This is a genomic window from Nonomuraea sp. NPDC003727, assembly GCF_053586935.1.
Genome location: NZ_JBSFNE010000021.1, coordinates 1 through 55,971 on the forward strand (window position 1 = coordinate 1; position 55,971 = coordinate 55,971).

Annotated in this window: 50 protein-coding genes, 1 tRNA gene and 1 rRNA gene (1 of these 52 only partly in view); 25 read left to right on the forward strand and 27 right to left on the reverse strand. The window is 71.8% G+C overall.

The genetic code is table 11. The features are described 5' to 3' along the window. Positions 1–32: 32 nt before the first annotated feature. Positions 33–149, forward strand: a 5S ribosomal RNA gene (gene rrf / locus ACWDLG_RS37080). Positions 150–349: 200 nt separating this feature from the next. Beyond that, entirely contained in the window at positions 350–1,597 is a 1,248-nt protein-coding gene (locus ACWDLG_RS37085; protein ID WP_449929098.1) for a trypsin-like peptidase domain-containing protein, read from the forward strand. Positions 1,598–2,000: 403 nt separating this feature from the next. On the opposite strand, the gene ACWDLG_RS37090 is transcribed toward ACWDLG_RS37085, so the two are convergent. After that, on the reverse strand, positions 2,001–3,470 hold the full coding sequence (locus ACWDLG_RS37090; RefSeq protein WP_449929100.1) for a phosphodiester glycosidase family protein: 1,470 nt from the start codon (positions 3,468–3,470) through the stop codon (positions 2,001–2,003). Positions 3,471–3,679: 209 nt separating this feature from the next. Here ACWDLG_RS37090 and ACWDLG_RS37095 point away from each other — a divergent pair, with 209 nt between their 5' ends. Together ACWDLG_RS37095 and trpS are read left to right on the forward strand one after the other, a co-directional pair. After that, complete coding sequence (locus ACWDLG_RS37095) at positions 3,680–3,829, forward strand: hypothetical protein (RefSeq protein WP_354922942.1); 150 nt, start codon at positions 3,680–3,682, stop codon at positions 3,827–3,829. Positions 3,830–4,009: 180 nt separating this feature from the next. Further along, entirely contained in the window at positions 4,010–4,972 is a 963-nt protein-coding gene (trpS, locus tag ACWDLG_RS37100; protein WP_354922945.1) for a tryptophan--tRNA ligase, read from the forward strand. 3 nt (positions 4,973–4,975) lie between these two features. Here trpS and ACWDLG_RS37105 read toward each other — a convergent pair whose 3' ends face one another. After that, complete coding sequence (locus tag ACWDLG_RS37105; protein WP_354922948.1) at positions 4,976–5,293, reverse strand: cupin domain-containing protein; 318 nt, start codon at positions 5,291–5,293, stop codon at positions 4,976–4,978. Next, on the reverse strand, positions 5,290–6,906 hold the full coding sequence (locus ACWDLG_RS37110; protein WP_449929103.1) for a PucR family transcriptional regulator: 1,617 nt from the start codon (positions 6,904–6,906) through the stop codon (positions 5,290–5,292). The genes ACWDLG_RS37105 and ACWDLG_RS37110 overlap by 4 nt, the downstream gene beginning before the upstream one ends. 440 nt (positions 6,907–7,346) lie before the next feature. On the opposite strand from ACWDLG_RS37110, the gene ACWDLG_RS37115 reads away from it, so the two are divergent. After that, complete coding sequence (locus ACWDLG_RS37115) at positions 7,347–7,814, forward strand: spore-associated protein A (RefSeq protein WP_449929105.1); 468 nt, start codon at positions 7,347–7,349, stop codon at positions 7,812–7,814. Between the two features lie 308 nt (positions 7,815–8,122). On the opposite strand, the gene ACWDLG_RS37120 is transcribed toward ACWDLG_RS37115, so the two are convergent. The 4 genes from ACWDLG_RS37120 to selD all read right to left on the reverse strand — a co-directional run bounded on the left by ACWDLG_RS37120 (position 8,123) and on the right by selD (position 11,585). Beyond that, positions 8,123–9,913 carry a BTAD domain-containing putative transcriptional regulator gene (locus ACWDLG_RS37120; protein ID WP_449929107.1) on the reverse strand — a complete coding sequence of 597 codons (1,791 nt, stop codon included), beginning with the start codon at positions 9,911–9,913 and terminating at the stop codon, positions 8,123–8,125. Positions 9,914–10,034: 121 nt separating this feature from the next. After that, positions 10,035–10,466: a rhodanese-like domain-containing protein gene (locus ACWDLG_RS37125; protein ID WP_354922959.1), complete on the reverse strand. Its 432-nt coding sequence runs from the start codon at positions 10,464–10,466 to the stop codon at positions 10,035–10,037. A gap of 26 nt (positions 10,467–10,492) precedes the next feature. After that, a tRNA-Sec gene (locus ACWDLG_RS37130) sits at positions 10,493–10,588 on the reverse strand. Positions 10,589–10,598: 10 nt separating this feature from the next. Then, positions 10,599–11,585 (reverse strand): selenide, water dikinase SelD, encoded by a 987-nt coding sequence (gene selD, locus ACWDLG_RS37135; RefSeq protein WP_449929109.1) that lies wholly within the window; start codon positions 11,583–11,585, stop codon positions 10,599–10,601. Positions 11,586–11,618: 33 nt separating this feature from the next. Here selD and selA point away from each other — a divergent pair, with 33 nt between their 5' ends. Together selA and ACWDLG_RS37145 are read left to right on the forward strand one after the other, a co-directional pair. Further along, the gene (gene selA, locus ACWDLG_RS37140; RefSeq protein ID WP_449929111.1) at positions 11,619–12,905 is read left to right on the forward strand and encodes an L-seryl-tRNA(Sec) selenium transferase; all 1,287 of its coding nucleotides are present in this window, start codon (positions 11,619–11,621) and stop codon (positions 12,903–12,905) included. Then, positions 12,896–14,794 (forward strand): SelB domain-containing protein, encoded by a 1,899-nt coding sequence (locus tag ACWDLG_RS37145; RefSeq protein ID WP_449929113.1) that lies wholly within the window; start codon positions 12,896–12,898, stop codon positions 14,792–14,794. The genes selA and ACWDLG_RS37145 overlap by 10 nt, the downstream gene beginning before the upstream one ends. Positions 14,795–14,812: 18 nt before the next feature. Here the strand turns inward: ACWDLG_RS37145 and ACWDLG_RS37150 are convergent, their stop codons facing one another. Continuing rightward, positions 14,813–15,520, reverse strand: a complete 708-nt coding sequence (locus ACWDLG_RS37150) for a TetR/AcrR family transcriptional regulator C-terminal domain-containing protein (RefSeq protein WP_449929115.1) — start codon at positions 15,518–15,520, stop codon at positions 14,813–14,815. A gap of 55 nt (positions 15,521–15,575) precedes the next feature. Between ACWDLG_RS37150 and ACWDLG_RS37155 the strand changes: the two genes are divergently transcribed. Continuing rightward, entirely contained in the window at positions 15,576–17,027 is a 1,452-nt protein-coding gene (locus ACWDLG_RS37155) for an MFS transporter (RefSeq protein WP_449929117.1), read from the forward strand. 91 nt (positions 17,028–17,118) lie between these two features. On the opposite strand, the gene ACWDLG_RS37160 is transcribed toward ACWDLG_RS37155, so the two are convergent. Continuing rightward, positions 17,119–17,823, reverse strand: a complete 705-nt coding sequence (locus ACWDLG_RS37160; protein ID WP_449929119.1) for an alternative oxidase — start codon at positions 17,821–17,823, stop codon at positions 17,119–17,121. A gap of 308 nt (positions 17,824–18,131) precedes the next feature. Here ACWDLG_RS37160 and ACWDLG_RS37165 point away from each other — a divergent pair, with 308 nt between their 5' ends. From ACWDLG_RS37165 to ACWDLG_RS37185, 5 genes are all read left to right on the forward strand, one after another. Then, positions 18,132–19,406, forward strand: coding sequence for an aspartate aminotransferase family protein (locus ACWDLG_RS37165; RefSeq protein WP_449929121.1), 1,275 nt, complete (start codon positions 18,132–18,134; stop codon positions 19,404–19,406). After that, the gene (locus ACWDLG_RS37170; protein ID WP_354917860.1) at positions 19,393–20,898 is read left to right on the forward strand and encodes a CoA-acylating methylmalonate-semialdehyde dehydrogenase; all 1,506 of its coding nucleotides are present in this window, start codon (positions 19,393–19,395) and stop codon (positions 20,896–20,898) included. Before ACWDLG_RS37165 ends, ACWDLG_RS37170 begins: the two co-directional genes overlap by 14 nt. Before the next feature lie 194 nt (positions 20,899–21,092). Next, positions 21,093–22,274 (forward strand): extracellular solute-binding protein, encoded by a 1,182-nt coding sequence (locus tag ACWDLG_RS37175; protein WP_449929123.1) that lies wholly within the window; start codon positions 21,093–21,095, stop codon positions 22,272–22,274. 212 nt (positions 22,275–22,486) lie between these two features. Beyond that, positions 22,487–23,575, forward strand: a complete 1,089-nt coding sequence (locus ACWDLG_RS37180) for an LLM class flavin-dependent oxidoreductase (RefSeq protein ID WP_449929125.1) — start codon at positions 22,487–22,489, stop codon at positions 23,573–23,575. Positions 23,576–23,578: 3 nt separating this feature from the next. Further along, a complete protein-coding gene (locus ACWDLG_RS37185) occupies positions 23,579–24,160 on the forward strand; it encodes an FMN reductase (protein ID WP_449929127.1) in 582 nt (193 codons plus the stop codon). Positions 24,161–24,210: 50 nt separating this feature from the next. On the opposite strand, the gene ACWDLG_RS37190 is transcribed toward ACWDLG_RS37185, so the two are convergent. After that, positions 24,211–25,638 (reverse strand): aldehyde dehydrogenase family protein, encoded by a 1,428-nt coding sequence (locus tag ACWDLG_RS37190; RefSeq protein WP_449929129.1) that lies wholly within the window; start codon positions 25,636–25,638, stop codon positions 24,211–24,213. Between the two features lie 214 nt (positions 25,639–25,852). Here ACWDLG_RS37190 and ACWDLG_RS37195 point away from each other — a divergent pair, with 214 nt between their 5' ends. After that, positions 25,853–26,479, forward strand: a complete 627-nt coding sequence (locus ACWDLG_RS37195) for a TetR/AcrR family transcriptional regulator (protein WP_449929131.1) — start codon at positions 25,853–25,855, stop codon at positions 26,477–26,479. Here ACWDLG_RS37195 and ACWDLG_RS37200 read toward each other — a convergent pair. Further along, complete coding sequence (locus ACWDLG_RS37200) at positions 26,436–27,857, reverse strand: PucR family transcriptional regulator (protein WP_354917877.1); 1,422 nt, start codon at positions 27,855–27,857, stop codon at positions 26,436–26,438. The two genes, ACWDLG_RS37195 and ACWDLG_RS37200, sit on opposite strands and share 44 nt — an antisense overlap. A 125-nt stretch (positions 27,858–27,982) precedes the next feature. Between ACWDLG_RS37200 and gabT the strand changes: the two genes are divergently transcribed. After that, entirely contained in the window at positions 27,983–29,329 is a 1,347-nt protein-coding gene (gene gabT / locus ACWDLG_RS37205) for a 4-aminobutyrate--2-oxoglutarate transaminase (RefSeq protein WP_449929133.1), read from the forward strand. A gap of 152 nt (positions 29,330–29,481) precedes the next feature. After that, positions 29,482–29,706, forward strand: a complete 225-nt coding sequence (locus ACWDLG_RS37210) for a hypothetical protein (protein ID WP_354917882.1) — start codon at positions 29,482–29,484, stop codon at positions 29,704–29,706. Here ACWDLG_RS37210 and ACWDLG_RS37215 read toward each other — a convergent pair. From ACWDLG_RS37215 to ACWDLG_RS37230, 4 genes are all read right to left on the reverse strand, one after another. After that, positions 29,703–30,923 (reverse strand): saccharopine dehydrogenase family protein, encoded by a 1,221-nt coding sequence (locus ACWDLG_RS37215; protein ID WP_449929136.1) that lies wholly within the window; start codon positions 30,921–30,923, stop codon positions 29,703–29,705. The genes ACWDLG_RS37210 and ACWDLG_RS37215 overlap by 4 nt on opposite strands. A gap of 82 nt (positions 30,924–31,005) precedes the next feature. Beyond that, on the reverse strand, positions 31,006–31,446 hold the full coding sequence (locus tag ACWDLG_RS37220) for a GNAT family N-acetyltransferase (protein ID WP_449929138.1): 441 nt from the start codon (positions 31,444–31,446) through the stop codon (positions 31,006–31,008). Between the two features lie 96 nt (positions 31,447–31,542). Then, positions 31,543–32,730 (reverse strand): trypsin-like serine peptidase, encoded by a 1,188-nt coding sequence (locus ACWDLG_RS37225; protein WP_449929140.1) that lies wholly within the window; start codon positions 32,728–32,730, stop codon positions 31,543–31,545. 56 nt (positions 32,731–32,786) lie between these two features. Beyond that, positions 32,787–33,779: a trypsin-like serine peptidase gene (locus ACWDLG_RS37230; protein ID WP_354917893.1), complete on the reverse strand. Its 993-nt coding sequence runs from the start codon at positions 33,777–33,779 to the stop codon at positions 32,787–32,789. A gap of 156 nt (positions 33,780–33,935) precedes the next feature. Here ACWDLG_RS37230 and dxr point away from each other — a divergent pair, with 156 nt between their 5' ends. The 5 genes from dxr to ACWDLG_RS37255 all read left to right on the forward strand — a co-directional run bounded on the left by dxr (position 33,936) and on the right by ACWDLG_RS37255 (position 41,175). Next, complete coding sequence (gene dxr / locus ACWDLG_RS37235) at positions 33,936–35,105, forward strand: 1-deoxy-D-xylulose-5-phosphate reductoisomerase (protein WP_449929142.1); 1,170 nt, start codon at positions 33,936–33,938, stop codon at positions 35,103–35,105. A gap of 44 nt (positions 35,106–35,149) precedes the next feature. Continuing rightward, positions 35,150–36,319, forward strand: coding sequence for a flavodoxin-dependent (E)-4-hydroxy-3-methylbut-2-enyl-diphosphate synthase (gene ispG / locus ACWDLG_RS37240; RefSeq protein WP_354917899.1), 1,170 nt, complete (start codon positions 35,150–35,152; stop codon positions 36,317–36,319). An 859-nt stretch (positions 36,320–37,178) separates the two neighbouring features. After that, a complete protein-coding gene (locus tag ACWDLG_RS37245; protein WP_449929145.1) occupies positions 37,179–38,582 on the forward strand; it encodes an MFS transporter in 1,404 nt (467 codons plus the stop codon). A gap of 82 nt (positions 38,583–38,664) precedes the next feature. Then, on the forward strand, positions 38,665–40,281 hold the full coding sequence (locus ACWDLG_RS37250; RefSeq protein ID WP_449929147.1) for an alpha/beta hydrolase: 1,617 nt from the start codon (positions 38,665–38,667) through the stop codon (positions 40,279–40,281). 51 nt (positions 40,282–40,332) lie between these two features. Beyond that, a complete protein-coding gene (locus ACWDLG_RS37255) occupies positions 40,333–41,175 on the forward strand; it encodes a GNAT family N-acetyltransferase (RefSeq protein ID WP_449929272.1) in 843 nt (280 codons plus the stop codon). Here ACWDLG_RS37255 and ACWDLG_RS37260 read toward each other — a convergent pair. Beyond that, on the reverse strand, positions 41,172–41,534 hold the full coding sequence (locus ACWDLG_RS37260; RefSeq protein ID WP_354917907.1) for an ArsR/SmtB family transcription factor: 363 nt from the start codon (positions 41,532–41,534) through the stop codon (positions 41,172–41,174). The genes ACWDLG_RS37255 and ACWDLG_RS37260 overlap by 4 nt on opposite strands. Before the next feature lie 92 nt (positions 41,535–41,626). On the opposite strand from ACWDLG_RS37260, the gene ACWDLG_RS37265 reads away from it, so the two are divergent. Next, a complete protein-coding gene (locus ACWDLG_RS37265) occupies positions 41,627–42,625 on the forward strand; it encodes a zinc-dependent alcohol dehydrogenase family protein (protein ID WP_449929149.1) in 999 nt (332 codons plus the stop codon). Between the two features lie 149 nt (positions 42,626–42,774). On the opposite strand, the gene ACWDLG_RS37270 is transcribed toward ACWDLG_RS37265, so the two are convergent. The 4 genes from ACWDLG_RS37270 to ACWDLG_RS37285 all read right to left on the reverse strand — a co-directional run bounded on the left by ACWDLG_RS37270 (position 42,775) and on the right by ACWDLG_RS37285 (position 47,520). After that, positions 42,775–43,467, reverse strand: coding sequence for a DUF4097 family beta strand repeat-containing protein (locus ACWDLG_RS37270; protein WP_449929151.1), 693 nt, complete (start codon positions 43,465–43,467; stop codon positions 42,775–42,777). Positions 43,468–43,634: 167 nt separating this feature from the next. Further along, a complete protein-coding gene (locus tag ACWDLG_RS37275; RefSeq protein WP_449929153.1) occupies positions 43,635–45,914 on the reverse strand; it encodes an ATP-binding cassette domain-containing protein in 2,280 nt (759 codons plus the stop codon). Further along, complete coding sequence (locus tag ACWDLG_RS37280; RefSeq protein WP_449929155.1) at positions 45,911–46,732, reverse strand: ABC transporter permease; 822 nt, start codon at positions 46,730–46,732, stop codon at positions 45,911–45,913. The genes ACWDLG_RS37275 and ACWDLG_RS37280 overlap by 4 nt, the downstream gene beginning before the upstream one ends. Further along, positions 46,729–47,520: an ABC transporter ATP-binding protein gene (locus ACWDLG_RS37285; protein ID WP_449929157.1), complete on the reverse strand. Its 792-nt coding sequence runs from the start codon at positions 47,518–47,520 to the stop codon at positions 46,729–46,731. The genes ACWDLG_RS37280 and ACWDLG_RS37285 overlap by 4 nt, the downstream gene beginning before the upstream one ends. Before the next feature lie 58 nt (positions 47,521–47,578). Here ACWDLG_RS37285 and ACWDLG_RS37290 point away from each other — a divergent pair, with 58 nt between their 5' ends. Continuing rightward, positions 47,579–48,340 (forward strand): TetR/AcrR family transcriptional regulator, encoded by a 762-nt coding sequence (locus ACWDLG_RS37290; protein ID WP_449929159.1) that lies wholly within the window; start codon positions 47,579–47,581, stop codon positions 48,338–48,340. 20 nt (positions 48,341–48,360) lie between these two features. Here the strand turns inward: ACWDLG_RS37290 and ACWDLG_RS37295 are convergent, their stop codons facing one another. The 7 genes from ACWDLG_RS37295 to ACWDLG_RS37325 form a co-directional block, all read right to left on the reverse strand. Continuing rightward, on the reverse strand, positions 48,361–50,184 hold the full coding sequence (locus ACWDLG_RS37295; protein ID WP_449929161.1) for a glycoside hydrolase family 15 protein: 1,824 nt from the start codon (positions 50,182–50,184) through the stop codon (positions 48,361–48,363). Positions 50,185–50,296: 112 nt separating this feature from the next. Further along, on the reverse strand, positions 50,297–50,644 hold the full coding sequence (locus ACWDLG_RS37300) for a VOC family protein (protein WP_449929163.1): 348 nt from the start codon (positions 50,642–50,644) through the stop codon (positions 50,297–50,299). Positions 50,645–50,695: 51 nt separating this feature from the next. Beyond that, a complete protein-coding gene (locus tag ACWDLG_RS37305; RefSeq protein ID WP_449929165.1) occupies positions 50,696–51,073 on the reverse strand; it encodes a DUF3037 domain-containing protein in 378 nt (125 codons plus the stop codon). After that, entirely contained in the window at positions 51,073–51,882 is an 810-nt protein-coding gene (locus ACWDLG_RS37310) for a HipA family kinase (RefSeq protein WP_449929167.1), read from the reverse strand. The genes ACWDLG_RS37305 and ACWDLG_RS37310 overlap by 1 nt, the downstream gene beginning before the upstream one ends. 80 nt (positions 51,883–51,962) lie before the next feature. After that, positions 51,963–52,793, reverse strand: coding sequence for a TIGR03619 family F420-dependent LLM class oxidoreductase (locus tag ACWDLG_RS37315; RefSeq protein ID WP_354917937.1), 831 nt, complete (start codon positions 52,791–52,793; stop codon positions 51,963–51,965). Further along, the gene (locus ACWDLG_RS37320) at positions 52,790–54,037 is read right to left on the reverse strand and encodes an LLM class flavin-dependent oxidoreductase (protein WP_449929169.1); all 1,248 of its coding nucleotides are present in this window, start codon (positions 54,035–54,037) and stop codon (positions 52,790–52,792) included. The genes ACWDLG_RS37315 and ACWDLG_RS37320 overlap by 4 nt, the downstream gene beginning before the upstream one ends. Continuing rightward, positions 54,034–54,807 carry an alpha/beta fold hydrolase gene (locus tag ACWDLG_RS37325; RefSeq protein ID WP_449929170.1) on the reverse strand — a complete coding sequence of 258 codons (774 nt, stop codon included), beginning with the start codon at positions 54,805–54,807 and terminating at the stop codon, positions 54,034–54,036. The genes ACWDLG_RS37320 and ACWDLG_RS37325 overlap by 4 nt, the downstream gene beginning before the upstream one ends. Positions 54,808–54,864: 57 nt before the next feature. Between ACWDLG_RS37325 and ACWDLG_RS37330 the strand changes: the two genes are divergently transcribed. Beyond that, the gene (locus tag ACWDLG_RS37330; protein ID WP_354917946.1) at positions 54,865–55,659 is read left to right on the forward strand and encodes a TIGR03619 family F420-dependent LLM class oxidoreductase; all 795 of its coding nucleotides are present in this window, start codon (positions 54,865–54,867) and stop codon (positions 55,657–55,659) included. Positions 55,660–55,667: 8 nt separating this feature from the next. After that, positions 55,668–55,971, forward strand: the 5' portion of a protein-coding gene (locus ACWDLG_RS37335; RefSeq protein ID WP_449929171.1) for a serine/threonine-protein kinase. It continues 1,136 nt past the right edge of the window; 304 of the gene's 1,440 nt are visible here — the first part of the coding sequence; its start codon is at positions 55,668–55,670; the stop codon falls past the right edge of the window.

Below are 55,971 nucleotides of genomic sequence, written 5' to 3' on the forward strand. Positions count from 1 at the left end.
CAATTCTGAGACAGCAAACGGTCTCTCAGGGTTGCGGCGGTTATGGCGGGAAGGAAACACCCGGTTACATTCCGAACCCGGAAGTTAAGCTTCTCAGCGCCGATGGTACTGCACTCGAAGGGGTGTGGGAGAGTAGGTCGCCGCCGCGCAATCTTTACAGAAAGGGCCATCCCGGTTGGGGTGGCCCTTTCTGCTTTTCCGGGCAGGTGTCGGCGTCGCCCCACGATGGAGGTTCGCAAGGCGGGCGAAACCGGGCTGAAAGCCGCTCGCCAGCGTCTCACCGCACCCTCCTCTCGAGAGCAACCGAGGGGCGGGACGAATGCGCACATCACTGGTAACAACGGCAGCCGTGGGGCTGGCACTGGTCGGCATGACCGCGCTGCAGGGAAGCGCGCTCGCCGAACCCGAACCCAGGGACGTCGCGGCCGGCACGAGGCTGACCGCGCAGACGAACCCGGCGGTCCAGCAGATCTCGATGTCCTACGTCGCGACGGTCGCGTTCCCCGAGCCGGTTCCGACGAAGGCCTTCGAGGCGCTCATGACGAAGGCCGAGCGGCACGCGAAGGCGGGCCGGATTCCCGCCGACCACCAGAGCCAGGTCAAATGGGTGCTCAGGACGGCGGCGCAGGACGTCGGCAGATACCTCCGGCCCGGCAAGGCCGTGCGGAAGGTCGCCGCGTCGGTCGACAGCGTCTGCACCGGCTGGTGGATCACGCCCGACGGCTACATGGTGACCGGCGCGCACTGTGTCAGCACCGGGAAGGCCGAGCTACGGCAGGGGTTCGCCGACAAGACGCTGCCTCCGGTCGTCAACGGTGAGGTGCGCGGCTTCCTCAAGAGCGTCTCCGGTCTCGCGCAGCCCGATGACGGAATGGCGAAGCTCGCCCGGAAGATGTTCACCGCCTACGAGCGCAACACGATGCGGGTACTGCGTGTCAGGAAACAGCTCAGCGTCACGATGCACGACGGCAGGGGCAGGATCACCGCGCAGCCGCTCAACCTGGTCACCAAGGGAGACGACTGGCCGGGTGAGGATTTCGCGCTGGTGAAGATGGCGGGGGCCCGCGCCCTGCCGACCGTGCCGCTGGGCCGCGACGGCGACGTCAGGGTGGGCGACTACGTCTACCTCAGCGGCTTCCCCGTCATCACGCTGGCCAGCGCGGCCCTGGACCGCCGGTCGAAGCTGTACCCGTCGGTGACCGAGGGCGCCTACAACGTCAGGCGCACCAGCGCGCGGGGCGTGCCGTACCTGCAGGTGCAGGCGCCGGCGTACCCGGGCAACTCGGGAGGTCCCGTGTTCGACAAGGACGGCCGGGTGGTCGGGATGACCATCGCGGTGGCGACGACGCTGGACGGGGAGCTCACCGAGGCCGCCACGTTCGTGCTGCCGGTGAGCGTCATCAAGAAGCGGTTGCGGGCCGCGGGGGTGACGCCCGTCGTCTCGGAGACGTCGCGGGTCTACAGCGCTGCGCTGGAGGACTACTTCGCCGGGCACTACGAGGAGGCGCTGGACGGCTTCCGCCGCGTCCGGAAGCTGTACCCGGCTCACCCCTACGTGGGGGCATTCATCACGGACGCGAAGAACGCCCGGCACTGACGGCCGAACGGCCCGCACCCCATCACGGAGGGCGGCCGGACCGGACGGAAGGCCCGCGCCCCCATCACGGAGGCGTGGGTCTTCCCATGGCCAGCAGGAGCCGGACAGCCTCCCGAGACAGCATGCGGTATCTCGACCGCGTGGATCTCCCGGTGCACGTGAGGACGCGGGCTCCGGTTGCCATGGGCCTCCGCACCGCACCGCACCGCCCGAGGACGCGGTCGGCGACCGTTCGGTCCCGGGTCACGGACGGGTGCGGGCTCGGGTCCCTGTGAACCTTCGCCCAGCCCCGCCCGAGGGCGCGGTCGGCGACCGTTCGATCCCGGGTCACGGAAGGACGCGGGCTGCGGCCAGGTGCGTCCTCCCGTGCCGCGGGGCGGTGCGGGAGCCGTCGTCCCGGGTGTTACGGGAGGATCAGGAGCGCGTCTCCGACCGGGCGTTCCCTGCCGTCCGACGGCTTGTTGACGACCTTGCCGCCCACCACCATCGCCGTGGACCCGCCGCCGTCGAGGTTGATCGCCTGGACGGCGCCCAGCCACTTCATCAGCTGCGCCGCCTCGATCATGTTCGCGCCGACCGTGATGCCCGGCTTGCGCCCGTCGACTGTGGCCAGGACCAGGCCGCCCGAGCGGGTGACGCCGGCAAGTGTGCGCGGGTGCCGGCGCAGGATCATGTTGACCGAGTCGTGGCCGTCGCGCTTGGCCGTGACCCTGATGCGGCCGTTGCGGATGAGGCCGACGCCGCCGCCGATGACGCTCACGTCAGGCGTGAGCACGATCCTGCGTCCGGTGCGCTCGTCGATCACCTGGGTGTCGACGGTGACCGTCCAGCTCTCCCACGCGTGTTCCCACAGCCAGTCGGCCGCGGTGCCCGTGCCGTGCAGGATCCGCGCCCCGGCCGGTACGGCACCGCCGGCCTGGCGCAGCGCGGTGACCTTGCCGGAGGCGTCGATGACGGCCTCGGCGCCGCCGTCGGCGGGGGTCTTGACGCCGTACTCCTCGGTGTAGAGGACCAGCTCGTTGGCGGCGGGCAGCCGGTTGACGCCGTTGACGTCGAGGCGTTGGCCGTCCTGGGAGACGGCCACGACGCTGGTCTTGAGCTCGGTGATGCGGGCCGTGCGCCCCTTGAGGATGAGGGCGGAGCGGCCGGGGACGGCTTCGCTGAGCAGGCGGCCGCGGACCACGGAGATGCCGACGGGCTCGCCGCGCAGGGCGGGAGAGGTGTGGATGTTGAAGAAGCCGCCGTTGACGGCGGCGATCGCCTTCTGCGCCTTGGCCATCGACGAGGTGGTCTCGCGCTTGGCGACGCTGGAGCCGAGGCTGGCGGAGTAGGAGCCGCGGAAGCCGCGCGGGTCGATGGTCAGGACCTGCATCTCCCACGGGCCGGTGGTCTTCACGCCGTCGTCGCCGAGGTAGTCGGCGCGGGCCTTGACGCCCGCGTCGGACAGCTCCTTGGCGGCCTTGTCGGCCTTGGCCTTGTCCTTGAAGGGCCACAGGCCCACGCGGACCATGTAGATCTCCTCCGCGGGGTCGTCGGACACCGCTGGCCTGATGACCTTCTGGACGCTGGCGGTCTGCCCGGCGGCTTCGACCTCGGCGGCCTTGGCTTCGGCGTTCTCGCGGGTGCCGTAGTCGCGGCCGTTCGGCATGAGCACGGTGACGGTGTAGCCGTCGCCTGCGGTGCCCGTCGAGACGCCGTACAGGTCGATGCCGCTGGTCACGGTCTTCTGCGTCTTCGTCGGAACGCCGCGTTCGCCGAGGGGGAACCTCGCCGAGGGGAAGGGCGCCGATACCTCCTGTGCGATGACGGGCACCGCGGAGGTGACCGTGAGAGCGGCGGCCACGGCCAGGCCGACGATGGCGCGTCGAGACATGAAAACTCCCCGTAGATCAAAGACAAGCCGGTCCATCCTGGCGAGATCAACTACGGGGAGGGGGCGAAACACGCGAATCAGTTGAAGACAGTTATCCAATTGACACGACAATGCCGGATTCGGCTGCGGAAAGTGACCACTCGGCGTTACCTTTCGGTAGGCCGCACATCAAGGTTTCGCGCGGCACACCATCCCGAGAGGCAGCCGACATGGGGCTGAGCATCCTCCTTGTGATCATCGCGAGCGTGGTGCTGGGGTTCGTCCTCGGCGCGTTCGTGGCGCGTCCCCGCCGGTGGGACCTGTACATCTGCGCGGACGAGACGATCCATGCCGCAGTGACGCGGGATCACCGCGGGTGACCGGACCGGGCGCAAGCCGTGCGGCACCTGGGGCCGGTACGGCTTGCGCCCTATAATGGGGTCATGACTATCAGCATGTGGTGGCGGCCGTTCGACGGCCACTGACCTCCGCATGCGCAAGGGCCGTCCTCGGGCGGCCTTTCGTGGTGTCTGGGGACGCTTTCTCAGAAAGGACCCAAAATGCACCACACCGTACTAACAGGTGACAGGCCGACCGGCGCGCTCCATCTCGGGCACTATTTCGGCACGCTGGCCAACCGGGTGAAGCTGCAGGACGTGCACGAGATGTTCGTGCTGGTCGCCGACTATCAGGTGATCACCGACAGGGACCTGCCGGGTGCGATCCAGGCCAACATCGACGATCTCCTTCTCGACTATCTCGCCGTCGGCCTCGACCCCCGCAAGGTGACGATCTTCCAGCACAGCGCCGTCCCCGAGCTGAACCAGCTGCTGTTGCCGTTCCTGTCGCTGGTCAGCATGGCGGAGCTGCAGCGGAACCCGACGGTGAAGGACGAGATCGCGCACAGCTCGCAGAGCGCGGTCAGCGGCCTGATGTTCACCTATCCCGTCCACCAGGCCGCCGACATCCTGTTCTGCAAGGGCACGCTCGTGCCCGTCGGCAAGGACCAGCTGCCCCACGTCGAGGTGACCAGGCTGGTCGCGCGCCGCTTCAACGAGCGCTACGGCCCGGTCTTTCCCGTGCCCGAGGCGATGATGGGCGCCGCGCCGCTGCTCAACGGCCTGGACGGCGGCAAGATGAGCAAGTCGAGAGGCAACGCGATCGCGCTGAAGGACACCGAGGACCAGACCGCGGCGCTGATCCGCGCGGCCCGCACCGACTCCGACCGCCACATCACCTACGACCCTGAGGGGCGCCCTGAGGTCGCCAACCTCCTGCGGCTGGCGGGCCTCTGCCTCGGCCGCGCCCCCGGCGAGATCGCCGAGGAGATCGGGTACGGCGGCGCGGCACAGCTGAAGCGGGTGCTGACCGAGGCGGTCAACGAGTTCCTCCGCCCGATCCGGGCACGCAGGAACGCCGTGGACGTGGCTGAGGCGCGCCAGGTGCTGGGCGAGGGGAACGCGCGTGCGAGGGAGCGGGCCGTCGAGACGCTGGAGGAGGTGCGGAAGGCGATGGGCTTCTAGCGGTCAGTGCGCCTGGTAGACCTTGCGCAGCGTCTCGTGGACGGTCCAGGTGGTCTTCGCCCCCTCGGGCAGGAGGCAGACGTCGCCTGGACCGACCTCGACGCTCTCGCCGCCCTCGACGTCGATCGTGGCCCGGCCCGACAGGACCACGAAGATCTCGTCGCGCTCCACGTCGGTCACCACGCCGGGGGTGATCTCCCAGATGCCGCGCCCCTCGTCCAGCTCGGCCACCGAGGTGACGGGCGTGCCGGAGACGATCTGCGCGGGGTCGAGCGGGTCGGGGTCGAGCGGGACGTCGGCGACGTGCATGACGCGGATCAACGGTTCTCCCTACGGAAGGATTCGAGGGCCAGCAGGGCCACGTGGAGCGATAGGCACGACTCGACGTCGTCCAGGTCGGTGTCGAGGATGCGCTCCAGGCGGCGCAACCGGTCGTAGAAGGCCGGGCGCGACAGGTGCGCCTTCTGGGCGGCGACCGCCTTGTTGCGGCCGGCGTCCAGGTAGATGCGCAGGATCCGGGTGAGGTCGCCGCCGCGCTGGGCGTCGTGCGCCAGCAGCGGGCCGAGCTCGCGCTCGGCGAACGTCTGGATCCTCGCGTCGTCGCGCAGCAGGTGGAGCAGGCCGCGCAGGCGCAGGTCGGGCAGGCGGTAGTAGGCCCGGCCGTCCGGCTGGCGGACCGCCACGTCGGCGACCTGCTCGGCCTCGAGGAAGCTGCGCCGTACGTCGCGGATGGACTCCACCGCCGAGCCCGCGGCGAGCACGAACGCCGAGCCCGGCTTCCACAGGGCGCGCAGCCGCTCGGCGAGCGCGGTCAGGGCGGGCTCGACCGCCGTGCGGGGCGGCAGCGGAAGCAGCACGCCGACGCGGTCCTGGTCGAGCGCGCCCACGAGCGCGGGCAGCTTGGCGTCGCGGCAGACGGCCGCGGTGGCCTCGGCCAGCTCGCCGAGCTGCGCCTGGCCGTCGATCGCCTGGTCGAAGGGCTCGACGAGGCGCAGGACGACACTGACGAGCTTGCGTCCGGTGAGCGGCACGCCGACCGCGCGGGCGCGGGCGGCGGCCTCCTCGGGGTCGGCGTAGGCGTGGGTGAGGATGCCGGTGATGATCGTGCCGTGCGCCTGCCGTTCGAGGGACTCCTGATGGCGTTCCAGTAACCTGCCCAGCGCCAGGGTGGTGGCGGCGCGCTCGGCCAGCACCATCTCGCGCGGGCCCGGCTGCGCGTCACAGATGAGGATGAGCCGTCCCCAGTCCTGCCCGCGGGCGCCGACCGTGGTCACCAGCCAGCCGGCGGCGGGGTCGTAGGCGGTGCGGTCCTGCGGGGAGACCGCGCGTGACCTGGTCTCCCAGCCGGCCAGCAGCGCGCCCGTGTCGCGGCCCGCCGACTCGCAGGCCAGCACCTGGTGGGCGAGGTTCTCCAGCAGCACCGGCCGGCCGGACAGCCTGGCCACCTGGGCCAGGACCTCGGCGGGCGAGGCGCCCTCGACCGACAGCTCGGTGAAGACCTCGTGCAGCTGCTCGGAGGCGCGCAGCTCCTCCAGCTGAATGTCGATGATCCTGGCGTGCACCGACTCGGTGATCTGCACGAACGGCGTCTCGCGGGCCAGCACGATCAAGGGGAAACCGTGGTCCTCGGCCGCCTTGACCACCGCGCGGGGCAGCTCGCGCACGAACCTGCGGCCCAGCTCCACGACCAGGCCCGCCGCGCCGACCGCGGACAGCTCGCCGATGTAGGCGGCCAGCTTCTCGGGGTCCTCGGGCAGGGCGACCCCCGTGGTGAGGACCAGCTCGCCGCCACGCAACAGGTGTGCGATGTCGGCGATCTCGCCGACGTGCACCCACCGCACCTTGCTGTCGAGCCGGTCCGCGCCCGCGACCACGCGGGGGTTGCCCCTGCGAACGGTCTCCAGGGCCAGGACGTCGGCGATTGTGGGCAGCACGCGTGGAGCTTATCCGATCAGGATGTAATTGAGGGCATTCACCCGCTTACAGCCTGTCGATGATTTGTCGATGAATATCGTGATCGAGGAGCGCTGTCCACGAGGGGTTCGACGTCCCCAGGTCCACCGTCTGTGCGGCGACCACCACGATGAGCACCCAGGAGGTCCCCGGCCATCGGGACGGCCTGCCCGTCCGGCCCCGGCCGGTCGTACGGTCCCGGCTACCTCTGGCCACAACGCCTGCCGTACCGGCCGGGCGGCAGGAGCCGGGCAAGGAAAGTGCGCCCTCGTCGGCTTTCTGTGCCATTTCCGGTGCCTGTCCATGTCGGTCGATGCGCCGATCGTCCGGTTCGGGGATCTTGACCCGTCCCGGTGCCGCGCAAGATCGTCAACGGCGACGGCCGACACGCGGCCACCGTCCCGGAAGGTGCGTGAACCCCATGCCCAGAATCTCGCGAGTCCTGGCGCCCGCGGCGCTGGCCGCGTTGCTGCTGCACACCGCCCCCGCCGCCGCCGACACCGCGCCCGCCGGCCAGTCCTCCGCCGGCGTCGTCGCCGCGGCGACGCCCGAGAGCGTGTGCGGCACCGGCTACCGGATCATCGACTCGATCCCGATCTCCACCCCCAGGCTCTGGGCGACGGTCTACCTGCTCTACAACGGCGGCAACGGCTACAACTGCGTGGTCACCTGGAAGAACGCCAACGTGGGCGTGCGCACCTACACCGAGGCGCGGATCCAGGTACAGGGGTCGAGCACCATCTACCGCAACGGCGGCGACTTCACCACCTACGCGGGCCCGGTCCGGGTCCAGGCGGCGGGCAAGTGCGTCCAGTTCGGCGGTGTCGCCTCCGACGCGCCCGGCGGCCAGCGCTTCCAGTCGCTGAGCCCGTGGGGCCACTGCGGCTGACCGATCCGGGCTCGCCGGTAGAGGCGCTGATCGACGGGCCTCGCCCGCACCCGGGCATCGGGCGGATGATCGCCCGCCGTGAGCGCGGCGAGGCCGCCGCCCGCGCGAGGGCGAGCGGCCACCTCCCTGGTGCCGCCGCGCTCTCGCGTGGGATGGTGGCCTCCGGGTCCGGGTGCCGTCGCGACTCTCCCGTGGGGTGGTGGCCTCCGGGTCCGGGTGCCGTCGCGTTCTCGCGTGCTCGGCACCTCCCGGTCCGGGTCGTCGCACCCTCATCACGCAGAGCGGCGGGCGCCGCGCGGCGGCGGCGCTCACCGGGCGCGGGCGGGCAGGCGCGCCATCGAGAGCCTGCCGATCTTCTGCCGGTAGCGGCGCAGCACCATCGCGCGCACGGGAACGAGCAGCCGGTAGCGGCGGCCAGTGGCGCTCTCGAACGGCAGCACGCAGCCACGGTCCACCAGCGCGGCCAGCACCCCCGGCACGCTCGCGGCGTCCAGCGGCGGTTCGGCGCACTCGCCCATCGCGCAGGGGAGCCCGAAGTCGCCGGGAAAGGCGGCCACCCTGAGCAGCAGCACCCGTTGCAGGCTCGACAGTCCCTGCCAGAGCTGGTCGAGCCCTTCGGCGAAGCGGGCCGCGGCCGGGTTCACGTCGTCGATGAGCGCGCCCAGGTCGTGCTCGGCCTGCTCGGCCAGCACCCGCAGCGGAAAGGCGCGCGTCAGCGAGGCCAGGCTCTCGATGACGGCGGGCACCCCGTCGGCCAGCGCGCCCAGCCGACGCAGCCACGGCAGGTCGTCGGGGCCGAAGTCCAGTCCCGGTACGGCCTCGGCGGCCCTGGCCCGCAGCAGTCGCTCGGCCGCCTCGGCCTCCAGCGGCCCCAGGCTCCAGATGACCTCACCCGACACGCCGAGGGGCCGTCGCGCCGTGACCAGGACGGTGAGGTCGGGTCTGGCCGCCGTCAGCCGCTCGACGGCGGCGCGCACCTCACCCATCCGCTCGTCGCAGCCGTCGGCGACGAGCAGCGCGGGCCCCGCGCCAGGGGGCGGTGCCAGCGGCTCGTGCGGCCGTGCGAGCCGTACGCCGCAGGGAAAGTGACCGGACACCCGCACGGCCAGCTCCGCGCACAGCCGTGACTTGCCGATCCCCGGCGGGCCGATCACGGTGACCAGCCGCCGCCGGCGTACGAGGGCGGCCAGCCCCGTGTGGTCGCGCTCCCTGCCGACGAGCCGGGCCCGTGCCCCTGGGCCCTGATCCTCGTCCTCCCCGTGTCCCCCGCTGTCCCCGTGGTCCCCGCGGTCCCCGTCTTCTCTGTGGTGCCCGTCCGCCGGGCGGGCGGTCTCACCCGTGCCGCCGCTCCTGCCCTGGGTCCCGTCCGGCGGGTCGCTTCCGGTGAGGGCGCGCAGGTGGGACTGGCGTAACAGCGTGCCGGGCTCGATGCCGAGCTCCACCGCCAGGCGCCGCCTGATCCGGTCGAACGTCACCGCCGCGGCCCCCTGCTGTCCGGTGGCGACCAGCCCGTCGATCAGGATCGCGTGCGCCTCCTCGTCCAGCGAGTCGGCCCGGCACAGCCGTTCCACCAGGTCGATGGCCAGCTGTGGCCGCCCCTCGTCGAGCGCCGTCCTGGCCGCGCGCCTGGTGACGGTGTCCTGCTCGGCCAGCAACGACTCGATGATGCGGCTGTCGGCGCGCCGTTCGGGAACGTTGGCGAAGGGGCGCCCGCGCCACAGCGCGAGTGCGGCCGTGAGCGTCTCGCTCGTCGCGTCCGTCCTGGCGACCTCGTGGCGGAACACCTCCAGATCGGTGCGTCCGCCGTCCAGGTCGAGGTGGTAACCGTCCGAGCCGGTGACCACACGCAGCCGGGTCTCGCCCGACGCGCTCAGCCAGGCGCGCAGCCTGCAGACGGCCAGATGGAGGGCGCCCTTGGGGTCGCGGGGCGGCTGGTCCTGCCACACGACCCTGATGATCTCGGCCGACGGCACCGGCGTTCCCGCCGAGACTGCCAGCAGGCCGAGCAACGCCCGCAGCAACGGGGCGGACGGCGTGAGCACCACGTCGTCGCGGATCAGTCCGGCGGCCCCCAGCACGCCGACCGATGCGTGGTTCATTCCGGTCCGACTTCGCGAACCTGATCAACGTTCATGTCGCTGATCGTGGGACAGGGTGCTTTCCTCGACCTTTCCTCGGCCTTTCGCCCCGCGCCGGGCGGTGGCCGTCTGTGCTCGCGGCTCACCGGACCGGCACCGGGCCCTCGCCGGGGCCCCTCGGCCTGACCGGCACGACGGGGCGGCGGACCGGCAGTCCCGCCTCGATCCACGCCTGGAAGCCCCCGATCACGTCGGTGGCCAGGGACAACCCGATCTCGCGCAGGCTCGCGGCGGCGAGGGTGGAGGAGTAGCCCTCGTCGCACAGCACGATCCACCGCAGGCCGGGTAAGGCGGCCTCGGGGATGCGGGCCGCGCTTCGCGGGTCGAGCCGCCACTCCAGGTGGTTGCGCTCGATCACGATGGCGCCCGGAGCCTCGCCGTCCCTGCGCCGCTGCCACTCGGGACGGGTGTCGGCGAGCAGGCCGTCGCCGGCGCGGGTCAACGCCCATGCCTGCTCGGGGGTCAGCCGCGCAAGCCCGGTACGGGCACGCAGCAGCAGATCGTCGATGCTCACGACGCTCCACAGGAAGGGGGAGGGGTTGGCGGAGGCGGACGGGAATCGAACCCGCCGCGCCGAGATACTCGGCGCCACCGGTTTTGAAGACCGGGAGGGCCACCAGGCACCTGGTCGCCTCCACTCAGCACCCTAGCGGATCATGATCGTGGCGTCGCCCGCCTCCACCAATTCGCCGATCACCGGGGCGCCCGGGATCTCTCCCGCGACCAGCAGCCCGCCGGAGGTCTGCGCGTCGGCCAGCAGCAACAGCGTCTCCTCCGCGGCCGTGCCCGCGTCGAGACGCGGGGCCACCCACTCCAGGTTGCGCCGCGACCCGCCCGGCACGTACCCGTCGCGGACCGCCTCCCGCGCGCCCGCCAGCACCGGTACGGCGGCGGCGTCGACGACCGCGCTCAGCCCCGACGCCCTGGCCATCTTGAACAGGTGCCCCAGCAGCCCGAACCCCGTCACGTCGGTGGCGCAGGTGACGCCCGCGTCGAGCGCCGCCCGCGAGGCCTCGGCGTTGAGCGTCGTCATGATCTCGACCGCCTCGGCGAACACCTCGCCCGTGGCCTTGTGCCGGTTGTTGAGCACGCCGAGGCCGAGCGGCTTGGTCAGCGACAGCGGCGCGCCGGCCTTGCCCGCGTCGTTGCGCATCAGCCGGTCGGGGTCGGCCAGCCCGGTCACGGCCATGCCGTACTTGGGCTCGACGTCGGTCACGCTGTGCCCGCCCGCCAGATGGCAGCCGGCCCGCGCGGCGACCTCCGCACCGCCGCGCAGCACCTCCCTGGCCAGCTCGTACGGCAGGCGCTCGCGCGGCCAGCACAGCAGGTTGAGCGCCACCACGGGCCGCCCGCCCATGGCGTACACGTCCGAGAGCGCGTTGGCCGCCGCGATCCGCCCCCAGTCGTAGGGGTCGTCGACCACGGGGGTGAAGAAGTCGGCGGTGCTCACGACCGCCGTGCCGCCCTCGATCCTGACGACCGCGGCGTCGTCGCCGGTCTCCAGGCCGACGACCAGTTCGCCGAGCGGATCGGTGGGCGTCACGCCGAACCCGGTCAGCACCTCCTCCAGCTCACCGGCCGGGATCTTGCACGCACAGCCACCGCCCTGGGCGAATTGCGTCAATCTCACCATGATCAGACTCTAGAGGCATCTATCTTGATCGACATGACCGATCCGCGGCGATTCATCCCACGAACGGATGCCGTGCTCGCCGACCCTCGGCTCCATGAGGCCACGGTACGGCTGGGCCGTACCCGGGTGAAAGCCGCCGTCGCCGAGGCGCAGCGGCGCGCCAGGCAAGGTGACATCGCGCCCGGCGAGGTGGTGGCGGCGGTCCTCGACGAGCTGAGCGGGTCGGGTCCGCGCAGGGTCGTCAACGCCACCGGCGTGCTCCTGCACACCAACCTCGGCAGGGCGCCGCTGTCACCGGCGGCGATCGAGGCCGTGCGGGCCGCCGCCGGCACCACCGACGTGGAGCTGGACCTGGCCACCGGACGCAGGGGACGGCGGGGCAGGGGCGCCTTGGCGGCGCTGGCCAGGGCGGTCCCCGAGGCCGGGGCCGTGCACGTGGTCAACAACAACGCCGCGGCGCTCGTGCTGGCGGCCACGGCGCTGGCCCAGGGGCGCGAGATCGTGGTCAGCAGGGGTGAGCTCGTCGAGATCGGCGACGGTTTCCGGCTGCCCGACCTGCTCGCCTCGACCGGGGCGCGGCTGCGCGAGGTGGGCACCACCAACAGGACGCGCGTCGCCGACTACGCCGACGCCGTCGGCCCCGACACCGGGTTCGTGCTGAAGGTGCACCCGTCCAACTACCGCATCGAGGGTTTCACGGCGACACCGGAGATCGCCGAGCTGGCCGGGCTCGGCGTGCCGCTGGTCGCCGACGCGGGGTCCGGGCTGCTGCGGCCCGAGCCCGCGCTGCCCGGCGAGCCCGACGCGGCCACCTGGCTCGCGCAGGGCGCCGACCTGGTCACCGCCAGCGGCGACAAGCTGCTCGGCGGCCCGCAGTGCGGCCTGCTGCTGGGCCGGGCCGACCTGATCGACCGGCTGCGCCGCCACCCGCTGGCCCGCGCGCTGCGGGTGGACAAGCTCACGCTCGCCGCGCTCGAGGCCACGGTCGAGGGGCCGCCGCCGCCGACGGCGCTGGCCCTGCACGCCGACCCCGCCGACCTGCTGGCCAGGGCCACGACGCTCGCCGTACGGCTGGCCGGCAAGGGGCTGGCGGCCGAGGCCGTGACCAGCGTGGCCCGCGTCGGCGGCGGCGGCGCGCCCGGCGTCGAGCTGCCGAGCGCCGCCGTCGCCCTGGACGAGTGGCTCGCCGAGCCGCTGCGGCTGGGCGAGCCGCCCGTCCTCGGCCGCGTCGAGCGCGGGCGCTGCCTGCTCGACCTGCGGGCGCTGGCCCCTGACGACGACCGGATCCTGTTCGACGCGGTGGTGGACGCATGCGGGTGATCGCCACCGCGGGACACGTCGACCACGGCAAGTCCACGCTGCTGCGCGCGTTGACCGGGATGGAGCCCGACCGCTGGGAGGAGGAGCGCCGGCGCGGGCTGACCATCGACCTCGGTTTCGTGTGGACCGGCGACCTCGCCTTCGTCGACGTGCCGGGCCACGAGCGCTTCCTGACCAACATGCTGGCAGGCGTGGGCCCGGTGCCCGCCGTGCTGTTCGTCGTGGCGGCCGACGAGGGCTGGCGGGTGCAGTCGCAGGAGCACCTCGACGCCGTCACCGCGCTGGGCATCGCGCACGGGGTGCTCGCGATCACCAGGGCTGACCTGGCCGACCCGGCGGCGGCGCTGGCCGAGGCGCGGGCCGGCCTCGAGGGCACCACGCTGGAGGGCGTCCCGGCGGTGGCCGTCAGCGCCCGCACCGGCGCGGGCATGCCGGAGCTGCGCGCCGCCCTCGCGGCGTTGGCGGCGGCGCTGCCCGACCCTGATCCGGCGTCCGACGTGCGGCTGTGGATCGACCGGGTGTTCACGATCTCGGGACGGGGCACCGTCGTCACCGGCACGCTCGGCGCGGGCCGGCTGGCGACCGGCGACACCCTGCGGGCCGGCGGCCGGACCCTGCGGGTGCGCGGCCTGCACAGCCTCGGGCAGGCGTGCGACGAGATCGCCGGGCCCGCCCGCGTGGCGGTCAACGTGCGCGGCGCCGCCGCCGACGGTCTGCGGCGCGGCGACGTGCTGGTCACGCCGGGCCGCTGGCTGCCCACCGCGGTCCTGGACGTACGGCTGACGCCGCCGGGGGACACGCCGCGACGACCGCCCCGCCAGGCGGTGTGGCACATCGGATCGGCCGGCGTGCCGGCCACCGTCAGACGGCTGGGGGACGACACGGCCAGGATCGTCCTGGCGCAGTCGCTGCCGCTGCGGATCGGTGACCGGGCCCTGCTGCGCGACCCCGGCAGCCGCCACCTGTGGGGGGCCACGGTCCTCGACGTCCGGCCGCCGGAGCTGCGGCGCCGCGGCGCGGCCGGACAGCGGGCGGCCGAGCTCGCGGCCATGGACGGCCGCGCCGACCTCGCCGCCGAGTTGGCCAGGCGCGCTCTGGCCCGGCGTGACGACCTGGCCGCCATGGGCGTGCCCGGCACCGGCACCCACGGCATCGGCACCGGCACCCACGGCATCGGCACCGGCACCCACGGCATCGGCACCGGCACCGGCACCCCCGGCACCCCCGCCGACGGCGCCCCCCGCACCGGCACTTCCGGCGCCGACGACCCCGGCGGGGCGGTGGTCGTGGGTGAGTGGCTGGTGGACCCCGCCGCGTGGGCGGCCTGGCGGGACCGGCTGGCCGGGCTCGTCGAGGCGCGGGCCGCGCGCGATCCGCTGGACCCGGGGCTGCCCGTGGAGGCGGCCCGGCAGGCCCTCGGGCTGCCCGACAGGGCGCTGGTGGACGCGCTCGCCGCGCCCCTGCGGCTGAAGAGGGAACGGGGACGGCTGCTGCCGCCGACGGCGGCGCTCCCACCCGCCACCGAGCGGGCGGTCCGCGCGCTGGAGGCCGGCTGGGCGGCCGAGCCCTTCGCCGCTCCCGACAGCGACCGGCTGGCCGCCCTCGGCCTGGACGCCCGCGCTCTGGCCGCGGCCGAGGCCGCCGGGCGGCTCACGCGCCTGGCGCCGGGCGTCGTCCTGCCGCCCGACGCCGCCGGACGGGCGGTCGCCGTACTCGCCACCCTGCCCCGCACGTTCACCACGGCGCAGGCCAGGCAGGCGCTCGGCACCTCCCGCCGCGTCGCGATCCCGTTGCTGGAGAGCCTCGACGCGGCGGGGGTCACCCGTAGGGCGTCGGACGGCGAGCGGGAACTCGTGCGGTCCGCACGGCGGCCGGAGGTCGCCGGCTGACCGGTTCGGGCCGCACGATCAGGCGCCGAGCCGCCGCTCCAGGCCGTCGAGCACGCACAGCAGGCCGAAGTCGAAGTTCACCGCGCGGAGGGTGCGCTCGTCGTGCCGGGCGTACTCGTCGGCACGGGCGATGAGCTCGGGATAGCCGGCCGCCGCCTTCCGCACGACCTCCCGCATGCTCTCGGCGTCGTAGGAGCCGGACTGCGACAAGGCCTGCCAGGCGACCTCGGGGATGGTCGCGCCCATCACGTACGCGGTGATCGCCGAGCCCGCGTAGTCCTGGTCCATCCCGCGGAACCCGGCGAGCCTGAGCGCCGTGCGCAGCATGTCGCCCGCGCGCAGTGACTTGGGGCCGATCGCGGGCATCCGGCCGATCAGGTTCCCGGCCCAAGGGTGCGACAGGATCGCCTGCCGGACGCCGTGCGCGAAGGCGGAGGCGGCGTCCTTCCAGCCCACCACCTCGACGTCGAGGTCCGGGACCTCGCCCCAGATCTCGTCGAAGGCCAGCTCGAGCAGTTCGTCCTTGTTGGCCACGTGCCAGTAGAGGCTGGTGGCCCCCGCGCCCAGCTTGGCGCCGAGCTTGCGCATGCTCAGCGCGTCGAGACCGTCGGCGTCGAGCAGTTCCAGGGCGGCCTTGACGATCTGCTCGCGGGTGAGCCCCTGGCCCTGGGGTCTGCTCTGCCGGGGTTCGCGGGCCCACACCGAGGTGAACTGCTTGGTGGTCACGCCCTCAGCATAAAACTACTCGCACACTGTACGAGTCTTGTCGTACGGTGTGCGAGTGAACTCGAACGCTGTACGAGACCCGCGACGCTGGTGGTCTCTCGTCGTCCTGTGCCTTGCCCTCCTGCCGCTGGTCGTGGACAGCACCGTGCTCAACGTGGCGATCCCGACCCTCATGCGGGACCTCGGGGCCAGCCCCTCGGAGATCCAGTGGATCCTCGACTCCTACGTGCTCGTCTTCGCGGGCCTGCTGCTGACCACCGGAAGCCTGTCCGACCGGTACGGCAGGCGCCGCTTCCTCATCATCGGCCTGGCCGTCTTCGGCGGCGCCTCGCTCCTCGCCGTCCTGGCCGCCGAACCGTGGCAGCTCATCGCCGCCCGAGGGCTGATGGGGGTGGGCGGCGCCATTCTCATGCCCTCCACCCTGTCCATCCTGATCACCACCTTCGACGCCGACGAGCGGCGCAAGGCGATGGCCGCGTGGAGCGCCGTCGCGATGCTCGGCGTGATCGCGGGCCCGATCGTGGGCGGCCTCATCATCGCGAACTACTGGTGGGGCTCGGTCTTCCTGCTCAACGCCCCCATCGCGGTGATCGGCATCATCGCCGCCGTCGTCCTCATGCCCGAGACGCGCGGTCCTGCGCGCAGGCTGGACCCGCTGGGCGTCGTGCTGTCGGTCGTCGGGCTGTTCTCGCTGGTCTACGTCGTCATCGAGCGCACGTGGAACCCCGTGATGATCGCCCTGGCCGTGCTGAGCCTGGGCGGCTTCATGCTGTGGGAGCGCAGGTCGGACAGCCCGATGCTGCCGCTCGGCCTGTTCGGGAACCGCAACTTCAGCGGGTCGTCGTTCTCGATCCTGCTGATGTCGTTCGGCTCCGGCGCGGTGATGCTGATGCTCACCCAGTACCTGCAGTTCGTCCTCCAGTACGGCACCGCGCAGCTCGGCGTGGCGCTGCTGCCGTACGCGATCTCGGCGGCCGTCTTCAACGGCGTCGGGGCCGGGCTCGGCCAGAAGGTCGGCAACCGGACGCTGGTCGTCACCGGCATGCTGGTGATGGGGCTGTCGTTCGTGGTGATGGCGATGGGCGGCGGCTACTGGTCGATGTTCGCGGCCTTCGTGATCATGGGCGCGGGCGGCGGGATCGCGGGGCCCGCGGCGTACGCGACGCTCATGGGCGCGGTGCCGGTGGAGCACGCCGGTGTCGGTTCGGCGCTGAACGACACCATCCAGCAGGTGGGCATGGCCCTCAGCATCGCCGCCCTGGGCAGCGTGCTGGCGGGGGTGTACACCTCGTCGATGCCCGAGTCGGCGCCCGCCGCCGCGCGGGAGTCGATCGCCCAGGCGGTACAGCTGTCCCCCGAGATCGCCGCGGCCGGCAGGGAGGCGTTCAGCGCGGCGATGACCACGGGCGCCTGGATCGGTGCGGCGTCGTGCCTGGCGGCCGCCCTCCTCGCCCTGGCGGTGCTGCGCCCGGCGGCGCCGGTCGCGCCCGTCCCCGTCGAGGTCTGACCCGCCGTGCTCGCCGGCCGCGGGGAGGGGCCGGGTCCCCGTGACCGTCCCCTCGACCCGCGGCCGGGGCCGAAGGCACCCGCGCGGGATGTCATCGGGCGGAGGAGTAGCGCGGGCTCTTGAGGTTCTCCAGGCTGTCCAGCTTGTGCACGCGCTCGTCGTGCCCGATCTGGCGCAGCAGGTCGGCCACCGACCGGTGGCGCCCGTACTCCGCCGCGTACGTCCCGGGGTCGGGCATGAACTCCAGCTCCGGGTTCTCCGCCACGAACGTCATGTACTCGTGCTCGGCGTGGTCCTCGAACTCGGCGTTGAGCCGGTAGGCGGCCTCGGGCCTGACCAGGAACAGCACCCACGAGACGTGGTAGTAGAAGAACGAGATGAACCAGGGCGCCACCTTGTGCAGCAGCCAGTTCTGCCTCATCCCGTCGCGCTCGATCAGGTCCTGCATGATCAGCAGGTGCCACTGCTCGTTGTCCTGGTCGGAGCGGGCCTCGACGATCCGCTCGAAGACCCGCTTGGCGAGGGCCGACCGGCCGGCGTAGCGGTGCACGGCCCAGTAGCCCACCCGCTCCCACGCCTGGTACGGCACGCGGGCGATGATCTCCAGCATCGCGAACTTGGTGAACGATCCCCGCTTGCCGTACAGGAGGTCGACGGGCTTGAACATCATTCTGGCCAGCAGGCTGTAGGCCATGCGCGGGGTGGCCAGGGTGTCGCGCTGCGCCCTGAGCAGCGCCTCGCGGTCGAGCTTCGGCGGACCGGCGGGGGCCTCGGGACGGTCGATCGTGATGGTCATCTCGGGTCTCCTCTTTCGTCGATGACCCGATGGTGCTCGACCGGAGCCCGCGCGGGCGTCCGCCGCCGGATGGCATTCGGCGTGCCTCTGGCGGTGTAGCGGGTGGAGACGGGGTACGCCGCCAGGCGCACGGGACATCCCCTAGGGGTGGGGCGGGGCGCGTCACCCGGGGGACGGCGGGCGAGCGGGCAGGGGCGCGAAGTCACGATGTCCTGACACATTCTGTGTGGGCAGAGTGTAAGCGGAAATTGCGTCATGCCGACACGTTGGCGGTGGGATGTTCAGTGAATAACCGCGATACTCGGAGCATGTCGGACCTTCTCGCGCGCCACAGGGCGGTAATCCCCAACTGGGTGGCCCTCTACTACAACGAGCCCATCGAGATCGTCAGCGGCAAGGGCAACCGTGTCGTCGACGCTTCGGGCAAGAGCTACCTCGACTTCTTCGCAGGAATCCTCACCAACATGATCGGGTACGACGTGCCCGAGGTCCGTGAGGCCGTCGAGCGTCAGCTGGCCACGGGCGTCGTGCACACCAGTACCGTCTACCTGCTGCGCGGCCAGATCGAGCTGGCCGAGAAGATCGCCGGGCTCTCCGGCATCCCCGACGCGAAGGTCTTCTTCACCAACTCGGGCACCGAGGCCAACGAGACGGCCCTGCTGCTGGCCACCTACGCGCGCAAGTCCGACCAGGTGCTGGCCATGCGGCAGAGCTACCACGGCCGTTCCTTCGGCGCGATCGGCGTCACCTCCAACCGCGCGTGGAAGAACAACTCCTACTCGCCGGTCAACGCGACGTTCCTGCACGGCGCCGACCGCCACCTGCCCCAGTTCGCGGGCCTGTCCGACGCCGACTACATCAAGGTCTGCGTCGAGGACCTGCGCCACGTGCTGGCCACCGGCGTCTCCAACGACGTCGCCGCGCTCATCGCCGAGCCGATCCAGGGCGTGGGCGGCTTCACGATGGCCCCCGACGGGCTGTTCGCCGCCTACAAGGAGGTGCTCGACGAGGAGGGGATCCTGTTCATCTCCGACGAGGTGCAGACCGGCTGGGGCCGGACGGGCTCGGCCTTCTTCGGGATCCAGAACCACGGCGTGACCCCCGACATGATGACCTTCGCCAAGGGCCTGGGCAACGGGTTCGCGGTCGGCGGCATCGTGGCCCGCGGCGACCTGCTCGACAACCTGCACGCGGTGGGCCTGGCCACCTTCGGCGGCAACCCGATCTCGATGGCCGCCGCCAACGCCACGCTCGACTACGTCCTCGACCACGACCTGCAGGCCAACGCGGCCAGGACGGGCGCCCTCATCATCGACGGGCTGCGCGAGGCCGCCAAGCGGCTGCCGATCGTGACCTCCGTCCGCGGCAAGGGCCTGATGTTCGCGGTGGAGCTGGCCAGCTCCGAGCTCGCCGCCAGGTTCATGGAGGAGTCCAAGAAGCTCGGTCTGCTCGCGGGCAAGGGCGGCCTGTACGGCACGGCGATCCGCATGGCGCCCCCGCTCACCCTGACGATGGACGAGGCGGCAGAGGGCCTCGGCATCATCGTCAACGCTCTGGAGACCATCAACGATGAAGTTCGTTAACCACTGGATCAACGGCTCTCGGGTCGACGGCGACAGCCGCACGACCGAGATCTTCAACCCGGCGACGGGTGAGGTCAGCGGCAAGGTGGCGATGGCCTCGGCGGCCGACGTGGACGCCGCCGTCGCCGCCGCGGTCGGGGCCTTCCCCGCCTGGCGCGACGCCTCGCTCGTCAAGCGGTCGCAGGTGCTCTTCCGCTTCCGCGAGCTGATGTACGCCCACCGCGACGAGCTCGCCGCGCTGATCTCCGCCGAGCACGGCAAGGTGCACTCCGACGCGCTCGGCGAGGTGGCCAGGGGCCTGGAGGTCGTGGAGTTCGCCTGCGGGATCCCGCACCTGCTCAAGGGCGGCTTCTCGGAAGGGGTCTCGACCCGGGTCGACTCCTACTCCATCCGCCAGCCGCTCGGCGTGGTGGCGGGCATCACGCCGTTCAACTTCCCCGCGATGGTGCCGATGTGGATGTACCCCATCGCCATCGCCTGCGGCAACGCCTTCATCCTCAAGCCGTCGGAGAGGGACCCCTCGGCCTCGCTGCTCATGGCGCGGCTGTGGCAGGAGGCGGGGCTGCCCGACGGCGTCTTCAACGTCGTCCAGGGCGACAAGGTGGCGGTCGACCGCCTGCTGGAGCACGAGGACGTCAAGGCCGTCTCCTTCGTCGGCTCGACCCCGATCGCCCGCTACGTCTACGAGACCGGCACCGCGCACGGCAAGCGGGTCCAGGCGCTCGGTGGCGCGAAGAACCACATGCTGGTCCTGCCCGACGCCGATCTCGACCTGGTCGCCGACTCGGCGGTCTCGGCCGGCTTCGGCTCGGCGGGTGAGCGGTGCATGGCGATCTCGGTCGTCCTGGCCGTCGACCCGGTAGGCGACGAACTGGTGAACAAGATCGTCGAAAGGGTCGCCAAGCTGACCATCGGCCCCGGCGACGACGCGCGCTCCGAGATGGGCCCGCTGGTCACCGAGGCGCACCGCGACAAGGTGGCCTCCTACCTCGACCTGGGCCTGTCCGAGGGCGCCAAGCTCGTGGTGGACGGCCGGGAGACGCCGGTGCTCGGCGGCGGCAAGGCGGCCGACACGCCGGGCTTCTGGCTCGGCCCGACGATCCTCGACCACGTGCCCGCGGGCTCGCGCGTCCACACCGAGGAGATCTTCGGCCCCGTTCTGTCGATCGTGCGCGTCTCCTCCTACGAGGAGGGCGTGAAGCTGATCAACGGCGGCGAGTACGGCAACGGCACCGCCGTCTTCACCAACGACGGCGGCGCCGCCCGGCGCTTCCAGAACGAGGTGGAGGTCGGCATGGTCGGCATCAACGTGCCGATCCCCGTGCCGATGGCCTTCTACAGCTTCGGCGGATGGAAGGCGTCGCTGTTCGGCGACACCCACGTCCACGGTGCCGAGGGCGTGCACTTCTACACGCGCGGCAAGGTCGTCACCTCCCGCTGGCTCGACCCGTCGCACGGCGGCGTGAACCTCGGGTTCCCGACCAACAAGTAGTCAGGGCCGCGCACGGCGCGGCACGCCCCGCGGGCACCGTGCCCGCGGGGCGTTCGCGTGTCCGCGGGCATGCGGCGAGGGAGGCGCCGGGGTGTCCGCGGCCGTCCGGGCCCGCGGGCGTCACCGGCCTGGTGCGACCGGCGCGCCGCCGCCTGCCGTCCCCGGTAAGCTCCAGGCTGGACAAGGGGGACTTCGTGAAGCACCGCATACCTGCCATGGCGGTCGCCGGCGTGGCGTGCCTGACGTTGATCGGGTGCGCGGACGCGACCGCCGGCCGGACCACCTCGGTGCGGGTCGCCCCCACCGCGAGCCCCACCCCCTCGGCCAAGCCCACACCCACCACCACACTCACCACGCCCACGCCCACCGCCACGGCCACGGCCAGCACGCCGCAGAGCGACGGCACCCTGCAGATCCTCACCTACAAGGGGCATGCCGAGTGGGGCGGGGGCGGCAAGAACTGGGTGGCGGAGTTCGAGAGCAGGACGGGCTGCCGCATCGCCAGGCTGGACGTGGTGCAGACCGCGCAGGAGATGCAGGCCAAGGTGGGCGAGCGCGTCTACGACGTGATCTCGGCGGGCCCCGAGGTGGCCGCGAGCCTGATCGCCGCCGGCCAGGTGCAGCCCATCGACACCGCCAAGGTCACCGGGTACGACGAGCTGGCCGAGGAACTGCGCGAGCAGAGCGTGGTCGGTGGCAAGGTGTACGGCGTGCCGTACCTGTGGGGGGTCAACGAGATCGTCTATGACGCCGCGAAGATCAAGCCCCGCGACCGGCTCGCCCTCTACGACAGCCAGCGGTCGGCGGTGCCCGACAGCCCGCTGAGCCTGGCCGACGCGGCGGTGGCGGACGAGGTCGCCCACCCCTACGAGCTGACGACCGAGCAGCTCGACGAGGCCGTGACGCTGCTGGGCAAGAACAAGCACCGGCTCTACTGGCGGGAACCGATCTCGCTGGTGCGGGCGTTCGCCACGGGCGAGGTCGAGATCGCGCAGGCGACGCCGTACTTCAGGATGCTGTTGCAGAAGGCGGGCAGGGACGTCAGGGCGCTGGGCGCCCCGACCACGGGCTGGGTCGACTCCTGGATGCTGAACGCGAACACGCCCAGCCTCGACTGCGCCTACCGCTGGCTGAGCCTGACGGCCACGGCCGAGACCCAGCGCGACGCCGCGGCGTGGGCGGGCCTGGCCCCCGCCAACCCCGCGGCGTGCAAGGGACGGGCGAAGCGGATCTGCGCGGCCTACGAAGCCGACGACCCGGCGAAGCTGAAAAAGATCACCTTTGCGGTACGCCCACCGGGGGATTGCAAACCCCGGGACGGGGAATGCACTGACTACGCCACCTGGACCAAACGGTGGAGTGAACTGGTGGGTTGATCGGGGGCCTGTCGACCTTCGCTTGACCATGCCGCGGGCGTGCCCGTCCCCCCGCTGGGCGACGCTCGCCAGGGGCGTCCCGGGTGTTTCCCCCGACCCCGGGGCGCTCCTTTCTTTTACCCCCCGTTGCCACGTCCTGCCGGGTGGAATATCCTGCGAGTGGTCACTGTTCATGACGATTGAAACTTCAACATGAAGGAGCGGAGATCGCCATGCAGTTCGGTATCTTCACGGTCAGCGACGTCACCACCGACCCGACCACCGGCAGGACGCCGACCGAGGCCGAGCGGATCAAGGCGATGGTCACGATCGCCCTCAAGGCCGAGGAGGTCGGCCTCGACGTCTTCGCGACCGGTGAGCACCACAACCCGCCGTTCGTCGCCTCGTCGCCCACGACGATGCTCGGCTACATCGCGGCCAGGACCGAGCGGCTCATCCTGTCGACGTCCACGACGCTGATCACCACCAACGACCCGGTGAAGATCGCCGAGGACTTCGCGATGCTGCAGCACCTGTCCGACGGCCGGGTGGACCTCATGATGGGCCGCGGCAACACCGGACCCGTCTACCCCTGGTTCGGCAAGGACATCCGCGACGGCATCCCGCTCGCCATCGAGAACTACTCGCTGCTGCACCGGCTGTGGCGGGAGCCGGTCGTCGACTGGGAGGGCCGCTTCCGCACCCCGCTGCAGGGCTACACCTCGACGCCGGCGCCGCTCGACGGCGTGCCCCCGTTCGTCTGGCACGGCTCCATCCGCAGCCCCGAGATCGCCGAGCAGGCCGCCTACTACGGTGACGGCTTCTTCGCCAACAACATCTTCTGGCCGAAGGAGCACTACCAGCGGCTGATCAGCCTGTACCGGCGGCGTTACGCGCACTACGGCCACGGCCTGCCCGAGGAGGCCATCGTCGGGCTCGGCGGCCAGGTGTTCATGCGGAAGAACTCCCAGGACGCGATCCGCGAGTTCCGCCCGTACTTCGACAACGCCCCCGTGTACGGCCACGGCCCCTCGCTCGAGGAGTTCATGGCCGAGACCCCGCTCACGGTCGGCAGCCCCGACCAGGTCATCGAGCGGACGCTCAAGTTCAGGGAGTACTTCGGCGACTACCAGCGCCAGCTGTTCCTGATGGACCACGCCGGCCTGCCGCTGAAGACCGTGCTGGAGCAGCTCGACATCCTGGGCGAGGAGGTCGTGCCCGTGCTCCGCAAGGAGTTCGCCGTCGGCCGTCCGGCCAACGTGCCCGACGCCCCCACCCACCAGTCGCTGCTGGCCAAGGCCACCGCTGCCGTAGGAGTGTGACCCATGAAGCTCGCCGTCGTCTCGGCCGGTCTCAGCCAGCCGTCCTCGACCCGCCTGCTCGCCGACCGCCTGGCGGCGGCGAGCGCCGCGCGGCTGCCCGGGGCGGAGATCGAGGTCATCGAGCTGCGCGACCTGGCCGTCGACATCGCCAACAACCTGGTCACCGGGTTCCCCGGCGCCAAGCTGCGCCGCGCCGTCGAGGCGGTCACCTCGGCCGACGGCCTGATCGCCGTCACGCCGATCTTCACCGCCTCCTACAGCGGCCTGTTCAAGTCGTTCTTCGACGTGATCGAGAACGACGCCCTCGCCGGCAAGCCGGTGCTGATCGCCGCGACCGGCGGTACGGCCAGGCACTCCCTGGCGCTGGAGCACGCGCTGCGGCCGATGTTCGCCTACCTGCGGGCGATCGTGGTGCCGACGGCCGTCTACGCGGCGTCGGAGGACTGGGGCGCCGAGGGGCTGCCCGAACGCGTCGAGCGCGCGGCCGCCGAACTGGCCGGCCTGGTGGGCGGGGCGCGGCCCGTCATCCGGGAGGACGACGAGGTCGTGCCGTTCGAGCAGCAGCTGGCAGCGCTGCGGCCTTGACCAGGCGTCGAGCCTGCGGGACGGCAGCCGCCCCGCAGGCTCGCGAACGGTCAGAGGGACAGGCCCGTGAGGACCATGACCTTCTCGTAGGTGAGGTCCTCCATCGCCGAGCGGACGCCCTCGCGGCCGACACCGGACTCCTTGACGCCGCCGTAGGGCATCTGGTCGGCCCGGTACGACGGGACGTCGCCGATGATCACGCCGCCGACCTCCAGCTCGCGGTTGGCACGGAAGGCCGTGTCGAGCGAGCGGGTGAACACGCCCGCCTGCAGGCCGAACCTGGAGTTGTTGACCTCGGCGAACGCCTCGTCCACCGACGCCACCGACTTGAGGATCATGACCGGGCCGAAGACCTCCTCGCAGGAGACCTTCGAGTCCTCCGCCACGTCGGTGAGGACGGTCGGCGTGACGGTGGCGCCGTCGCGGGTGCCGCCCGCCAGCACGCGGGCGCCGGCGGCGACGGCCTCGTCCACCCACGCGGACACGCGCTCGGCGGCGGCCAGGGAGACCAGCGGTCCCACCTGGGTCTTCTCGTCGAGCGGGTCGCCGGTGACCAGGGTGGAGACCGCCGCGAGCAGCTTCTCCTCGAACGCCTCGCGCACCGACTCCTCGACGATGACCCGCTGGACGGCGATGCAGCTCTGGCCCGCCTGGTAGTTGGAGAACAGCGCCACGCGTGAGGCCGCCCAGTCGAGGTCGGCGTCGGCAAGCACGACGGCCGCGGCGTTGCCGCCGAGCTCGAGCGTCACGTGCTTGCGCGGCACCTGGTCCATGATCGCGAAGCCGACCGGCCCCGATCCGGTGAAGGACACCACGGGCAGTCGCGGGTCCTGCACCAGCGCGGCGGCGCGCTCGTTCTCGACGGGCAGGACCGAGAACATGCCGGCCGGAAGGTCCGTCTCGGCCAGGATCTCGCCCAGCACCAGCGACGACAGCGGCGTGGCGGGGGCGGGCTTGACGATGACGGGGGCGCCGACGGCGATGGCGGGAGCGACCTTGTGCGCGACGAGGTTCAGCGGGAAGTTGAACGGCGTGATCGCCAGCACGGGTCCGCGCGGCTGCCTGGTGACGTAGCCGAGGCGGCCGGTGGCGGCCGGCTCGGTGTCGAGCCGCTGCACGTCGCCCGACCAGCGCCTGGCCTCCTCGGCCGCGAAGCGGAAGGTGGAGATCGCGCGGTTGACCTCGCCGCGCGCCCAGAAGATGGGCTTGCCGTTCTCGCCGGTGATCAGCTGGGCGATCTCCTCGGCCCGCTCGGCCAGCCGCTTGGCCACGTGGGCCAGAGCCTCGGCGCGTACGTGCACCGGCAGCGCCGCGGCCTCCTTCTGTACGGCGGCCGCCGCGGCGATCGCCTCCTCGACCTGAGCCTCGGTGGGCACCGAGTAGATGCCGACCACGCGACCGTCGTGGGAGTTGGTAACGGTGAGCTCGGTGTCCCCCTTGGCGGGGCGTCCAGCGAGCCAGAAGGTGCGCACGTCCATACCTCGACGCTATGCCAGAACCCGAGGCGGGTAAGTTCTCCACGTTGCACAACAGCGAGGAGGGAGCAGGCCGTTACGAACAAACTCTCCTTCCCGATTGTGTAACGGAAGTAGTGCTATTTCGGGATGTTTAGGTTGTCGAGTGGTTTGAGGGATCTCCGTCCTGGCTAAGTCCTCTTGGTGCGGTTCCCCCGAGCGTGAAAGGCCAAGCCCCATGACCTCCACTGCGCCGCTGGGGCTTCAGGGTGCCTATCTGCTGGGCGAGCGGACATCCCACGACGAGCTGCGTGGCCGTCTCCTCGACGTCGCCGCCAACCTGCTGACCGCCGAGGGCGCCGACGGCCTGTCGATGCGCCGGATCGCCACCGAGGCGGGCTGCTCCACCACGGTCGTCTACACCATGTTCGGCGGCAGGGAGGGGCTGGCCGAGGCGCTCTACCTGGAGGGGTTCGAGCGGTTCCGCCGCTTCCTCGAAGCGGTGCCCGCCAGGAAGGACCCCTTCGAGTACCTCAGCGCCCTCGGCCCCGCCTACCGCGAGGCGTGCATGGCCGAGCCGGGCTTCTACCCGCTGATGTTCGAGAAGGCCATCCCGGGCTTCGAGCCCAGCGAGCGCGCCAGGACCCTGGCCCGCGCCGCGCTCAACATCCTCGACAGGGTGATCTCCGACTGCATCTCGGCCGGCTACCTCGTCCCCACCCAGCCGCGCAAGATCGCCGACGCGCTCTGGGCGGCCGCGCAGGGCGCCATCAGCCTCGAGCGCGCCGGCCACCTGCGCGACGGCCGCACCTACGAGGCCGTCACGACCGCGACGATCTCCGGCTACCTGGCCCCGAAGAGTTGAGCGCGACCCACAGCTCCGCGCGCACCCCTGGATCGTCGAGGTCGCGGCCGAGCAGCTCGGACACGCGCTTCATCCGGTAGCGCAGCGTGTGCCGGTGCACGCCGAGCCGTTGCGCCGCCGCGTCCCAGTGGCCGTTGGCCGTCAGGTAGGCCCGCAGCGACTCGATGAGGTCGGCCCGCGAGCCGTACTCGTTGAGCGGCGCGAGCAGGGCCGCGGCGAACGCGCCGGCGGCCGCGGGATCGAGCAGCGCCAGCAGGCCCTGCCCCGCGAGGTCGGCGAACCGCACCGTGCCGCCCGCCTTGCGCGCCGCCTCCAGCGCGCGGCCCGCCTGGTCGATGCCGCTGTCCAGGTCGGCGTACGGCACCGGCGCGCTGACCCCTGCGGGCGCCTCGCCCAGCGGGGGAACCTGCTCGACCAGCGCGATGCCGCCGCTGGTGAACGTGTGCGGCTCCAGCGGCTCCAGGGTCTCCGCGTCGGCCGCCAGCACGGTGAAGGGCTCCTCGGGCAGCACCGCGCCGAGCGGGGCCAGCGCCGCGCGCGCCTGGTCGACCTCGCCGGCCAGCAGCAGCGTCAGGACGGCCGCGCGCACCCCGCGCTCGGCCGCCACCAGCGTCCGGCCCTGCTCCAGGGCGAGCGTGAGCAGCGAGCCCGCGGCGTTGACGACGGTGTGCGCGACGGGGGAGAAGGGGTGCGGCGCGCCCACGGCGAAGAAGCCCCGGATGCGCCTGGAGGCGCCCCCGATCGGCTGCACGATCACGTGCTCGCCCGGCGACGACAGCGCCACGCTGGCCAGCGGCCGCTCGGCCGGGCCCGCACCGGTCGCACCGTCCTTCGAGGCGCGGCGCAACCGGTGGAGGACCGGCAGGACGGCGCCGAGACGGGCGTCCGGCGTGGCGTGCTCGACGTCGCCCGACTCGCCGAGCAGCACGGCCCAGCCGTCGACCTCCCTGGCCAGCCTGTCGATCACCGCGTGGGTGCCCTCGGGCCGCAGCGCGGCCCGTGTCAGCCTGCCCTGGGCGGCGAACGCCCTGCTGATCTCCTCGTACTGCTCGGCCGCCAGCAGGTCGCTGACCGTCTTGCCGATGGCGATGAACGGCGTCTCGCGCGGTACCTCCAGGAGCGGCAGCCCCGCCGCGGCGGCCGCCTCGACCAGCTCGGCGGGCACGTGCTCGTGGGTCAGCCCGACGGCGAAGCCGAGGCCCGCCACCCCGCGCTCCACCAGCCTGCCGACGTACGGCGCGAAGCCGGTCGTCAGGCGCATCCCCGTGGTGAGCACGAGCTCGCCGCCCTCCAGGAAGGGCGTCGGATCCTCGAGCTCGCTGACCGCGACCCAGCGCACGGGGCGGTCGAGCGAACCGGCCAGCGGGATCAGGCGCATGCGGCGCACCACTGTCTGCAGAGAAGGCGCCATCGAGTGTTTGTCCATTCCGGCAAAGCGAGCTAGGCCCATTGTGCCATCGCGACACATCGGCACACGGCGCCGCCCGCCGTAGCGTCACAAGCATGAGTAACCAGCAGGGAGGTCCGGCGCTTCCGCAGGAACGCCGCCTCGTCACCGAGATCCCAGGCCCGAAGTCGCGGGAGCTGCTCGCGCGCAAGCAGGCGGCCGTCCCGCCCGGCATCGGCACGACGCTGCCGGTCTTCGTGACGCAGGCCGGTGGCGGCGTGGTCGTCGACATCGACGGCAACTCCCTGATCGACTTCGGCTCGGGCATCGCCGTCACCAGCGTGGGCAACTCCGCGCCGCGCGTGGTCGAGCGGGTCGGCAAGCAGGTCGCCGACTTCACCCACACCTGCTTCATGGTCACGCCCTACGAGTCGTACGTCGAGGTGTGCGAGAAGCTCAACAGCCTCACGCCCGGCGACCACGAGAAGCGCTCGTTCCTGGTCAACAGCGGCGCCGAGGCCGTCGAGAACGCGGTCAAGGTCGCGCGTCTGGCCACCGGCAGGCAGGCCGTCGTCGTCTTCGACCACGGCTACCACGGGCGCACGCTGCTGACGATGACGCTCACCGCCAAGAACCTGCCCTACAAGCAGGGCTTCGGGCCGTTCGCGCCCGAGGTCTACCGGGTGCCGCTGGCCTACCCGTACCGCTGGCCGACCGGGCCCGAGAACTGCGCCGAGGAAGCCGCCGCCCAGGCCATCGACGCGATCACCAAGCAGATCGGCGCCAGCAACGTGGCCGCCGTCGTCATCGAGCCGATCGCCGGCGAGGGCGGCTTCATCGAGCCGGCCAAGGGCTTCCTGCCTCGCATCGCCGAGTTCTGCCGCGAGAACGGGATCGTCTTCATCGCCGACGAGGTGCAGACCGGCTTCGCCCGTACGGGCCACCTGTTCGCCTGCGAGGACGAGGGCGTCGTGCCCGACATCATCGCCACCGCCAAGGGCATCGCCGGCGGCCTGCCGCTGGCCGCGGTGACCGGCCGCGCCGAGCTGCTGGACAAGGTGCACGTGGGCGGCCTCGGCGGCACCTACGGCGGCAACCCGCTGGCCTGCGAGGCCGCGCTCGGCGTCCTGGAGACCATCGAGGCCGAGGACCTGGTCGGCAAGGCCCGCCGCATCGGCGAGATCATGCTGCCCAGGCTGCGCGCCATGCAGGAGCGCCACGACATCATCGGCGACGTCCGCGGCCGCGGCGCGATGATCGCGATCGAGCTGGTCAAGCCCGGCACCAAGGAGCCGAACCCCGAGGCGGTGGCCGAGGTCGTCCGCAGGTGCCACGCCGAGGGCCTGCTCGTGCTGACCGCGGGCACCTACGGCAACGTGCTGCGCTTCCTGCCGCCGCTCGTCATCCCCGAGCACCTGCTGGAAGAGGGCCTCGGCATCCTCGAAAAGGCGCTGTCCGCATAACGACGCGAAAAACGGGCATCCGGCTTGCGCTGGATGCCCGTTTTTGCGTATGGCCATCGCCGAGTTTTCACTCTCGCTTGGCAACGCGCTAAACGATCACCGAGCTATAACGGTTCCGGTGCACCCCCCAGCGGCGAAGCGCGAGGAGCGTGATGGACTGGCCCGGCTTGGTGACCTTCGACGCCGACGGCATGAGTGAGGCGCAACGCGACGGTGAAGCGTGCGTCGTCTGCCACAAGCGCTGGCCGCGCCCCAGGGTGCATGTCGGCCGGCTCCCCGACGACTCCCGCGTGATGGCGTGCGCCGACTGCGCGGAGGCGTTGTTCCCGATCGTTCCGGCCGAGGTGGTGGCCTTCCCGGGCGCCAGGTACAGCTAGGCGGCCCGGTCCTCCGACTGGTCCCTCATGCCCCACGGCGAGCCGTACTCGCTGAGCAGGTCGAGGAACGGCACGGCGTCGAACGCCTCGGGACCGAGCACCCCCTCGCCCTTCCACACGCCCCGCGCGACGAGTTCCAGGGCGACCACGGGGTGGATGGCGGTCTGCCACACCACGGCCTGCGCGCCGTACTCCCGCATCGACCAGGCGTTGTCGACCACGTGGTACAGGTAGACCTCGCGCGGGCGGCCGTCCTTGCCGACGCCCTTGACCCAGGTGCCCGCGCAGGTCTTGCCGCGCATCCTGTCGCCGAGCGTCGCGGGGTCGGGCAGCCTGGCGGCGACCACGTCGCGCGGCGCCACCTCCTTGTCGCCGACCCTGACCTTGTCCGTGCCGTCGAGGCCGAGCTTGTGGAGCGTCTTCAGCACGCCGATGAACTCCTCGCCCAGGCCGTACTTGAACGTCACCCTCCTGGCGTCGATCCACCTCGGGACCAGCAGGACCTCCTCGTGCTCGACGTTCACGCACTCCACCGGGCCGATGCCCTCGGGGAAGTCGAACACCTCCGGCTCGCTGAACGGCTCGGTCGTGCGCCAGTCGCCGTCCTCCCACACCACCGGCGGGTTGAGGCACTCCTCGATCGTCGTCCAGATGGAGAAGGTCGGCGCGAAGTCGTAGCCCTCGACGACGAGGTTGGAGCCGTCCCTGATGCCCACCTCGTCGATGCTGGAGAACAGGTGGTCGGCGGCGTACCTGGCGAACACGTCCGCCAGGCCGGGCTCCACGCCCATCCCGACCAGCGCGAGCCTGCCGTTCGCGCGCCACTCGGCGTCGCGCGCGAACTGCTCGTCGCCGAGCTTCACGCCCGTCAGCTCGTACGGCCTGCGGGGGTGCGGCCTGGACAGGGACATGGCCATGTCGAGGTAGTGGGCGCCGGCCTCGAGCGCGGCCTCGAACAGGGGCATGGTGAAGCGCGGGTCCACGGCGTTGAACAGCACGTCGCAGCGGTGCTCGCGCAGGGCCGCGGCGACCTGGGCACGGTCGGCGGCGTCGAGCTGGATGGCGCTGAACCGGGGGTCGTTCACCTGGGCGACGGCCTCGGCCGCCCGGTTCTGTTTGGAGTCGGCCACCACGATGTGTTCGAAGAATTGTCGGCGGGCGGCGATGGGCACCACGGCGGAGCCGACGCCGCCGGCTCCCACAAGCAGGATTCTCATGCCGCGAACCCTACCCACTGACTGGTCATTCAGCCAAGTATCGAGTGAAACCCCTGGTGAACAGAGGTGTGGGGGTGTGGGGTCAGACGCTCTTCTCGAAGCAGACGCTCTCGGCGCACTCGGCGTAGGGGCCGAAGCGGGGGATGGGGCGGTAGCCGCAGGAGGTGTAGAGCCCGATCGCCTCGTCGAACAGGCGGCCGGTCTCCAGGCGGAGCGTGCGCATGCCGTACTCGACCGCGAGCTTCTCGATCTCGGTCAGCAGCAGGCGCGCGTGACCGCGCCCGCGGTGGTCCGGGCGGACGTACATGCGCTTCAGCTCGCCCACCCCCGGCTCCAGCGGCTGGAGCCCCGCGCAGCCCGCCACCTCCTCTCCCTCGTGCAGCAGCAGGAAGGAGATGCGGGGGTCGAGGTGCTTGGGCGTGTCGTCGACGACCGCACGCTGCCGCCAGGCCAGCTCGGCCTGCTGCTCGGCGCACAACTCGACGATCCGCGGCGACTCCGCGGGAACTCTGGTGACCTGCATGGACAGGAGGCTAACGGGAGCGGTGTTTCACCCGTGTGTCATCGCTCTCACCGCTCCGCCGCCCTCCTCCGGGCAGGAGCCCGGGCGGCGCGCCGGTCAGGCCCGTTCCGCGCTCGCGTACAGGGCCTTGGCGGAGTCGCCGAAGTAGGGGCCGTACATGGTGCCGCGGTCGTCGCTGTACTTGAAGCTGCTCACCGAGGTCACCATGCCGCGCCCGGTGACCGCGTCGAACGAGGTCAGCCACGGGCCGCCGCTGGAACCCGCGGTCATGTCGCAACGCAGGCCCTGGTCGCGGGTCTGCCCGTGGGGGTCCTCGGCGACCCGGCCGGCGCAGTAGATGAGCCGCTCGCCGTCGAAGGGCGGGTCGGCGGGGAAGCCGAAGCCGTAGGTCTGCCCGCCGCGGGTGGGATTGAAGGCGATCTCCTGCATGCCGACCGCGTCGGTGACGTGCCGCCCGCCCGCGGTGTTGAGCGCGACCATGCCGAGGTCGTAGCTGTCGTCGCCGGACCGCGACCACGGGCCGGCCACGAACATGCGGCGGGCGGTGAAGGTCCCGTACGGCCGGCCGCCACCGGCCTCGTAGCCCGGCACGAACGTCCAGTTGGCCGCCCAGCTGCCGGTGCCGTCCTTGACGCAGTGGCCGGCGGTGACGACGACGTCCTTGTTGGCGCTCCTGATCGTGCTGGCCGAGCAGACGAAGTCGACGCCGTCCATCGTCAGGAACACCCGCCCCGTCGTGCGGGTGACCGCGCCTCCCGTCATCCACCGGGAGCCGCTGGTGGTCGCGGACGGGCGGCTGTTCTGCCGGCGCGGCGCGGCCACCGAGCCCGTGGCGCCGGACAGGTCGGGGGCGGTGGCCAGGCCCGCCCTGTTGCTGAGCCCGCTGAGCAGCCCGCCGTCCTTGGGCAGCACGCCCTTGGGAAGCACCTCCTTGGGAAGCACCTCCTTGGGAAGCACCTCCTTGGGCAGCGCACCCTCCGCCGCCGCGCCCCTGGTGAGCGAGCCCCTGGTCAGCGCGTCCTTGTCGAGCGCGCCCTTGGCCACGCTGTCGAGCAGGCCGATGGGCAGCGCCCGCGACATCCGTTGCGGTGTCCAGTAGTCGAGCACGCGGCGCTGCTCGACGGTGCTGCGCGCGGCCACGTGCTCGACGACGTCCGCCGGCCGTCGCGCGCCGGCGGCGTCCTGCTTCGACGGGTGGTGGACGGGCGCGGCGCCGATCAGTGCCGCGCCCATCATGCCCGCGACGAGCGGCGCGGACGCAAGCAGGGGGAGGCTCGAAGTCATGAGCCCCGAGTCTGCACTACAAGATGTGTCCTTGTGGTTACTTTCGGTAAATCGGCTCAGAGGGCGTTGGTGTTCTGGGCGGCGTTGTAGACGGCCTGCGCCTCGGCGCCGAAATACGGGCCGAACATCCAGTTGGGCGCGAAATTGTACTTGAAGCTGTTCACCGAATTCTGGGTGCCGAGCCCGGTCTTCTCGTCGAAGCCGACGAACCACGGACCGCCGCTCGAGCCGCCGGTCATGTTGCAGGTCAGCCCGTGGTCCTTGGACATCAGGAAGTCGTCGAAGGTCCTGCCGCTGCAGTAGATCAGCCTCGACCCGTCGTACGGCGCGGCGGCCGGGTAGCCGAAGGAGTGCATCTGCTGGCGCCGTCCCTGGTTGAAGGCCACGCCCTGCCCGCCCACGACGTCCGTCAGCGCCCTGCCCTGCAGCGGCGCGACCACGACGGCGGCGACGTCGTGGTTGATGTCCTCGCGGGCGTCCCACTGCGGGGTGGTCAGCAGCTTGGTGGCCACCCACGTGCCGTACGGCCTGGCGCCCTTGTCGTAGCCCGGCACGAACACCCAGTTGGTGTGGAAGGCGCCGCCCATCTTCACGCAGTGCCCGGCGGTCAGCACCACGCTCTTGTTGGCACTGGTCACCGCGTTGCCCGAGCAGGAGGCGTTGCGGCCCTGGTAGGTGAAGAACACCCGGCCGGCGGTCTTGGTGATCGCGCCGCCGCCGGTCCACGCGCTGCCCGAGCTCGCCTGCGCCGCCTGCGGGTCGGTGGGCGCCGCGCTCGTCGGCGGGGCCTCCCACGGGATGCCGGTGGTGGGCTCGCCGGGCACGCCGAACGCGGCGCGCGAGCGGGGGGCGGGCGGGTTGAGCGGCTGGGCGTCCTCCATCTTCTGCGGGGTCCAGTACCGCGCGACCGCCTTCTGCTCGGTCTTGGTCTCGGCGGCCTCCTCGGTAACCGGCTTCGGTCCCGCTCCCGCCTGTGCCGACGCCGCCGGCAGGGCGGTGGCGCCGGCGGCGAGGGTGAGGATGGAAAGCAGAGCGAGTCTGCGGTGCATGCGTACCTCCATTGACCGGAACTGAGGTTGGAAGTTAGCGGCACCAATATCCAGATTTCTCAAGATTTGCTCAGACGGATATAGCGTTATTCGGACATTTATTTACATGAATTCACCTGGTTAACGGGAGTTGCGGGCATGCGGAACAATGGGGCCGTGGACTCAGACCTCTCCCGCTCCGTGACCGTGCTCGGATCGACCGGATCCATCGGCACCCAGGCCCTCGACGTCATCGACCGCAACCCCGGGCGGTTCGGCGTCACCGCGCTGGCCGCGGGGGGAGGGCGGGTCGACCTGCTGATCGAGCAGGCCGTCCGGACCGGGGCCAAGACGGTCGCGGTGGCCGACGCGGCCGCCGTACCCGCTCTCAAGGAGGCGCTGCCGGGGGTCACGGTGCTCGGCGGGCCCGAAGGGGTCGCCGAGGTGGCGGCCATGGAGTCCGACGTCGTGCTGAACGGGATCACCGGCGCGCTCGGGCTGACCTCCACGCTGGCCGCGCTGGAGGCCGGCCGCACGCTCGCCCTGGCCAACAAGGAGTCACTGATCATCGGAGGGCCGCTGGTCAAGCGACTGGCCAAGCCGGGGCAGCTCCTGCCGGTCGACTCCGAGCACTCGGCGCTGCAGCAGAGCCTGTGGGCGGCGGCTCCGCCGGGAAGCGGCTACGACCCCGAGGTGGTCAGGCGGCTCGTCGTCACCGCCAGCGGCGGGCCGTTCCGCGGGCGCACGCGGTCGGAGCTGGCCGACGTGACGCCCGAGATGGCGATGGCGCACCCCACCTGGTCCATGGGGCCGGTGATCACGATCAACTCGGCCACCCTGGTCAACAAGGGCCTGGAGGTGATCGAGGCGCATCTGCTGTTCGACATCGGCTTCGACAGGATCGAGGTCGTCGTCCACCCGCAGTCGATCATCCACTCCATGGTGGAGTTCGTCGACGGCTCCACGATCGCCCAGGCCAGCCCGCCCGACATGCGGCTGCCCATCGCGCTGGCGCTCGGCCACCCCGGCCGTGTCGCGGGCGCCGCCCCGGCCGTCGACTGGACCAGGGCGCACACCTGGACCTTCGAGCCGCTCGACGACGAGGCCTTCCCCGCGGTCGCCCTCGCCAGGCACGTCGGCGCCGAGGGCGGCACCGCCCCGGCCGTCTACAACGCCGCCAACGAGGTGTGCGTCGAGGCTTTCCAGCAGGGCAGGCTCTCCTTCCTCGGGATCGTCGACACCGTCGCGAAGGTGGTCGAACGGCACGTCACGACGCCGGCCACATCCGTGGACGAAGTCCTCGCCGCTGACGCATGGGCGCGGAGTACCGCTAAAGGGATGTTCTGAACCACGGCACCGGCCGGTCCGTATCGCTGCCTAGACTGGGGGACGTGACTTCCGTAGCACTGGGCATTCCGTCGGTCCGTCCCAAGCCGCTGGCCGAGCGGCGCCACTCCCGCCAGATCATGGTCGGCAACGTGCCGGTGGGCGGCGACGCGCCGGTCTCGGTCCAGTCGATGACCACGACGGTGACGGCCGACATCAACGCCACCCTGCAGCAGATCGCCGAGCTGACCGCCTCAGGCTGCCAGATCGTGCGGGTCGCCGTGCCGTCCCAGGACGACGCCGACGCGCTGCCGATCATCGCGAAGAAGTCGCAGATCCCCGTCATCGCCGACATCCACTTCCAGCCGAAGTACGTCTTCGCCGCCATCGAGGCCGGCTGCGCGGCCGTCCGCGTCAACCCGGGCAACATCAAGAAGTTCGACGACAAGGTCGGCGAGATCGCCAGGGCGGCCAAGGACCACGGCGTGCCGATCCGCATCGGCGTCAACGCCGGCTCCCTCGACCCCCGCCTGCTCCAGAAGTACGGCAAGGCCACCCCCGAGGCGCTGGTGGAGTCCGCGCTGTGGGAGTGCTCGCTGTTCGAGGAGCACGACTTCCGCGACATCAAGATCTCGGTCAAGCACAACGACCCGGTCGTGATGATCAACGCCTACCGGCAGCTCGCCCGGCAGTGCGACTACCCGCTCCACCTCGGCGTCACCGAGGCGGGCCCCGCCTTCCAGGGCACCATCAAGTCCGCCGTGGCCTTCGGCGCGCTGCTGGCCGAAGGCATCGGCGACACCATCCGCGTCTCCCTGTCGGCCCCTCCCGTCGAGGAGGTCAAGGTCGGCACCCAGATCCTGGAGTCGCTCGGCCTGCGCGAGCGCGGCCTGGAGATCGTCTCCTGCCCGTCGTGCGGTCGCGCCCAGGTCGACGTCTACACCCTGGCCGAGCAGGTTCAGGCCGGGCTCGAGGGTCTGAAGGTGCCGCTGCGCGTCGCGGTCATGGGCTGCGTCGTCAACGGGCCCGGCGAGGCGCGCGAGGCCGACCTCGGCGTGGCCTCCGGCAACGGCAAGGGGCAGATCTTCGTGAAGGGAGAGGTCATCAAGACCGTCCCCGAGTCGCAGATCGTCGAGACGCTGATCGAGGAGGCGCTGCGCATCGCCGAGGACATGGGCGTGGAGGTCGACCTCGACGACGACGAAGACGCGGGCGTGCGGGTCACCGTCGGCTGACCTCCGGCGTTCCGCCCGCCGTACCGGTCGTACCCGCCATACCCGTCGTCCCGAGCTTGGCGTGCGGCGCGGCTGTGGTGCTTGAATCGCCGCGGGTGCGGCGCATGCCGCGACCGCGGGGCTTGGCGCGTGGCCAGGTACGGACGCCGCGACCGCAGAGCCTGAAGCGCGCCGCGACCGGTGTGGTCCATGCGCGGGGGAACGCCGTCGGGCCGCCCCGGCGGCTTGCTCCCGGCCACCTCGGGATGCCGGTCGGACGCCTGCCTCCGGCGCCCACGGGTCGGGCGGATGGAGGTGCCGCCCGGCGGGGCCGTTGCGCGGTTGGAAGCGCCGTCCGCAGGGTTGTCGCGCGGTTGGAGGTGCCGTCCGCTGGGCTGTCGGGCGGATGGAGGTGCCGTCCGTGGGGCCGTCGGGCGGATGGAGACGCCTCCCGGTGGGAGGAGGCGCCGCTCGGTGTCACGAAGGCCGGTGGCCGCCGCTCGGTGGCCACTACCGCGCGCCGGGTGCTGCCCGTGAGACCGGGTGTGGTGGGCCGGGTGCTGCCCGTAAGACTGGACGTCGCCTGCGAGGCGAGGCACGGCAGCAAGGCAGGGCGGGGCAGCAAGGCAGGGCGGGGCGAGGCGGCAGGGCGAGGCGGGGCGCTGGGGCGCCGGGGGTGTCGGGGGTGGCTTCGGTCCGCCGAAAAGGTTTTGACGCGCGACGCGATCATCGGTAGAGATGGACCGTGCCCATCTCGGACAGAGCCCGCCGCCTCTAGCGGCGGCGTCAACCCGTTTCTGAGCCGCCGCATCAGCCCGTCAGTTCGCCGGTGCGGCCGTCAATGCTGCCCCGGCTCCCTTCTTGATCTGCGGAGCGCGCGGTGCGCAAAACCCTTCTCATCATTCTTGTCTCTTTCCTCACCATCCCCCTGACGATCACCGGGGCCTCGGTCGCGTTGCCCGGCATCAGGGCCGAGCTGGGCGCGGGCCTGGCCGCGACCCAGTGGGTGGTCAACGGCTACAACGCCTGCTTCGCCGCTTTCCTGGTGTTCGCGGGCTCGCTGACGGACGTGCTCGGCAGGCGGCGCGTCTTCGCCTGCGGCGTGGCGCTGTTCGGCGTCAGCAGCCTGGCCGGGGCTCTGGCGGGCGACATCGTCGTCCTCAACCTGGTACGCGCCCTGGGCGGCATCGGCGCCGCGGCGGCCACGACCGGCGGCTCGTCGATCCTGGCCGCGGCCTTCGACGGCCGGGCGCGGGCGCGGGCCTTCGGCCTGCTGGGCACGGTGCTCGGCGCCGGGCTGGCCTTCGGGCCCACGGTCGGCGGGCTGCTGGTGGAGTGGCTGGGCTGGCGGGCGGTTTTCGCCGTGCCCGCGGCGATCTCCGCCGTCGTCCTGTCGCTGGTGCGCGTGCTGCCCAGGTTCGGTGGCGGCGAGGGCCGTACCGTCGACTGGCCGGGCGCGGCGCTGTTCACCACCTCGCTCCTGTTGCTGATCTTCGCCCTCGACGAGGGCCCCGCGCTGGGGTTCGGCAGCCCGCTCGTCGTCGGCGCTCTGGCGGCCGCGGTGCTGCTCGCCTCGCTGTTCGTGGTCGTGGAACGGCGTTCGGCCGACCCCATGGTCCAGCTCGACCTGCTGGCGGATCGCCGCTTCCTGGCGTTCGCGCTGGCGGCGGGGGCGCTCATGGGGATCCTGGTGCCGCTCGTGGTCTACCTGCCCTCCTACCTGATCTCCGTCGTCGGCGTGGAGCCCGGGCAGGCCGGGCTGTGGCTGCTGATGCTCACCGTCCCCGCCGTGGTGCTGCCCCCCGCCGGCGCGGCGCTGGCGCGGGCGTGGCCCGTGACGACCGTGGCGGCCTCCGTGGCGACCAGCGGCCTCGGCGCGCTGTTGATGGTCACCGTGGGACCTGACAGCGCGCCGGTGGGGATGCTGGCGCCGTTCGCGCTCGTCGGGGTCGGGGTCGGGCTGTCGAACGGCGTGCTGGACGGCCTGGCGATCGCGGAGCTGCCGCGCGAGCGGGTCGGCGCGGCAGCCGGGCTGTTCAACACGGCGCGGCTGGCGATCGAGACCGTGATGCTGGCGGGTGCCGGGGCGATGCTGGCCGCGCTCAGCGGCGGGCGGCTGGAGGGGGAGGCCTTCACCGGCGCGCTCCACACGGTGTGCCTGGCGCTGGCCTGTCTCGCCGCCGTCGCGACCGTCTGCGTGATCGTCCTGGCCCGCCCCGCGCGCTCCCCGGAGGCCGCGAGCCCCATGCGTACGGAGAGCAAGAAGAACGTTACAGGTTGGTAATCAATCCTGGATACACTGCGTGTTCGTCTGGTCGCTCACGGCATCATCGCTTCGTCCCATTGAGCAGAGGGAGTGCAGCCGGGTGAAGCGGGTTGTCGGGATCGGTGCGGTATTGGCGCTGCTGGCCACAGGAGTCAACGGTGCCGCGGACGCCCAGACGAGGGCGATCGCCGGCCAGGTGGTCTGGGGGCCGTGCGGGAAGCAGACCTCGGTCACCGACCGGGTGCTCGGCGGGGTGGGGATCACCCCGCCGGCGGCGGTCGAGCCGGAGCAGCCGGGTGTGGAGTGCGGGCAGGTCAGGGTGCCCCTCGACTACCGCGACCCGTACGGCCAGCACATCACGCTGGCGCTCAACCGGATCAAGGGCTCGGTCTCCCGCGACGCCAACCACCTCGGCGTCCTGCTGGTCAACCCCGGCGGGCCCGGCGCGTCGGGCCAGGACATGGCCAAGCACGTCGCCGCGAGCCTGCCGCCGCAGCTGGCCGGCCGCTTCGACGTCATCGGCTTCGACCCGCGCGGGGTGGGCAAGAGCGAGCCCGCGCTGCGCTGCGTGGACCCGGAGCGCTACTTCGCCGCGCCGCGCCCCGACCAGGTGCCGAGCGGGCCGGCCGCCGAGCAGGCGCTGCTCGGCAGGGCCAAGGACTACGCCGACCGCTGCGGCAACCTGTGGGCCTGGATGCTGCCGTACCTGACCACCGAGAACTCCGCGCGCGACCTCGACCGCATCAGGGCCGCGCTGGACGAGGACCGCATCAGCTACCTCGGCTACTCCTACGGCACCTACCTCGGCGCGGTCTACGCCACCCTGTTCCCCGGCAGGGTCAAGCGCCTGGTCCTCGACAGTTCGGTCGACCCCGGCGGCAACTGGTACCAGACCAACCTCGCCCAGAACACGGCGTTCGAGCGACGCCACCGCGACTTCCTGGACTGGACGGCCAGGCACAACAACGTCTACGGCCTGGGCCGCACGACGAGGCAGACCTCCTTCGCCTACTACTCCATGCGCCGGCGGCTGGCCGCCAGGCCCGCGGGCGGCGTGGTCGGCCCGAGCGAGCTCGACGACCTGTTCACCGTGGGCGGCTACGCCAACGCGGTCTGGCCGCAGCTGGCCGGGGCGTGGTCGCGTTACGTCCGGCAGGGCGACGTGCAGGACCTGGTCGCCGCCTGGCGCCAGCACGCCGTCCAGGACGCCGAGGACGAGAACTCCTACGCGGTCTACCTGGGCGTGCAGTGCCGCGACGCGGCGTGGCCACGCGACTGGTCCAGGTGGCACGCCGACATGACCAGGATGCACCGCGTCGCGCCCTTCATGACCTGGCCGAACGCCTGGTACAACGCGCCGTGCGCGTTCTGGGCCGAGCCGGGGGGCACGCCCGTCACCGTCAAGGCGGACCCCGCGCTGCCGCCGATCCTGATGCTCCAGTCGCGCCGCGACGCGGCCACGCCGTACGAGGGGGCCATGCACCTGCGGCGGCGCTTCCCCAGCGCCCGCATGGTCGTCGAGCCGGGCGGCAACCACGGCGTCTCGCTGGCCGGCAACAGCTGTGTCGACGCGCATCTGGTCCGCTACCTGCAGGACGGCACCCTCCCGGCGGCCGACACCTCCTGCCGGGGCCGCCCCGCGCCGGTCGTCACCAACCGCATGGCGGCGGAGGAGACCGCGCCGGCGCCGCTGCCGGGGCTGCTCGGCGTCCGATAGGTGCGCTGGTTCCTGTCAAAAGGGGGCAGGTCGCGTAGGCTGGCCGGTGTGATGCTGCGGACATCGGCGTCGCGCGTGCTCGATGACAGCGACAGGGACGAAGTGCTCGCACTTCTCGACACCGATCCTGTCGCGAACGTCTTCGTCGCCTCCAGGGTGCGGAGCGTCGGGTTGCACCCGACGCGCCTGGGCGGGCAGATGTGGGGGTTCGGGCCGCGTGGCGCGCTCACCTCGCTCTGCTACGCCGGAGCCAACCTCGTGCCGGTCAACGCCGGCCCCGAGGCCGTGCACGCCTTCGCCGAGCGGGCCCGCAAGCAGGGGCGCAGGTGCTCGTCGATCGTGGGCCCGGCCACCGCGGTCGAGATGTTGTGGGAGCGGCTGGAGCCGTACTGGGGGCAGGCCAGGGCGATCCGCTGGTCGCAGCCGGTGATGGCGACCTCCCAGAAGCCGCCGGTGCCCGCCGACCCGCTGGTACGGCGGGTGCGGCCCGAGGAGTTCGACATCCTGCTGCCGGCCTGCGTGGCGATGTTCACCGAGGAGGTGGGTGTCTCGCCCAACGGCGGCGACGGCGGCGCGCTCTACCGCACGCGGGTGGCCGAGCTGATCCGCATCGGCCGCTCCTATGCCCGCATCGACGACGGCGCGGTGGTCTTCAAGGCCGAGATCGGGGCGGTAACCCCGCAGGCGTGCCAGATCCAGGGCGTGTGGGTCAACCCCGCGCTGCGCGGTCACGGCCACGCCGTGGCGGGGATGGCGGCGGTGGTGGAGGCGGCGCTGTCCTGCTTCGCGCCGGTGGTGTCGCTCTACGTCAACGACTACAACCACGCGGCCCGGGCCGTCTACCGCAAGGTCGGCTTCCGCGAGGTCGACACCTTCATGTCCGTCCTGTTCTAGACGGCTCGCCCGCGGCCGGCGGCATCGTGCGCCGGTGGCGTGGCGGCGCGCTCGGCGGTGACGACGGCGTCGAGCAGGCCGGGGAAGGCCGCGCCGAACTCCTCGCGCCTCAGCGCGTTCATCCGCGAGGTGCCGACGTAGTACTGCCGGATGAGGCCGGCCTCGCGCAGGACCCGGAAGTGGTGCGTGGCCGTGGAATTGCTCACGCGCAGGTCGAACCCCCCGCACCGGACGTCGGTGGTGGCGTCGTGGAGCTGCGTGACGATGCTCCGCCGTACCGGGTCGACGAGGGCCTCGAGGACCTGCTGAAGCGTGATCGTCCGGACGTCGGGGTGCGGTGGGATGCGATCGTCTTCCATGCCCGTCATTGTACGACAGCCATCGAAGTTTGACAGCCGTCGTACTTCCAGGGTTGAGTGGACCATCGTTCCCACGGCGAAAGGATGGCGTGATGGCCAGGACGGTGCTGTTCCACGAGCTCGGCGGCCCCGAGGTGATGCGGCTGGAGGACGTGGAGGCCGGTGAGCCGGGTCCGGGCGAGGTGCGCATCCGGGTGGACGCGATCGGGCTGAACAGGGCCGAGGTGCTGTTCCGCACCGGCCACTACATCGAGCCGGTGCGGCGCTTCCCCGCCAGGCTGGGTTCCGAGGCCGCCGGCGTGATCGAGGCGGTCGGGGAGGGCGTCACCGGGTTCGCGCCGGGGCAGCCCGTCAGCACCGTGCCCGCCTTCTCGCAGAACGACTACGGCGTCTACGCCGAGCGGGCGATCGTGCCCGCGTCGGCGGTGGTGTCCCGCCCCGAGGGGCTGGGCGCGGTCGAGGGCGCGGCGGTGTGGATGCCGTACGTGACGGCCTACGGCGCGCTGGTGGAGGTCGGCGGGATGCGGCCCGGCGACACGGTCGTGCTGAACGCCGCGTCCAGCAGCGTGGGGCTGGCCGCCATCCACGTCGCCGAGCGTGTCGGCGCGACGCCGATCGCCCTCACCCGTACCGCCGCCAAGAAGGAGGCCCTGCTGAAGGAGGGCGCGGCGGAGGTGATCGTCACCGAGTCGGAGGACGCGGTCGAGCGGGTGCTGGCAGCCACCGGCGGCCGGGGCGCCGAGTTCGTCTTCGACGCCGTCGCCGGTCCCGGCGTGCGTGACCTGGCCAGGGTGGTCGCCGCCGACGGCACGCTCCTCGTGTACGGGGCGCTGAGCGGCGAGCCGACCCCCTATCCGGCGATCGAGCTCGGCATGCCTGCCGTGAACATGCGTACGTACACCATGCTCGAGACGGCCCGGCAGCCTGAGCGGATGCGCCGGGCGGCGGCCTTCGTGGCCTCCGGGCTGCGTTCGGGCGCCTTCCGGCCCGTCGTGGACCGTACCTTCGAGCTGGGCCAGATCGTCGAGGCCCACCGGTACCTGGAGTCGAACGCGCAGATCGGCAAGATCGTGGTGACCGTCGAGCACTGACCCGCGGCCGGAGCGGGGTTTCCGAGGGCGCCGACGGGCACGTGGGCCAGGTGTACCCCCTCGCCGGTCCCGCGCCGCCGCTGTCCGCCGGCCGGCGGCGGCACCCGTATCGCGCCGGGCGCCGTCGGCGGGCGGTGACCTGGCGCCCGCTACGGGGTGACGACCTCGACGTCGCCCGAGTCGCTGCGCATGTCGATCACCCGGGTGGCCGACGCGTCGGTCTCGGTGTTCACCTTCTTGTCCCCCGAGCCGGTCTTCGCCATGACCTTGTACGGCCCCTGCGGCACGCGCACCTCGGTCGTCCCTGAGTCCGTCGTCGTCTTGACCCGGTCGGGCTGCGCGGTGAACGCGAGGTTCAGGTCGCCCGAGTCGCTCTCGGCCGTCACGCGCTTGGCCGTCAGGTCGCTGGCCTCGATGGTGCCGGAGTCGCTGGTCGCCTCGACCTCGCCGGACAGCGCGCGCAGCGTCACGTCGCCCGAGTCGACCATGGCCTTGATCTTGAGGCCGCGCGGCACCTCGACCTCGTAGTCGACGTCGCAGCTGATGATCCCGACCGCGGGCGGGCAGGAGAACGTCAGCACCAGCGTGTCGCCCCGCACCGTGTGCGTGGCCGTCGGCTTGGTGTTACGCCACATGAGGGTCTCCGACACGTGGATGCCCTCGCGGTCGGACTCGGTCACCACCACGTTGCCCGCGTCGCCCTCGATCCTGACGCCTGACACCTTGTCGGTGACGTCGTAGGAGGAGTTCTCGCGCTGCTCGGCGCCCACGACGCCGCAGCCTGTCGTCAGCACGCCGAGGCCCAGCAGCCCCGCCATCACGATCATCTTTTTCGTCTTCACGGATCTTACGTTCCTACACCCGCGGGGACTCGCCTTCAGGGACGACCCTGAAACCACCCTGAGAGCCGGTGGGCCTCCCCCGAGGGGTGGCGGGCGCCCGGCCCGCCGGCTCGGCCCGCGGCCGCCGGGCGTGAGCCGGGTCACCCGGTCCCGGCCGCGCCCGGCCCTCAGACGAGACCGCTGGCCTCCAGGTGCCGGCGCAGGTGCTGGGCGGTGTGGGTCGAGGAGGTGGCGACCATGTCCCGCGGCGTGCCCTCGAAGACGATCCGGCCGCCGTCGTGCCCGGCCTCAGGCCCGAGGTCGATGATCCAGTCGGCGGCGCGGATCACGTCGAGGTTGTGCTCGATCACGACGACGGTCGAGCCGGAGTCCACCATCCGGTCGAGGAGGCCGACGAGCCGTTCGACGTCGGCGATGTGCAGCCCCGTCGTCGGCTCGTCGAGGATGATGGTCCGGCCGGGGGCGGCCAGCTCGGTGGCGAGCTTGAGCCGCTGGCGTTCCCCGCCGGACAGGGAGGTGAGCGGCTGGCCGAGGGTGAGGTAGCCGAGACCGACGGCGTCGAGGCGGTCGAGGACCTCCCTGACGGGTTTCTGGGTGAAGAAGGCCTGGGCGTCGTTGACGCTCATCTCGAAGACGTCGGCGATCGTGCGCCCGTTGACCGCGTGCCGCTGCGCCTCGGCCGTGAAGCGCCTGCCCCGGCAGGACTCGCAGCGGGTGGTGACGCCCTCCATGAACGCCAGGTCGGTGTAGATCAGACCGGTCCCCTCGCAGGCCGGGCACCCGCCGGTCGAGTTGGGGGTGAACAGGCCGACCGGCCGGCGGGTGGCCCTGGCGAAGATCTGGCGGACGGAGTCCAGCAGCCCGGTGAACGTCGCCGGGCTGGAGCGGCGGGAGCCGCGGATGGGCCGCTGGTCGATCACGACCGCGTCCGGCTCGGCGGCTGGCAGGTGGCCGAGGACGAGGCTGCTCTTGCCGGACCCGGCGACCCCCGTGACCACCGTCATGACGTCGCGCGGGACGCGCACGGTGACGTCGCGCAGGTTGTTCGAGCGGGCGTGCTCGATCACCGTCCAGCCGGTGGCCGGCCGCGGGTCGCCGCGCTTGGCCCGGTCGGCTCGCAGCCCCGCGCCGGTGGGGGTGTCGGCCCGGCGGAGCTCGGCGTAGGTGCCCTCGAAGACGACGCGGCCTCCCGCGGCCCCCGCTCCCGGCCCCATGTCGACGCAGTGGTCGGCGATCGCCATGACCTCGGGGGCGTGCTCGACGACGATCACCGTGTTGCCGCGGTCGCGCAGGGCGAGGAGCATCTCGCCGAGCGTGTCCACGTCGCGCGGGTGCAGGCCGACGGTGGGTTCGTCGAAGACGTACAGCATGTCGGTGAGGGCGCTGCCGAGATGGCGCACCATCTTGACGCGCTGCGACTCGCCGCCCGAGAGGGTCGAGGTGGCGCGGTCGAGACTGAGGTATCCCAGCCCCAGGGTGACCATGCGGCGCAGGTGCTCGCGCAGCACCGACAGCAGCGGCGCGACCTCGGGGCGGTCGACGGCGCCGATCGTCTCCAGCAGGTCGTCCACCTGCATCGCGTTGCAGTCGGCGATGGAGTGGCCGCCGATGAGGCTGGCCCGGGCGGGCGCGGCCAGGCGGGAGCCGTCGCACTCGGGGCAGCGGCGCCTGGCCACGATCCGCTCGAACGCCTCCCGCTGCGCCCCCTTGAACGACTCGGGTTCCCGTTGCAGGTAGATGCGGGAGAACCGGGACAGCACCCCTTCGTAGGCGGTGCCGACGGCGTCCATGCCCGCGGGCGGTTTCAGCGTGTCGGGGGGAGCGTGCAGGAGGATGTCGCGTTCCTCGGCGGTGTAGTCGCGGATCTTCTTGTCGACGTCGAAGAAGCCCGACCGGGCGTACGCCTTCCACATCCACTGGCCGGGCGCGAACGCCGGGAACGTGATCGCGCCCTCGGCCAGCGACCGGTCGTCGTCGACGAGCTCGGACTCGACGACCGTGGCGGCCACGCCCAGGCCCTGGCAGTTCGGGCACATGCCCGCCGGGTCGTTGAAGCTGTAGGCGTTGGAGTAGCCGGCCGGGGGCTCGCCGAGCCTGGAGAACAGCAGCCGCAGGCGGGCGCCGATGTCGGTCGCGGTGCCCACGGTGGAGCGGGGGCCGCCCGACAGCCGCTTCTGGTCCACGATGATCACCGCGGACAGGTTCTCCAGGTGGTCGACGTCGGGCTGGCCGTAGCTGGGCAGCCGCCCCTGCGCGAAGGCCGTGAAGGTCTCGTTGAGCTGCCGTCCGGACTCGGCCGCGAGCGTGTCGAAGACCAGCGACGACTTGCCCGATCCCGAGACGCCGGTGACGACGGTGAGCCGGCGCTTGGGGATGTCGACATCGACGTTCTTGAGGCTGTTCTCCCGCGCGCCGCGGACGCGGATCACCTCGTCGTAGGGGCTCATCGGCCCAGCCCCTTGAACGCGCGCACCGCCAGGGGCCCGAAGACCGCGGTGAGCAGGAGCGGCGCGGCCAGCGCGATGACGAGCGGGTGCCCGGCCGCCCACGTCAGCCCCGGCTGGTGGACACCGGTGAACAGCTCGCGGACGGCGGTCGCCGTGGCCGACAGCGGGTTCGCCTCGGCGATCGCGCCGAGCCAGACCGGCATCGTGACCGGCTGGACGAACACGGTCGACAGGAAGCCGATCGGCCAGGCCAGCAGCTGCGCGGCGCTCACCGCCTCCGGCGAGCCCACCGTCAGCCCGGCCCACACCCCCACCCACAGCAGGCCGAAGCGCAACCAGAGCAGCAGCCCGTAGGCGGCCAGGGCGGGCAGGACGCCGTTCTCCCACCGCCATCCGAGGGCCAGGCCGGCCAGCGTGATCACGACGACCTCCACGACCGAGGTCAGCATGTCGGCGAGCACGCGGCCGAGCAGGACCGAGCCCCGCGAGATGGGCATGGAGCGGAACCGGTCGGTCACCGTCTTGGCCGCGTCGGTCGTCACCGCGATCATCGTCGTCTCGACGCCGAACAGCATCGTGAACGCCAGGACACCCGGGATGACGAACAGGATGTAGCCCCCCGCGCTTCCCGCGATCGCGCCGCCGAGCAGGCCGCCCATCATGAGGATGACGAGCACGGGGAACAGCAGCTGGACCGCGAAGGCGGCCGGCCTGGCCCGCCAGTGCCTGATGGTACGGCCCGCCAGGATGGTCGCCTCGCGCCACAGGCGCGTCCGCACCGGCGCCGCCGTGGAGCCTGCCAGAGGGATGGTCGTCATGAGGGCGCTCCGGCGGGTGAGGTGGCGTACAGGTGGAGGTAGACGTCTTCGAGGGTCGGCGCGCGCAGCTCCATGCGGGGCTCGCCGACGAGCTTCTTGAGGTCTTCGGGCGTGCCCTGGGCGATGACCCTTCCCTCGCGCAGGATCACCACGTCGTCGGCCAGCGCGTCGGCCTCCTCGAGGTACTGGGTGGTCAGCAGGACGGTGGTGCCCGCCTGGGCGAGGGCGCGCACCGAGCTCCACAGGTCGCGCCGCGCCTGCGGGTCGAGGCCCGTGGTGGGCTCGTCGACGAAGAGCACGCTCGGCGTGGTGATGAGGGAGGTCACCAGGTCGAGGCGCCTGCGCATCCCGCCGGAGAAGGCGCCCACCGCTCGCCCGCCCGCCTCGGTCAGCCCCGCCTTGTCGAGCAGCTCGCCGGCCCGTGCGCGGGCGCGGCGCCGGTCCAGGCCCGCCAGCCTGCCGAACAGTTCGAGGTTCTCCCGGGCGCTCAGCAGCTCGTCCAGCGCCGCGTACTGGCCGACGAGCCCGATCGCGGCCCGCACCCGTGTCGCCGCCTTGTCCACGTCCCAGCCGGCGACGTGGACGGTGCCCGCGTCCGCCCTGGTCAGGGTGGCCAGGATCCTGACCATCGTGGTCTTGCCCGCGCCGTTGCCGCCGAGCAACGCGCAGATCCGGCCCGTCGCCACCGTGAGGTCGACGCCGTCGAGCGCGGGACGTTCGGTGCCGGGGAACCGCTTGCGCACCCCCTTCACCTGGATCGGGGTAGGAACGGTCATTTCGCTGTTCACGTGCCCTCCCATCGTTTCGGACAATGTATAGTACAGCGTAAACCGAAGGGAGTTGACGGTGGCGAAGAGAGCCGAGCGGCCGGGAGACCCGATCAAGCTGATCGGGCTGCTGTGGCGGCCCGCCGAGGCGGTGAGCCGATCAGGGCTCACCCCCAAACGCATCACGGACGCCGCGATCGCCGTGGCCGACCAGGAGGGGCTCGACGCGCTCACCATCCGCAGGGTGGCCGGCGACCTCGGCGTCAGCCCGATGGCCCTCTACCCCTACATCGCGGGCCGCTCGGAACTCATCGAGCTCATGCTCGACGCCGTCGCCGCGGCGGTCTACGCCGAGGGACCGCCGCCCGCGCAGGCCGGACCGTGGCGAGCCAGGGCCGAGCGCATCGCGCAGGCCAACTGGGACCACCACATGGCCCATCCGTGGACGGTGGAGGCCGCGCCCGGCCGTCCGGTGCCAGGCCCCGGGGTGTCCGGCAAGTACGAGGCCGAGCTTTCGGCCCTCGACGGGCTGGGGCTGAGCGACATCGAGATGGACCGGGCGCTCACGGCGATCCTCGGGCTGGTCTCCAGCGCGGCACGCTGGGTGATCTCGCTGCGGCGCATCAGGGAGGAGAGCGCGCTCACCGACGTGCAGTGGTGGGAAGGCGTCGCCCCCGCCCTGGCCGCGGCGACGGCGGGCACCTCCTATCCGGTCGCGCGGCGGGTCTCGACGAGCCTCGGCGAGGCCACCGGCATGGCCAGCGACCCCGAAGGCGCCTTCCGCTTCGGGCTGGACATGCTGCTGGACGGCCTGGCCCGGCAGATCGACGCCCGCCCCTAGCCGCGAGGCGCACGGCGGCCCTACTGGTGCGCGCGGTCGAGCTCCTCGTCCAGGGCCATGGCCGCGGCGACGAGCGCCAGATGGGTGAAGGCCTGCGGGAAGTTGCCGAGCTGCTCGCCCGACGGGCCGATCTCCTCGGCGAACAGGCCGACGTGGTTGGCGTAGGTGAGCATCTTGTCGAAGGCGTAGCGGGCCTGCCGCAGCCGCCCTGAGCGGGCCAGGGCCTCCACGTAGAGGAAGCTGCACAGGTTGAAGGTGCCCTCCGAGCCGCGCAGCCCGTCAGGGGAGGCGGCCGGGTCGTAGCGGTAGACGAGGCTGTCGCTGACCAGCTCCCTGTCCATGGCGTCGAGAGTGCTCAGCCAGTCGGGGTCACGGGGATCGAGGAACCCGACGCGCGGCATGAGCAGGAGCGAGGCGTCCAGGACGTCGGTGGCGTAGTGCTGGACGAACGCCCGCCGGTCCGCGTTCCAGCCGCGCGTGACGATCTGGTCGAAGACGGCGTCGCGGGCGTTCAGCCAGCGGGCCAGGCCGGCCGGGCGGGAGTGCGTGGTGGCCATGCGGATGCCGCGGTCGAAGGCGACCCACGTCATCAGGCGGCTGAAGGTGAACTCCTGCTGCCCGCCGCGGGTCTCCCAGATCCCCTCGTCGGGGCGGTCCCAGTTGTCGGACAGCCAGTCGAGCAGCCCCGCGAGGGCCTGCCAGCCGCGGATGCCCCCCACGTTACGGGTCTGCGCCAGGGCGTCGGCGGCCTCGCCGTAGATGTCGAGCTGGATCTGGCCGGCGGCGGCGTTGCCGGCCCGGACCGGCGCCGACTTCCGGTAGCCCTCCAGGTGGGGCAGGATCTCCTCGGTCAGGTGCGGGTCGCCGTCGATCCGATACATGATCTGCAGCGGCTCGCCCGAGGTGGTGCCGCCGTCGAGCAGACGGTCACGCAGCCACCGGCGGAAGGCGTGGGCCTCCTCGACGAAGCCGAGGTCGATCAGCGCCCTGACCGACAGAGAGGCGTCACGGACCCAGGTGTAGCGGTAGTCCCAGTTGCGCTCGCCGCCGATCTGCTCGGGCAGGCCCATGGTGGCCGCGGCGATCGGCGCGCCGGTGGGCGCGTAGGTGAGCAGCTTGAGAGTGATCGCCGCCCGGTTCACCATGTCCTGCCAGCGGCCGCGGTAGCGCGACGCGCGCAGCCAGCCGAGCCAGAAGCCCGTGCAGGCCTCGAAACTGCGAAGGACGTCGTCGCCGGTCAGCGGGGTCGTGGGCCGGCCGCTGCGGTCGCTCGTCAGCGTGATGGCGACCACGTCGCCGGCCTGGAGGGTGAAGCGGGCGGTGACGTCGTTGCCGTCCGGATGCAGGGTGAGAGGGAAGCTGGCCTGCAGGTGGAGGTCCGTGCCAGGACCGTGGAAGAGAGCCGACCCGTCGTCGAGGAAGGCGAGGGTGTGCTGCGCCCGGCCGTAGTCGAAGCGGGGACGGCAGACCAGCTCGAAGGGCAGACTGCCGCGAACCATCCGGATCGCCCGCACCAGGCGGTGCCGGTCGGACGGGGTGGCGGAGGTGTCCGGCTCCATGAAGTCGGCGACCTCCCCGACCCCGCCGGGCGCCATGAAGCGGGTGACCAGGACCGCGGTGTCCGGCAGATAGAGCTGCCGGACCGTCGCCTCGGAGACGCCGTCCAGGTCGGCGGCGAGCCGGCAGTGCCCCCCGCGATCGCTGTCCAGGATGGAGGCGAACAGGCTCGGGGAGTCGAAGCGGGGCGTGCACCACCAGTCGATGGTGCCCGTGCCGGAGACGAGGGCGGCGGTTTGCAGATCCCCGACTATGCCGTGGTCCGCGATCGGCGGGTAGTCGTTCATGGGCACCTCCGGCGCTGTCGAGCGCACCGATCGGCCACCGCTGGGGGACGGAGCAGTCTTTCTTCAACGGTAACGCTCCGGCGACCCGGCGGACCAGCCCCCGCCCGCCCGGCTAGCGGTGGCCCAGGACGTTGATCACGCGGCCGCCGGGGTCGCGGACGAAGAACCGGCGCACGCCCCACTCCTCGTCGCTCAGCGGGTGCACGATCTCGGCGCCGCTCTTCACCACGGCCGCGTAGGCGGCGTCCACGTCGTCGACCTCGACGCTCAGGTCCGGGTTCACCGGACCCGTCAGGTCGGTGGTCATGACGCTGATCTGGGCGGTGGGCTGACCGGGGGAGGCGAGGGTCATGATCCAGCCGTGGTTCATCACCTCCTCGAAGCCGAGCAGCCGGTAGAAGTCCCTGCTGTCGTCGAAGGCGGCGGAGGTCAGGTTGGGCACGACGCGGCGAACGGTCATCGAGGGCTCCTCATGGTCGGTGTCGTGAGCCTGGCGTCCGGCCCGCCGCCCTCAGAGGCGGACGAGACGGTCGAACAGGCGGGTGAGCTCGCCCTCCGGGTCCGTGGTCAGCCCCGCGTGGACCGGGGAGGTCTGGACGACCGTGCTGCGGGGCGCGGTCAGCCAGCGGAACCTGCTGCCCAGCGACTCGCGCTCCAACGGCCCCGCCGCCTCACCGCAGGCCAGCTCGTAGCCCGCCAGCGCGAGCCGTACCTCGCCGGGGTCGGCGGAGGGGTCGAGGGCGCGCAGGCGGTCCTCGTCGAGCTCCACGCGGGCGCACAGGTAGTCGCGCGGCTGGCAGTACAGCAGGATCCCGACGTTGATCTGCTCGCCGCGCTCCATCTGCGGGATGACACGGATGACGGCGTACTCGTAGACGTCGCGTCCCATCACTTGTCTCCCTGCTTCCAGAAAGCGCCGACCGAGCCCGGCCCGCTCTTCGGCGCGGCCTTCGCCGCGACCGTCAGCCACTCGCGCGGGCCGTGGGCGCGGGCCAGCAGGTGGTCGACATACGCGTCGCGTACGGCCTGCGCCGACTCGAAGCCCTGCTCGCCCTCCAGCCACTCGTCGGGCACGAGCGCGGTCACCTCGGCCAGCAGCTCCCTGGTGATCTTCGCGGCGAGCCGGTCGCCCGCCAGGGACACGTCGGCCGCGAACGGCGCCAGGACATGGTCCGCGGCGTCGAAGGGCCGCTGCGGGTCGGCGCTCTTCCAGCTGTAGTGGAACCACAACGCCGCGCCGTGGTCGATGAGCCAGGTGTCGTGGTGCCAGACCAGCAGGTTGGGGTTGCGCCACGTCCTGTCGACGTTGTGGATCAGGCCGTCGAACCACAGCACCTCGGCGGCGAAGCCCGCGTCGGGACGCCAGGACAGGGGGTCGAAGCCGAGGGCGCCGGGCAGGAAGTCGATCGCGACGTTACGCCCGGCGCTGGCCTGCAGCAGCGCCTGGATCTCGAAGTCAGGCTCGCGCAGGCCGATCTGCGGGTCGAGGTCGACGAGCTTGAGCTCGGGGGTGCGCAGGCCGAGCCGCCTGGCCAGCTCGGCGCAGATGATCTCGGCGACGAGCACCTTGGGCCCCTGCCCGGCGCCACGGAACTTCACGACGTAGGTGCCGAGGTCGTCGGCCTCGACCACCCCCGGCAGCGACCCACCCTCCCGCAACGGGGTCACATAGCGGGTCGCCATGATCTCTTCCAGCATGCGTCGAGGCTATCGGCCCCGCGCCGCCCGCCCGACCACGCCCCCGGGACGCCCGCCGCCGACCGGGCCCCCGGCACGTCTCACATCCTGGCGATGACCTCCTCGGCGAAGCGCTCCATCGTGTCGACCTTGGGCTCTTCGGGCGACAGCCACCACGGCGCGGCCATCGTGCCGGTGATGCCCTTGTCGGCGAAGCGCCGGTAGGTGGCCGCCTCCGGGAGCACCGCCAGCGGGGCGATGATCTCGAGCGCGTCCTCCTGCCTGCCGTACTCCTTCAGGTAGCGGCGCAGGTCGGCGAGGACGGCGTCGATCTGCTCCTCGGTGTAGATCCGGTTGCCGATCCAGCCGTCACCGACCCTGGCCGCCCTGCGCAGCGCCGCCTCGCTGTCGCCGCCGACGTAGATCGGGACGGGCGCGGCGGGCACGGGCGACATCGACAGCGGCGGCAACCCCGGCAGGTCCACCTGCTCGCCCGACCACAGCTCCCGCAGGCGGGGGATCATCTCGTCCAGCCTGCGCCCGCGCGTGTGGAAGTCCTGTCCGGTGGCGACGAACTCCTCCTTGCACCAGCCGACGCCCACCCCGAAGCTCACCCGGTCGCCGGACAGGACGGCGGCCGTCGACACCTGCTTGGCCACGGTGATCAGGTCGCGCGCCGGCGCGATGTAGACGTTGGGCGAGAAGCGCAGCCGCGTGGTCACCGCCGCCATCGCGCCGATCGTCACCCACACGTCCGGCCAGTGCGTCTCTGCCGTCCAGCGCATCCTGCCGTAGGGGTACGGCGTGCTGAAGTCGGCGAAGAACAGGTGGTCCGACAGCGTGAAGGTGTCGAACCCGCAGCGTTCGGCGGCCACCGCCAGGTCGAGGAACTCGGAGGTGTCGCAGAAGGAGGCGCCGAGCCAGAACTTCACTGAAACTCCGGAATGACCTTGGTGGCGAACAGTTCGAGGTTGCGCTTGACCGTGTCGAGTGGGAGCACGCCCTGCTGGCCCTGCATGTACAGGCCGAACCACTCCAGGTCGGGCATGCGGTCGAGCATGCGCTGGATGCCGCGCTTGACGTCGTCGGGTGAGCCGAACAGTGCCATCTCGACGTCGTTCATCCGCCGCACGTCGCCCTTCTCCGGCGAGATCGGCCGGTGCTTGTCGTCCTCCTTCTTGCGCAGCACCTCGAGGTAGCCGAACGGTCCGAAGAAGGCGGCGAAGTCCTTGGGGATGTTCCTGCCGTAGGTGTTGATCGCCTCCTCGGTGGTGTCCGCGATCCCGACGATCTTGAGGATGCCGGTGTGCTCGCCCAGCTTGTAGTGACGGCCCTGCTTGGCCGACTCCTCCTGGTAGAGCTTGGCCTTCGCGGCGTGGTCGTCGGGGTTGGGGGTGAACATCCACGGCAGGATGTCCTCCTGCGCCGCCCTGATGACCGAGCGGTCGGAGATAGTGAACGGCTGCCACAGCTCGGGGTGCGGGTTCTGGTACGGCCGGGGGCAGACGCTGACCGCCTGGACCCGGTCGTCGTCGTCGAGCTCGCCGGGCGCGCCGAAGGTCCGCGTCCACTCGGTGGCGGGCCACCCCTCGATCCCCTCGAAGGGATACGGCACCTGGTAGTCGAGGACGTCGGACTTGTAGCGGAGGGTCTCCTGCGTCCAGGCCATCTTCATGATCTTGAGGATCTCGCCGAAGACGTCGAAGTTGCGGTTGTCGCTCGACGAGCCGTCCGACCTGGCCGCCGCCGCGTGCCAGCGCTGGCCCAGGACGTTCATCCACCGGTTCTGGTAGCCGCGCGCCACGCCCAGCCGCAGCCGTCCCTTGGAGAACTGGTCGAGCAGTGCCACGTCCTCCGCCGCCCTGATCGGATCCCAGGCGGGCAGCACGAGTCCGAGCGGCGCCAGCAGGATGCGCTCGGTTCGCGCGGCCAGGTCGGTCAGGAACATCAGCGGGTTGACCGAGAACTCCATCCCTTCCGAGTGGAAGTGGTGCTCGGTCATCATGAGCGCGTCGAAGCCGATCCGGTCGGCGTGCACCGCGATCTCCCGCACCTCGTGCAGCAGCCTCTGGTACGACTCGGTGTCCCGTCCGATCGGCCGCTTGGCCCGCGCGTTCTCCTCGGCCGCGTACCCCGAGCCGGGGATCTGGGGGTTCAGAAAGATGGCGAACTTCACCGGGAGATCTCCTTCAGCCATTGGTTGACCACGAGCAAGAACTCGGCGGGCCGCTCCTCGTGCAGCCGGTGTCCGCTGCCCTGCCAGCAGACCGTGCGCGAGGCGGGGTGGGTGAACAGGCCCGTCTCCCACGCCGCCTGCGCGGGGTCGGTCCAGAACGTGAGCACGGGGCAGGTCCGGCGAGACAGGTACGGCTCGGCCGCGCCGCGCGAGCCGATCGCCTCCTCTCCCGACCACAGCCCGTCGTACGCCTCGGCCAGCACGTGCGGCGGTGTCGCCAGCAGCCGCCGCCGGTGCCACTCGCGCAGCCAGCCGGGGGAGGCGGGGGTGTAGCACCACTGGTCGATCTGGACGGCCGGGGCCTCCCGCATCGCGACCGCCATGGCCACGACCTCGTCGGGACGTCCGTAGCCGGGGTCCACGCCGATGACGGCGGTGACGCGCGCGGGGTGCTCGACGGCCAGGCGGGAGGCGATCACCGCGCCCATGGAGTGGCCGACGATCACGCACCGCTCGACGTCGAGCAGGTCGAGCAGGTCGACGAGGTCCTCGCTCATGCGGACGGGGTTGTTGCCCTTGTCCTCCGCCGAGGAGTAGCCGTGCCCGCGCAGGTCAACCGCGATGACCCGGTGCCTGCCGGCGAGGGTGGGGATGTGTCGCGCCCACTGATGGGAGTCGGCGCCCCAGCCGTGGACGAGCAGCAGCGTCGTGTCGCCTGAGCCGTCGTCGGTGTAGAACAGCCGCACGCCCGCGACCGCAGCGAATCCCATGAGCGGCAAGCTACTCTAAGAACCGGTCCCGAGCAATCGCTTGGTTAAGGAGCGGTCATGCGGCTTGGCGTCACGATGTTCAGCACCGACCTGGCGATGCCCGTCGCCGACCTGGCCAGGGCGGCTGAGGAACGCGGCTTCTCCTCCCTCTACCTGCCCGAGCACACCCACATCCCGGTGTCCCGCCGCACCCCGCCGCCCACGGGTACGCCGCAGCTCGCCGAGGAGTACCGACGCACGCTCGACCCCCTGGTCGCCCTGGCGTCGGCGGCGGCCGTGACCTCGACGATCACGCTCGGCACCGGCATCCTGCTGGCCGCCCAGCGCGAGCCCATCGTCACCGCCAAGGCGATCGCCACGCTGGACCACCTGTCGGGCGGGCGCGTGGTGATCGGCGTCGGCTTCGGCTGGAACGTGGAGGAGATCGAGAACCACGGCGTGCCGTACCGGGAGCGGCGGCAGGTGGCCAGGCGCCACGTGCTGGCGATGAAGGCCCTGTGGAGCCGGGAGGTGGCGGCCTTCGACGGCGTCGAGCCGTCGTGGTCGTGGCCCAAGCCGGTCTCGGGGCCGCCGGTCTACGTGGGCGGAGCCGCGGGACCCACCCTGTTCGCGCACGTCGCCGAGTACGCCGACGGCTGGATGCCGATCGGCGGCAAGGGCATCAAGGCGGCGCTGCCCGCGTTGCGGGAGGCGTCGGCGACGGCGAAGGTGATCCCGTTCGGCACCCTGCCCACCCGCGGCAAGCTCGACTACTACGCCGCGCTCGGCATCGAGGAGACCGTGCTGTCGCTGCCCAGCGGGACGGCCGACGAGGTGCTGCCGGTTCTCGACCGGTACGCCGCCTTCCTATAGTTGTCGGCATGCCGTCGAGCCCCCTCCAACCGGGCGATCCGCAGGACCTTCAGGGATACCGCGTCCTCGCCCGGCTCGGCCAGGGCGGCCAGGGCGTGGTCTACGAGGCGCTGTCGCCCGGCGGGAAGCGCGTGGCGGTCAAGTGGCTGCACGCCCGCTCCGACGACGCGCAGGGCCTGCGCACCGAGCGGAGGCTGCGGGCGGAGCTCGAGAGCATCCGCAGGGTGGCCCCGTTCTGCACGGCGCAGGTGCTCGACGCGGGGGTGACGGACGGCAGGCCGTACGTCGTCAGCGAGCTGGTCGAAGGCGAGT

Bases quoted from the DNA above. Each gene is read 5' to 3' on its own strand.
- ACWDLG_RS37220 (WP_449929138.1), bottom strand. From the start codon at position 31,446: ATGCAGGTCACCAGAGTTCCCGCGGAGTCGCCGCGGATCGTCGAGTTG.
- ACWDLG_RS37145 (WP_449929113.1), top strand. From the start codon at position 12,896: ATGCGGGTGATCGCCACCGCGGGACACGTCGACCACGGCAAGTCCACG.
- ACWDLG_RS37255 (WP_449929272.1), top strand. From the start codon at position 40,333: ATGCTGCGGACATCGGCGTCGCGCGTGCTCGATGACAGCGACAGGGAC.
- ACWDLG_RS37120 (WP_449929107.1), bottom strand. From the start codon at position 9,913: ATGAACCACGCATCGGTCGGCGTGCTGGGGGCCGCCGGACTGATCCGC.
- gabT (WP_449929133.1), top strand. From the start codon at position 27,983: ATGAGTAACCAGCAGGGAGGTCCGGCGCTTCCGCAGGAACGCCGCCTC.
- ACWDLG_RS37215 (WP_449929136.1), bottom strand. From the start codon at position 30,923: ATGAGAATCCTGCTTGTGGGAGCCGGCGGCGTCGGCTCCGCCGTGGTG.
- ACWDLG_RS37310 (WP_449929167.1), bottom strand. From the start codon at position 51,882: ATGCTGGAAGAGATCATGGCGACCCGCTATGTGACCCCGTTGCGGGAG.
- ACWDLG_RS37330 (WP_354917946.1), top strand. From the start codon at position 54,865: ATGCGGCTTGGCGTCACGATGTTCAGCACCGACCTGGCGATGCCCGTC.
- selA (WP_449929111.1), top strand. From the start codon at position 11,619: ATGACCGATCCGCGGCGATTCATCCCACGAACGGATGCCGTGCTCGCC.
- ACWDLG_RS37230 (WP_354917893.1), bottom strand. From the start codon at position 33,779: ATGCACCGCAGACTCGCTCTGCTTTCCATCCTCACCCTCGCCGCCGGC.
- ACWDLG_RS37165 (WP_449929121.1), top strand. From the start codon at position 18,132: ATGTCGGACCTTCTCGCGCGCCACAGGGCGGTAATCCCCAACTGGGTG.
- ACWDLG_RS37185 (WP_449929127.1), top strand. From the start codon at position 23,579: ATGAAGCTCGCCGTCGTCTCGGCCGGTCTCAGCCAGCCGTCCTCGACC.
- ACWDLG_RS37090 (WP_449929100.1), bottom strand. From the start codon at position 3,470: ATGTCTCGACGCGCCATCGTCGGCCTGGCCGTGGCCGCCGCTCTCACG.
- ACWDLG_RS37210 (WP_354917882.1), top strand. From the start codon at position 29,482: ATGGACTGGCCCGGCTTGGTGACCTTCGACGCCGACGGCATGAGTGAG.
- ACWDLG_RS37325 (WP_449929170.1), bottom strand. From the start codon at position 54,807: ATGGGATTCGCTGCGGTCGCGGGCGTGCGGCTGTTCTACACCGACGAC.
- trpS (WP_354922945.1), top strand. From the start codon at position 4,010: ATGCACCACACCGTACTAACAGGTGACAGGCCGACCGGCGCGCTCCAT.
- ACWDLG_RS37305 (WP_449929165.1), bottom strand. From the start codon at position 51,073: ATGGGACGCGACGTCTACGAGTACGCCGTCATCCGTGTCATCCCGCAG.
- ACWDLG_RS37195 (WP_449929131.1), top strand. From the start codon at position 25,853: ATGACCTCCACTGCGCCGCTGGGGCTTCAGGGTGCCTATCTGCTGGGC.
- ACWDLG_RS37180 (WP_449929125.1), top strand. From the start codon at position 22,487: ATGCAGTTCGGTATCTTCACGGTCAGCGACGTCACCACCGACCCGACC.
- ACWDLG_RS37200 (WP_354917877.1), bottom strand. From the start codon at position 27,857: ATGCGCCTGATCCCGCTGGCCGGTTCGCTCGACCGCCCCGTGCGCTGG.
- ACWDLG_RS37095 (WP_354922942.1), top strand. From the start codon at position 3,680: ATGGGGCTGAGCATCCTCCTTGTGATCATCGCGAGCGTGGTGCTGGGG.
- ACWDLG_RS37225 (WP_449929140.1), bottom strand. From the start codon at position 32,730: ATGACTTCGAGCCTCCCCCTGCTTGCGTCCGCGCCGCTCGTCGCGGGC.
- ACWDLG_RS37275 (WP_449929153.1), bottom strand. From the start codon at position 45,914: ATGAGCCCCTACGACGAGGTGATCCGCGTCCGCGGCGCGCGGGAGAAC.
- ACWDLG_RS37115 (WP_449929105.1), top strand. From the start codon at position 7,347: ATGCCCAGAATCTCGCGAGTCCTGGCGCCCGCGGCGCTGGCCGCGTTG.
- ACWDLG_RS37300 (WP_449929163.1), bottom strand. From the start codon at position 50,644: ATGACCGTTCGCCGCGTCGTGCCCAACCTGACCTCCGCCGCCTTCGAC.
- ACWDLG_RS37265 (WP_449929149.1), top strand. From the start codon at position 41,627: ATGGCCAGGACGGTGCTGTTCCACGAGCTCGGCGGCCCCGAGGTGATG.
- selD (WP_449929109.1), bottom strand. From the start codon at position 11,585: ATGGTGAGATTGACGCAATTCGCCCAGGGCGGTGGCTGTGCGTGCAAG.
- ACWDLG_RS37170 (WP_354917860.1), top strand. From the start codon at position 19,393: ATGAAGTTCGTTAACCACTGGATCAACGGCTCTCGGGTCGACGGCGAC.
- ACWDLG_RS37280 (WP_449929155.1), bottom strand. From the start codon at position 46,732: ATGACGACCATCCCTCTGGCAGGCTCCACGGCGGCGCCGGTGCGGACG.
- ACWDLG_RS37260 (WP_354917907.1), bottom strand. From the start codon at position 41,534: ATGGAAGACGATCGCATCCCACCGCACCCCGACGTCCGGACGATCACG.
- ACWDLG_RS37295 (WP_449929161.1), bottom strand. From the start codon at position 50,184: ATGAACGACTACCCGCCGATCGCGGACCACGGCATAGTCGGGGATCTG.
- ACWDLG_RS37190 (WP_449929129.1), bottom strand. From the start codon at position 25,638: ATGGACGTGCGCACCTTCTGGCTCGCTGGACGCCCCGCCAAGGGGGAC.
- ACWDLG_RS37160 (WP_449929119.1), bottom strand. From the start codon at position 17,823: ATGACCATCACGATCGACCGTCCCGAGGCCCCCGCCGGTCCGCCGAAG.